This window comes from Arthrobacter sp. Soil_N43, assembly GCF_057655195.1.
On sequence record NZ_JBDGML010000114.1, the window covers coordinates 1 to 51,173 of the forward strand.

53 protein-coding genes and 1 pseudogene are annotated in these 51,173 nt (G+C 66.8%); 30 read left to right on the forward strand and 24 right to left on the reverse strand.

The window, feature by feature from the left end:
* The 3 genes and pseudogenes from aspA to AC3A3W_RS17240 form a co-directional block, all read right to left on the reverse strand.
* A pseudogene (aspA, locus tag AC3A3W_RS17230) lies at window positions 1–189 on the reverse strand (aspartate ammonia-lyase); the annotation flags it as partial.
* A 9-nt stretch (window positions 190–198) separates the two neighbouring features.
* Window positions 199–1,314 (reverse strand): asparaginase, encoded by a 1,116-nt coding sequence (locus AC3A3W_RS17235; protein ID WP_487444226.1) that lies wholly within the window; start codon window positions 1,312–1,314, stop codon window positions 199–201.
* Between the two features lie 47 nt (window positions 1,315–1,361).
* Window positions 1,362–2,081 carry a FadR/GntR family transcriptional regulator gene (locus AC3A3W_RS17240; RefSeq protein ID WP_487444227.1) on the reverse strand — a complete coding sequence of 240 codons (720 nt, stop codon included), beginning with the start codon at window positions 2,079–2,081 and terminating at the stop codon, window positions 1,362–1,364.
* 235 nt (window positions 2,082–2,316) lie between these two features.
* Between AC3A3W_RS17240 and AC3A3W_RS17245 the strand changes: the two genes are divergently transcribed.
* The gene (locus tag AC3A3W_RS17245) at window positions 2,317–2,646 is read left to right on the forward strand and encodes a helix-turn-helix transcriptional regulator (protein ID WP_487444228.1); all 330 of its coding nucleotides are present in this window, start codon (window positions 2,317–2,319) and stop codon (window positions 2,644–2,646) included.
* A complete protein-coding gene (locus AC3A3W_RS17250) occupies window positions 2,643–3,869 on the forward strand; it encodes a type II toxin-antitoxin system HipA family toxin (protein WP_487444229.1) in 1,227 nt (408 codons plus the stop codon). The genes AC3A3W_RS17245 and AC3A3W_RS17250 overlap by 4 nt, the downstream gene beginning before the upstream one ends.
* A gap of 43 nt (window positions 3,870–3,912) precedes the next feature.
* On the opposite strand, the gene AC3A3W_RS17255 is transcribed toward AC3A3W_RS17250, so the two are convergent.
* A complete protein-coding gene (locus AC3A3W_RS17255; protein WP_205651659.1) occupies window positions 3,913–4,530 on the reverse strand; it encodes a uracil-DNA glycosylase family protein in 618 nt (205 codons plus the stop codon).
* A 152-nt stretch (window positions 4,531–4,682) separates the two neighbouring features.
* On the opposite strand from AC3A3W_RS17255, the gene AC3A3W_RS17260 reads away from it, so the two are divergent.
* Window positions 4,683–5,045, forward strand: a complete 363-nt coding sequence (locus AC3A3W_RS17260; protein ID WP_487444230.1) for a VOC family protein — start codon at window positions 4,683–4,685, stop codon at window positions 5,043–5,045.
* 4 nt (window positions 5,046–5,049) lie between these two features.
* Here the strand turns inward: AC3A3W_RS17260 and AC3A3W_RS17265 are convergent, their stop codons facing one another.
* The 4 genes from AC3A3W_RS17265 to AC3A3W_RS17280 form a co-directional block, all read right to left on the reverse strand.
* The gene (locus AC3A3W_RS17265; protein ID WP_487444231.1) at window positions 5,050–5,733 is read right to left on the reverse strand and encodes a response regulator; all 684 of its coding nucleotides are present in this window, start codon (window positions 5,731–5,733) and stop codon (window positions 5,050–5,052) included.
* Complete coding sequence (locus AC3A3W_RS17270) at window positions 5,726–7,066, reverse strand: sensor histidine kinase (RefSeq protein ID WP_487444232.1); 1,341 nt, start codon at window positions 7,064–7,066, stop codon at window positions 5,726–5,728. The genes AC3A3W_RS17265 and AC3A3W_RS17270 overlap by 8 nt, the downstream gene beginning before the upstream one ends.
* A 128-nt stretch (window positions 7,067–7,194) precedes the next feature.
* The gene (locus tag AC3A3W_RS17275) at window positions 7,195–7,518 is read right to left on the reverse strand and encodes a hypothetical protein (protein ID WP_487444233.1); all 324 of its coding nucleotides are present in this window, start codon (window positions 7,516–7,518) and stop codon (window positions 7,195–7,197) included.
* A gap of 41 nt (window positions 7,519–7,559) precedes the next feature.
* Complete coding sequence (locus tag AC3A3W_RS17280) at window positions 7,560–8,768, reverse strand: FAD-dependent monooxygenase (RefSeq protein WP_487444234.1); 1,209 nt, start codon at window positions 8,766–8,768, stop codon at window positions 7,560–7,562.
* A gap of 179 nt (window positions 8,769–8,947) precedes the next feature.
* On the opposite strand from AC3A3W_RS17280, the gene AC3A3W_RS17285 reads away from it, so the two are divergent.
* Complete coding sequence (locus AC3A3W_RS17285; RefSeq protein WP_487444235.1) at window positions 8,948–9,247, forward strand: antibiotic biosynthesis monooxygenase family protein; 300 nt, start codon at window positions 8,948–8,950, stop codon at window positions 9,245–9,247.
* Between the two features lie 49 nt (window positions 9,248–9,296).
* On the opposite strand, the gene AC3A3W_RS17290 is transcribed toward AC3A3W_RS17285, so the two are convergent.
* The gene (locus tag AC3A3W_RS17290) at window positions 9,297–11,360 is read right to left on the reverse strand and encodes an AfsR/SARP family transcriptional regulator (protein WP_487444236.1); all 2,064 of its coding nucleotides are present in this window, start codon (window positions 11,358–11,360) and stop codon (window positions 9,297–9,299) included.
* A 135-nt stretch (window positions 11,361–11,495) separates the two neighbouring features.
* Here AC3A3W_RS17290 and AC3A3W_RS17295 point away from each other — a divergent pair, with 135 nt between their 5' ends.
* A complete protein-coding gene (locus AC3A3W_RS17295; protein WP_487444237.1) occupies window positions 11,496–11,705 on the forward strand; it encodes a hypothetical protein in 210 nt (69 codons plus the stop codon).
* A 56-nt stretch (window positions 11,706–11,761) separates the two neighbouring features.
* Here AC3A3W_RS17295 and AC3A3W_RS17300 read toward each other — a convergent pair whose 3' ends face one another.
* Entirely contained in the window at window positions 11,762–13,252 is a 1,491-nt protein-coding gene (locus tag AC3A3W_RS17300) for an amidohydrolase (protein WP_487444238.1), read from the reverse strand.
* Between the two features lie 312 nt (window positions 13,253–13,564).
* Here AC3A3W_RS17300 and AC3A3W_RS17305 point away from each other — a divergent pair, with 312 nt between their 5' ends.
* Genes AC3A3W_RS17305 through AC3A3W_RS17315 form a run of 3 tightly spaced genes read left to right on the forward strand, consistent with a single transcriptional unit; the run spans window position 13,565 to window position 16,136 of the window.
* On the forward strand, window positions 13,565–13,975 hold the full coding sequence (locus tag AC3A3W_RS17305) for a hypothetical protein (protein ID WP_487444239.1): 411 nt from the start codon (window positions 13,565–13,567) through the stop codon (window positions 13,973–13,975).
* Window positions 13,972–15,489 (forward strand): DUF4389 domain-containing protein, encoded by a 1,518-nt coding sequence (locus AC3A3W_RS17310; protein WP_487444240.1) that lies wholly within the window; start codon window positions 13,972–13,974, stop codon window positions 15,487–15,489. Before AC3A3W_RS17305 ends, AC3A3W_RS17310 begins: the two co-directional genes overlap by 4 nt.
* Window positions 15,486–16,136, forward strand: a complete 651-nt coding sequence (locus AC3A3W_RS17315) for a dihydrofolate reductase family protein (protein ID WP_487444241.1) — start codon at window positions 15,486–15,488, stop codon at window positions 16,134–16,136. Before AC3A3W_RS17310 ends, AC3A3W_RS17315 begins: the two co-directional genes overlap by 4 nt.
* 15 nt (window positions 16,137–16,151) lie before the next feature.
* On the opposite strand, the gene AC3A3W_RS17320 is transcribed toward AC3A3W_RS17315, so the two are convergent.
* The 7 genes from AC3A3W_RS17320 to AC3A3W_RS17350 all read right to left on the reverse strand — a co-directional run bounded on the left by AC3A3W_RS17320 (window position 16,152) and on the right by AC3A3W_RS17350 (window position 21,918).
* Window positions 16,152–16,535, reverse strand: a complete 384-nt coding sequence (locus tag AC3A3W_RS17320) for an RNA-binding S4 domain-containing protein (protein WP_487444242.1) — start codon at window positions 16,533–16,535, stop codon at window positions 16,152–16,154.
* A 98-nt stretch (window positions 16,536–16,633) separates the two neighbouring features.
* Window positions 16,634–16,822, reverse strand: a complete 189-nt coding sequence (locus AC3A3W_RS17325; protein WP_487444243.1) for a DUF2795 domain-containing protein — start codon at window positions 16,820–16,822, stop codon at window positions 16,634–16,636.
* Between the two features lies 1 nt (window position 16,823).
* Window positions 16,824–17,723, reverse strand: coding sequence for a glycosyltransferase family 2 protein (locus AC3A3W_RS17330; protein WP_487444244.1), 900 nt, complete (start codon window positions 17,721–17,723; stop codon window positions 16,824–16,826).
* A gap of 143 nt (window positions 17,724–17,866) precedes the next feature.
* On the reverse strand, window positions 17,867–18,526 hold the full coding sequence (locus AC3A3W_RS17335) for a GntR family transcriptional regulator (protein ID WP_487444245.1): 660 nt from the start codon (window positions 18,524–18,526) through the stop codon (window positions 17,867–17,869).
* A gap of 121 nt (window positions 18,527–18,647) precedes the next feature.
* Window positions 18,648–19,652, reverse strand: a complete 1,005-nt coding sequence (locus AC3A3W_RS17340; protein WP_487444246.1) for a transketolase family protein — start codon at window positions 19,650–19,652, stop codon at window positions 18,648–18,650.
* Window positions 19,649–20,515, reverse strand: coding sequence for a transketolase (locus AC3A3W_RS17345; protein ID WP_487444247.1), 867 nt, complete (start codon window positions 20,513–20,515; stop codon window positions 19,649–19,651). Before AC3A3W_RS17345 ends, AC3A3W_RS17340 begins: the two co-directional genes overlap by 4 nt.
* A 65-nt stretch (window positions 20,516–20,580) precedes the next feature.
* Window positions 20,581–21,918, reverse strand: a complete 1,338-nt coding sequence (locus AC3A3W_RS17350) for an MFS transporter (RefSeq protein ID WP_487444248.1) — start codon at window positions 21,916–21,918, stop codon at window positions 20,581–20,583.
* A 191-nt stretch (window positions 21,919–22,109) separates the two neighbouring features.
* Between AC3A3W_RS17350 and AC3A3W_RS17355 the strand changes: the two genes are divergently transcribed.
* Together AC3A3W_RS17355 and AC3A3W_RS17360 are read left to right on the forward strand one after the other, a co-directional pair.
* Entirely contained in the window at window positions 22,110–22,934 is an 825-nt protein-coding gene (locus tag AC3A3W_RS17355; RefSeq protein WP_487444249.1) for a sugar phosphate isomerase/epimerase family protein, read from the forward strand.
* Window positions 22,935–23,031: 97 nt separating this feature from the next.
* Complete coding sequence (locus AC3A3W_RS17360) at window positions 23,032–23,808, forward strand: SDR family NAD(P)-dependent oxidoreductase (RefSeq protein WP_487444250.1); 777 nt, start codon at window positions 23,032–23,034, stop codon at window positions 23,806–23,808.
* Window positions 23,809–23,823: 15 nt separating this feature from the next.
* Here the strand turns inward: AC3A3W_RS17360 and AC3A3W_RS17365 are convergent, their stop codons facing one another.
* The 3 genes from AC3A3W_RS17365 to AC3A3W_RS17375 form a co-directional block, all read right to left on the reverse strand.
* Entirely contained in the window at window positions 23,824–24,930 is a 1,107-nt protein-coding gene (locus AC3A3W_RS17365; protein WP_487444251.1) for a sulfite oxidase, read from the reverse strand.
* Between the two features lie 116 nt (window positions 24,931–25,046).
* Entirely contained in the window at window positions 25,047–26,051 is a 1,005-nt protein-coding gene (locus AC3A3W_RS17370; RefSeq protein ID WP_487444252.1) for an aldo/keto reductase family protein, read from the reverse strand.
* 70 nt (window positions 26,052–26,121) lie between these two features.
* Window positions 26,122–27,015, reverse strand: a complete 894-nt coding sequence (locus AC3A3W_RS17375; protein WP_487444253.1) for a hypothetical protein — start codon at window positions 27,013–27,015, stop codon at window positions 26,122–26,124.
* Between the two features lie 206 nt (window positions 27,016–27,221).
* Between AC3A3W_RS17375 and AC3A3W_RS17380 the strand changes: the two genes are divergently transcribed.
* Complete coding sequence (locus AC3A3W_RS17380; RefSeq protein ID WP_487444254.1) at window positions 27,222–27,629, forward strand: YchJ family protein; 408 nt, start codon at window positions 27,222–27,224, stop codon at window positions 27,627–27,629.
* A gap of 71 nt (window positions 27,630–27,700) precedes the next feature.
* Here the strand turns inward: AC3A3W_RS17380 and AC3A3W_RS17385 are convergent, their stop codons facing one another.
* The 3 genes from AC3A3W_RS17385 to AC3A3W_RS17395 form a co-directional block, all read right to left on the reverse strand.
* Window positions 27,701–28,531 carry a YrzE family protein gene (locus AC3A3W_RS17385; protein WP_487444255.1) on the reverse strand — a complete coding sequence of 277 codons (831 nt, stop codon included), beginning with the start codon at window positions 28,529–28,531 and terminating at the stop codon, window positions 27,701–27,703.
* Between the two features lie 177 nt (window positions 28,532–28,708).
* Entirely contained in the window at window positions 28,709–30,769 is a 2,061-nt protein-coding gene (locus tag AC3A3W_RS17390) for an acyl-CoA dehydrogenase family protein (RefSeq protein ID WP_487444256.1), read from the reverse strand.
* 62 nt (window positions 30,770–30,831) lie between these two features.
* Window positions 30,832–31,134, reverse strand: a complete 303-nt coding sequence (locus AC3A3W_RS17395; protein ID WP_487444257.1) for a hypothetical protein — start codon at window positions 31,132–31,134, stop codon at window positions 30,832–30,834.
* A 313-nt stretch (window positions 31,135–31,447) separates the two neighbouring features.
* On the opposite strand from AC3A3W_RS17395, the gene AC3A3W_RS17400 reads away from it, so the two are divergent.
* The 14 genes from AC3A3W_RS17400 to AC3A3W_RS17465 all read left to right on the forward strand — a co-directional run bounded on the left by AC3A3W_RS17400 (window position 31,448) and on the right by AC3A3W_RS17465 (window position 47,992).
* Entirely contained in the window at window positions 31,448–32,905 is a 1,458-nt protein-coding gene (locus AC3A3W_RS17400; RefSeq protein ID WP_487444258.1) for a DUF3375 family protein, read from the forward strand.
* Entirely contained in the window at window positions 32,898–33,725 is an 828-nt protein-coding gene (locus AC3A3W_RS17405) for a DUF4194 domain-containing protein (protein ID WP_487444259.1), read from the forward strand. Before AC3A3W_RS17400 ends, AC3A3W_RS17405 begins: the two co-directional genes overlap by 8 nt.
* Window positions 33,722–37,189 (forward strand): ATP-binding protein, encoded by a 3,468-nt coding sequence (locus tag AC3A3W_RS17410; RefSeq protein WP_487444260.1) that lies wholly within the window; start codon window positions 33,722–33,724, stop codon window positions 37,187–37,189. The genes AC3A3W_RS17405 and AC3A3W_RS17410 overlap by 4 nt, the downstream gene beginning before the upstream one ends.
* A gap of 221 nt (window positions 37,190–37,410) precedes the next feature.
* Complete coding sequence (locus tag AC3A3W_RS17415; protein WP_487444261.1) at window positions 37,411–38,175, forward strand: hypothetical protein; 765 nt, start codon at window positions 37,411–37,413, stop codon at window positions 38,173–38,175.
* A gap of 209 nt (window positions 38,176–38,384) precedes the next feature.
* Entirely contained in the window at window positions 38,385–39,209 is an 825-nt protein-coding gene (locus tag AC3A3W_RS17420) for a DUF4397 domain-containing protein (protein WP_487444262.1), read from the forward strand.
* A gap of 114 nt (window positions 39,210–39,323) precedes the next feature.
* A complete protein-coding gene (locus AC3A3W_RS17425; RefSeq protein WP_487444263.1) occupies window positions 39,324–40,097 on the forward strand; it encodes a class F sortase in 774 nt (257 codons plus the stop codon).
* Between the two features lie 128 nt (window positions 40,098–40,225).
* On the forward strand, window positions 40,226–40,795 hold the full coding sequence (locus AC3A3W_RS17430; protein WP_487444272.1) for an RNA polymerase sigma factor: 570 nt from the start codon (window positions 40,226–40,228) through the stop codon (window positions 40,793–40,795).
* Window positions 40,782–41,558 (forward strand): anti-sigma factor, encoded by a 777-nt coding sequence (locus tag AC3A3W_RS17435; RefSeq protein ID WP_487444264.1) that lies wholly within the window; start codon window positions 40,782–40,784, stop codon window positions 41,556–41,558. Before AC3A3W_RS17430 ends, AC3A3W_RS17435 begins: the two co-directional genes overlap by 14 nt.
* A 128-nt stretch (window positions 41,559–41,686) precedes the next feature.
* On the forward strand, window positions 41,687–42,796 hold the full coding sequence (locus AC3A3W_RS17440; RefSeq protein ID WP_487444265.1) for an iron-siderophore ABC transporter substrate-binding protein: 1,110 nt from the start codon (window positions 41,687–41,689) through the stop codon (window positions 42,794–42,796).
* Between the two features lie 6 nt (window positions 42,797–42,802).
* Complete coding sequence (locus tag AC3A3W_RS17445; protein WP_487444266.1) at window positions 42,803–43,912, forward strand: FecCD family ABC transporter permease; 1,110 nt, start codon at window positions 42,803–42,805, stop codon at window positions 43,910–43,912.
* Between the two features lie 107 nt (window positions 43,913–44,019).
* Window positions 44,020–45,081 (forward strand): FecCD family ABC transporter permease, encoded by a 1,062-nt coding sequence (locus AC3A3W_RS17450; RefSeq protein WP_487444273.1) that lies wholly within the window; start codon window positions 44,020–44,022, stop codon window positions 45,079–45,081.
* A gap of 1 nt (window position 45,082) precedes the next feature.
* Window positions 45,083–45,910 (forward strand): ABC transporter ATP-binding protein, encoded by an 828-nt coding sequence (locus AC3A3W_RS17455; protein WP_487444267.1) that lies wholly within the window; start codon window positions 45,083–45,085, stop codon window positions 45,908–45,910.
* A 62-nt stretch (window positions 45,911–45,972) separates the two neighbouring features.
* Window positions 45,973–47,004 carry a siderophore-interacting protein gene (locus AC3A3W_RS17460; protein WP_487444274.1) on the forward strand — a complete coding sequence of 344 codons (1,032 nt, stop codon included), beginning with the start codon at window positions 45,973–45,975 and terminating at the stop codon, window positions 47,002–47,004.
* Between the two features lie 154 nt (window positions 47,005–47,158).
* Complete coding sequence (locus AC3A3W_RS17465) at window positions 47,159–47,992, forward strand: SGNH/GDSL hydrolase family protein (protein ID WP_487444268.1); 834 nt, start codon at window positions 47,159–47,161, stop codon at window positions 47,990–47,992.
* A gap of 5 nt (window positions 47,993–47,997) precedes the next feature.
* Here AC3A3W_RS17465 and AC3A3W_RS17470 read toward each other — a convergent pair whose 3' ends face one another.
* Window positions 47,998–48,300: a YciI family protein gene (locus AC3A3W_RS17470; RefSeq protein WP_487444269.1), complete on the reverse strand. Its 303-nt coding sequence runs from the start codon at window positions 48,298–48,300 to the stop codon at window positions 47,998–48,000.
* Window positions 48,301–48,389: 89 nt separating this feature from the next.
* On the opposite strand from AC3A3W_RS17470, the gene AC3A3W_RS17475 reads away from it, so the two are divergent.
* The 5 genes from AC3A3W_RS17475 (at window position 48,390) to rpsN (ending at window position 50,819) form a co-directional block, all read left to right on the forward strand.
* Window positions 48,390–48,884, forward strand: a complete 495-nt coding sequence (locus tag AC3A3W_RS17475; RefSeq protein ID WP_487444270.1) for a MarR family winged helix-turn-helix transcriptional regulator — start codon at window positions 48,390–48,392, stop codon at window positions 48,882–48,884.
* 84 nt (window positions 48,885–48,968) lie between these two features.
* On the forward strand, window positions 48,969–49,730 hold the full coding sequence (locus AC3A3W_RS17480; protein WP_487444271.1) for an SGNH/GDSL hydrolase family protein: 762 nt from the start codon (window positions 48,969–48,971) through the stop codon (window positions 49,728–49,730).
* 377 nt (window positions 49,731–50,107) lie between these two features.
* Window positions 50,108–50,344, forward strand: a complete 237-nt coding sequence (rpmB, locus tag AC3A3W_RS17485) for a 50S ribosomal protein L28 (protein WP_124090838.1) — start codon at window positions 50,108–50,110, stop codon at window positions 50,342–50,344.
* A complete protein-coding gene (rpmG, locus tag AC3A3W_RS17490; protein WP_003798558.1) occupies window positions 50,344–50,511 on the forward strand; it encodes a 50S ribosomal protein L33 in 168 nt (55 codons plus the stop codon). The genes rpmB and rpmG overlap by 1 nt, the downstream gene beginning before the upstream one ends.
* Window positions 50,512–50,513: 2 nt before the next feature.
* A complete protein-coding gene (rpsN, locus tag AC3A3W_RS17495) occupies window positions 50,514–50,819 on the forward strand; it encodes a 30S ribosomal protein S14 (protein WP_003798555.1) in 306 nt (101 codons plus the stop codon).
* Window positions 50,820–51,173: the final 354 nt, after the last annotated feature.

Sequence of the window (51,173 nt, forward strand, 5' to 3'; positions counted from 1 at the left end):
GGCGGCGAGGCCGCGGACCAGGTGCATGTTGGTGGAGAGCGGCTGGCCGGTGATGGGGAAGTTCTCCACCGCGCGGAGCGTGTGGACGCCCCAGTAAGCGCCCGCGGGGACATCCCGGTCACCGAGCAGATCATGCTCGGACCGGACATGCAGGTCTTGCGCCTCCGGCAGGGGCAGGGTTTCGGTCATGTGCAGTCCTTAGTTGGCGTCGTTGGCAGGGACGGAGTCGTTGGCGGGGGCAGGCGAGAGGAAATCAACGGCCTGGAGCAGGCCCACGGGCCTGCCGCCGCCGAGGACAGTGCCGGCGGCGAGCCCGGCGAGCGGCGAGGTGTCGACGTCGAGCCCCTCCAGTGCCCGGACGGTGACCGGCAGACGGGCGCGGTCGCCGCCGTCGGAAATCTTGATGACGAATGCACTGCCGTCCGGCAGCCCCACGGCCTGGATCCCTTCAAAGCCGTCCTTCGCCAGCAGGCCGGGCATGAGGCGCATGAGCTCGGTGACGTCGCGGCCTTCGCCCGCCACCATCTCCGGATGGTTCCGCATGGCGTGCGCGACGGCGGCTTCCGGAGTTGCGGCGGGCGCACCGTCGTCGAAAGTGCCGTTCGGCAGTCCTGCGGACGCCAGCCGGCCGAAGGCGCGGGCCATCCCGGCGAGGGTCAGGGCGAAGAGCGGGGTGCCGCAGCCGTCGGTGCTGGGGCCGGACGGCTCCTCCCCGGTCAGCTCGGCCACGGTTTTGGCCACGAGCTGCTGCAGCGGGTGCCCGGGATCGAGGTAACCCTTGACCGGCCAGCCGTTGATGACGCAGGTGGCGGCCATGGCTGCGTGCTTTCCCGAGCAGTTCTGCGTGATCTGCGTGGCCCCGCCGCCGTCGCGCAGCCAGTCCTCCCGCTCACTGGTGCCGTAGGGGAGGTCGGTGGTGTTTTCGAGGGCAGCGGCGGTGAGTCCGTGCAGTTCGAGAATGCGGGCAGCGCCGTCGCGGTGCTCGGCCGCTCCGGAGTGGCTTGCGGCGGTGAGGGCCAGGAGGTCGGCCGGAAGGTCGAGTCCTGCACGGACCAGGGCCACGGCCTGCAGCGGCTTGAGCGAGGAGCGCGGATAGAACGAGGCCTGCGGCTCACCGGCGGAGAACAGGACGCGGCCGTCCGGCGCGGTGGCGATGAGGGAGCCGTAGTGGATGCTTTCCACGAGGCCGTCGCGGGTCTGGACGGCAAGCGGTTCGTGGCGGGGCAGCGCTGCTGCGGAGGCGCTGCTCTTGGCGGGCACGGCTGCGGCGGGCGCGGTGAAGGAGGGGCTTGCCGGCATGGCGGGGGAGGGCATGGAGTCCTTGGGTGGTGGATAGCTGGTGGAAAATTAGCTGCTGGAGGTTACTGCTTGAGGATGGAGTCGAGCGCTTCGCCGACGGCACGGAGGTGGGCGCTCATCGCGGCGCTGGCGTCTGCTGCCGAGCCTGCTTCGATGGCCTCGAGGATGGCCTGGTGTTCCACGTTTGAGGCGTGCTGACGGTCTTCCGTGACCAGGTTCAGGGTTTCGGACTGGTGCGTCAGGGCGTCCCGGATGTCGGCCACAACGCTTTCGAAGACCTTGTTGCCGCTGGCGCGCGCGATGGCGGCGTGGTAGCCGGAATCGAGCACCACCCAGGCTTCAGGGTCGGTTTCCACGGCCATCGAGGCCACCATGGCGCGAAGGATGTCCAGGTCCTCGGCGGTGCGGCGTTCGGCGGCGAGGCCGGCGGCGGGGACTTCGATGTGCGGCCGGGCCTCGGTGAGGTCGCGGGCGGAGAACTGGCCGAGGACCAGATCGTTCGCCACGTGGTCGGCGACGACGAAGGTGCCCCGGCCGGTGCGGGTCACTGTCAGGCCCAAGGCGGTGCAGGAGCGGAGGGCCTCGCGGATCACGGAGCGGCTGACGCCGTACTGCTGCGCGAGGGCAACCTCGGAGTTGAGCTTGGCGCCGATGGCCAGCCTGCCGCCTTCGATGTCCCCGCGGATGGCGTTGAAGACCGCCTCGGCGGCGCTGAGGCGGGCAAGGGGGGAGGCGATCCCTCCGCTTTGCTGTCCGGCTGTCCGGCTGTCTGACAGGTTCACGATTAAGAATATGGCACGGGTCACACGGGGGTGTCAACCCGCAGGCCCTGTGCGGCCCCTTCGGTCTCACGAAGGACCGGATTGAGTCGGCGGGCAGAAGGACGAGCGGAAGAAGAGCCACGGTCATATCGGCCCGGTACGTTCGTGCCGATTCGCCTCTACCCTTTCGCCAGTAACGGGTTTAAGCTGGGAAATATCCGCAATCGGTAGGAACGTGCCTATGAAGGAGCCCCAATTGGCTGAAAATTTTCCACGGATGCTGGCGGCGCAAGTCCGCACCCGCCGGGCTGCACTCCGTCTTAGCCAGCAGGACCTTGCCGACATGGCCGGAGTCTCCGAGCGCTTTGTCCGGTTCGTGGAGCAGGGCAAGCCGAGTGTGCAGCTGGATTCCCTCCTCGCGGTGCTGGAGACGCTGGGCCTGGAGCTGCGGCTCGCCACCCGGGCGAGGGAAGCGGCCCGCGCGCTGGTGAGCCAGCCGCCGTCGGCCGTTCCGCCGTCGGACGTTGCGTTGGAGGCGGCAGGCACGGCAGCCGCTGCTGACACCCGGGGGGAGAAGCGGCCATGAGGCACCGGGTCGCCGACATCTACAAGCGGGGCGTCCTGGCGGCGCGGCTGGAACGGCACGACGGCGGCACCAGGTTCAGCTATCTGCCCGCCTACCTGCATAACGGCGGTCCAGCCGTCGCCAGTTCGCTGCCTCTCACACCGGAACCGGTGCTGTCCGCCGCAGGGGCGGCCCCGCCCTACTTCACCGGTCTGCTGCCGGAGGGACGCCGGCTGAACGCCCTGCGCCGGTCCATCAAGACCAGCGCGGACGATGACCTCTCGCTGCTGATTGCCGCGGGCGGGAACCCGGTGGGCGACGTGCAGATCGTGGGGCACGGCGAGCCGCTGGATCCGGAGGAGCACGCCGTCGAGGTGGATCAGCGGAAGCCGGTGGACTTCGATGAGCTGCTGGGGGACTCGGGCCTGATCGATCCCGTGGCCCTCGCGGGTGTGCAGGACAAGCTGTCCGCCGGGATGATCTCCATGCCGGTGGCCAGCGCCGGACGGCGGTTCATCCTCAAGCTCAACGCGCCGGAATTCCCGCACGTGGTGGAAAACGAACTCATCATGTTCCGCTACGCGGCGAAGCTGCGGATTCCGCTGAGCCGGGTGCAGCTGATGCGGGACATCGCGGGCCGGCCGGGGCTGCTCGTGGAGCGGTTCGACCGGGTGCCCGTGGCGGGCGGCGGCGACCAGGTGGCCCGCCTCGCCGTCGAGGACGGGGCGCAGGTGCTGAAGCTGTATCCCGCGGACAAGTACAACGTGGGGTTCGGAACGGTGTGCCGTGCGCTCGCCGAATACTGCGCCGCGCCGCTGCCGGCCCTGCGGAACCTGGCCATCCAGGCCGCCTTCGCGTGGCTAAGCGGCAACGGGGACCTGCACGCCAAGAACGTGTCCATGGTGCAGCAGCCACACGGAGAGTGGTCCATCGCGCCCGTCTACGACATCCCCTCCACCGTCGTCTACGGCGACAAGACCCTCGCGCTGACGCTCGGCGGCAAGCGCAGCGGCATCTCGCGGAAGCACTTCCTGGGCTGGGCAACCGGCCTGGGCCTGACGGAACGCGCGGCGACGCAGGTGGTGGAGCTCGCGCTGAAGGCGGCGGGCCCGCTGCTCGCGGACCTGGACGCCGGCACGGCTTTTGCGTCAACGCACGACGGCGGGGGCTCGCCTTTTCCGGACATGGTCACCAGGGCGTGGGTGAAGGAGCTGAAGCACCGGCGGAGGCTGCTCGAGGGGTGAAGGCGCCCAGGCGTGATTCCGCCGTCGTGTTTGTGCTTTGGTGCTACAGGTGCTGGATGCCCGCCCGCTGCATGGCGTCCTTGTAGATGTCCACGCTCTTGGCGAGAAGCTCTTCCTGCTTGGCCTCGGAAACAGCAAAGGCCCGCCCGCCGAGCGCGCTGGCCTTGTAGATTTTAATGCCGTTGTTCTTCAGGGACGAGTGGTAGGTCTTCTCAAAGAGGGTCAGGAAAGTGGAGGCATCCGTGCCGTGGGCAATGATCGCCGAGACCCGTTTATTGATTTTCAGGAACTGGCGGAAGGGGCGCAGTCCGTCGGTTTTCTCCTGGACGTTGAGCGCCGACGGCATGTCCGCGTCGCGCACCCAGGGGTAGGCGTTCCACGGCATCACGTAGCGGGGTTCGAGTTCCGCGAGCTCGTAGATCTGGGTGGCCCGGCGGGCGGCTTCATCGTCGTTGAGGTGCGAAACAAACCCTGATTCGGTGCCCTTGCCCGGGCTGACGTGCAGGCTGACTATCCGGCACTCATCCTCGTCATGGATGGGGTCGATGTAGGGAACGATGGATCCCGGCTTCTTTTCCATGAGTTCGTCGCACAGCTGCGTTACCGCCGCGATGTTCGGTTCCTGTAGCAGGGCCTTTTTTTCGTCCCAGTCAATCGTCACGATCTCTCCCTCAGCAGCAAGGCGTCCAGAATCAGGCGTCTTGTTCCACTGTACGCTTTTGCCGGATTGGGTGCGCGGGGAGATTCTGTGGGCGGGACCACCGCGAGGGTGAACCCCTCGGAATATCTGACGCCCCGTGCAAGGATGACGGGATGAAGATCACCCGACAGATCGTCGTCTTCGACACAGCGGACCTGACCGCCGAGAGCACCTTCTGGGCCGGACTCCTGGGCGGCACGGTGGAGACCGACGACGACTGGCACACTGTGTACGTCGGTGAGGAGCCGCGGCTGGGCTTTCAGCTCGCGCCCAACCATGTTCAGCCTGACTGGCCCGACGGGACGCAACAGCAGATCCACCTCGACCTGTACGTCGATGACCTGGCAGCCGTCCATGACCATGCCATGTCACTGGGCGCCCGGCTGCTGAAGCCGGCAGATGACACCGAATCGGCTGAAGGCTTCCAGGTCTACGCGGATCCGGCAGGGCATCCGTTCTGCCTCTGCTGGGGCTGATTGTTCAATCCCCGAGAAGGCGGCGTTCGTGGGCATACGCCACCAGTTGGAGGCGGGTCCGGAGGCCCAGCTTGTCCAGCACGCTTCGTAGGTGGGTCTTAACCGTGGCTTCGGAGACGAACAGGCCCTCCGCCATTTCGCCATTGCTCAGGCCCTTGGCCGCGAGCAGGAAGACGTCCCGCTCACGCACGGAGAGGACGTCGAGGACGGAGAGGTCCGGGCCTGGAGCGGGAGCGTTGCGGGCGGCGTGCTCGAAGAGGGAATGGATAGATCCCGGCGCGATAACCGAGTAGCCGGAGTGAACGGTGCGGATGGCCGCCAGCAGAAACTCAGGCTCCGCGCTCTTGAGCAGATACCCGCTGGCCCCGGCCTGCACAGCCTGAACCACGGCCTGATCCCGGTTAAAGGTGGTCAACGCGATGATCCTGGGCTTGTCGATACCGGCTGCATCGGCGTCTTCAACTATCCTCCGCGTGGCCTCGACGCCATCCATCACAGGCATCCGCAAGTCCATCAGCATGACGTCCGGACGACGTTCCGTTGCCAGGGCCATCGCCTGTTTCCCGTCCCCCGCTTCGCCCGAGAGCTCCATGTCCTCCTGGCTCTCAATGAGCATCCGGATGCCGGCACGGAACAAGGCCTGGTCATCAACGAGCGCCACCGTGATGCGCAGCCCGGCATCACCCACGGCTGTCCGCTCCCTGTTCAGCCGCTTCCAGCCGCGGCAGCCCTGTTCCCGTCAGAAGCTGTTTCGCTGCCGAGGGAGCTGCATCGTCCTCCGGACTGGCCTCGCGGCTTCCGAAGGGAATGAAGACCGTTACCCGGAAGTGGTCGCCATCAGGTCCGGCTGTCAGCCAGCCTCCGGCCAGGTGGGCGCGTTCGCGCATGCCGGGAAGCCCCCGCCCGATCCGGGGCGCGGCCGTATTGCCAGGGCCCTCATGATCGCCGGGCCGGGTGGCCGACGCCGCATGCAGGGTCAGGCCGGGTCCGGTCCAGTCAAAGTGGATCCTCACATCCGTGCCGCGCCCGCCATGCTTGAGCGCATTCGTCAGGCATTCCTGAACGATTCGGAAAACAGCCACCTGCTGTCCGGTAGAAAGCTCCACAGGCGTCCCGGATTCACTAAAGCGGATCTTCAGGCTGCCCCGCTGCATGCTGTCAATCAACGCCTTGATGTCGCTCAATCGAGGCTGGGGCGTCACCATCCCGTCGTCGCGGACGCCCTCGATGACACGCTGGGCATCCACCAGTGCGCTGCGGGCTGACCGGGCGATGGTGTCCAGGGCGTTGAGGACAGCCGGGGGCTGGTCCTTGCTCAGGTACCGGGTCCCGTCGGCTTGCGCCGCTATGACCGCAAGCGAATGGGCGAGGACGTCGTGAAGATCCCGGGCAATGCGTGTCCGCTCCTGCTCCACGACCAAATCAATCTCGGTTTCCTTCAGGCTGCTCTGCGCCAACTCGCGGGCGCGGAACAGGTTGCCGCGTTCCTGATAAAGGGCAAGCAGAAGCCCGACGGCGGCGCAGGCTGCAGCGATCAGCAGGAGGAACGCGAACAACTGCCAGCCATAGGCCATGAGCGTCGGCCTGTCACCGTAATACACCGGCGCATACCAACCGACACCGCCGCCGTATCTCCACGAGAGTATGAGGAAGGTCATGATGGCCGCGAACACCAGATTGGCCCCCGCAGCGATGTAGCGCATCCGGTGCGGCGCGGTCCACAGGGTGAAGCCGAGCGCGATGAACGAGCCGATATAGATGGCCCAGTGTGTGGACGCCATCATGGGGATGGAATGGCTCAATTGCCCGGCGAGCAGTGCAGCCGTAAATCCCAGAGACACCGCCGGGTTCCATGCTGCCGAGGCAACAGCCAACGCCATCAGGATCAATGCCCAGTTCCCAGGCCACGCCAGGAAGGACCCTCCCATTCTGCCGGCCTCGGCCACAGCCCACAGGGAGAAGAAGATGACGGCCGCCACGGGGGCGCCCCAACGCCGTGCAAAATTCAGAACTGGTTCCATGCCTGCCACCATATCCACGGAAATCAGGCAGAACCCTGCTGATCACGGCAATCTCAACCTATAAGCCAGATGATTCATTCATCGGGCCAGTTCGGCTGCCGATCCCTACAAGCACACTGCCCGTAGCCTTAGAGGTCGAGGCTCCAGTGAACCTGGATGGCCTCTGCGACCGGGCCAGTGGTGACATCGACCCGGAATGCAACGGGCGCGGTGCCTGTCTCTTCGATGACCGTGTCACGGTACACGCGACCACAGGACGGGCAGAGGGTATAGAGGTCCTCATCGTCGGGCCAGGCGGCCAATCCGTCGGGGAGATTGGAGTTACGGCCGATGTAAACGGGGATGCCCTCCGAGTTGGCCTGAATCAATCCCTCGTTGCTGACGGTGTTGCCGCAGACGCAGGTGATGGTGGTGACGTCATGATCGATGACTTCGGCGAATTCACTGTCCATGACGAGCACTCCGGCGGTCGAGGGAACGTTCTGCTTGTAGCTTATGCCTGCGGGTCCGCCAGCGGGACTTTACTGGGGTGACGGATTTTCGGATGGAGAAAGTGCTGGCCGGATTTGCCGACCACTGCGGAACTGATGAGGCGCGTCAAGCCGGGGATCCGGGCGAGGCGGATCACCGCACGGCGCACCTGCACGGCGTGGCGGGTGGCGGGGACGAACCATTGCGCGGCGGAAACGCCCGCCTTCTGGTGCTCCAGGACCAAGGGCCGGATGCGCGTTTCGAAGGAGTCGAGCGCCCGTCCGAGGTCCGGTTGCTTCTTCAGTTCATCCGCCAACACATAGGCGGCGGCCATTCCGAGGGAGGCTCCATGGCCGGCGAGCAGTGACACCGCGGCTGCCGCATCACCGACCAGGACGGTGCGTCCCGTGTGCCAGCGGGGCATTCTGATCTGGGCGACCTGGTCGTAGTAGAAGTCCTTCGGGCAGTGGCGGAGGGCTGCCGGGCAGATCCACTCCAGCCTCCCGTACCTGGAGCGGAGCATGCCTTGGGGATCATCGGGACGGGCCGGGTCGTCCGTGCGGTGCACGGCCATCGCCGTGATCGTTCCGTCTCGCAGGCGGTAGAAAAACATGGCCTCGTTGCGGGTATCGGTGACGGCGAACCTGTCACCCACCAGCGAGGCGACCTCCGGGTCCCTGAAGGAATAGGCGCCCACGTGGAAGCCGAGATAGTGGAGGAACTCCGGCTCCGGCCCGAAAACCAGCTCCCTGATCACTGAGTGGATGCCATCCGCCCCGATGAGGAGATCCGCCTCAAGTGAGGCCCCGTCGTCAAGCATGGCGGTCACGGAAGCGCGGCTCTGCGTGACGGCCAACACCGTGCGGCCATAGCGCAGATCCACGCCTGGCGGCACGGCTTCGCGGATGGCCAGTTCCAAGTCAGGGCGCAGAATGCTGACGAGTTCACCCCTGACGACCTGAGCGAACCTGGCAAAGGGCAGGCTTGCCCGGGCCCTGCCGCGGCCGTCCACATAATCCAGCCGTTCCACCCTGTAGCCCAGCTCCCGAATCCGCGGGATGATGCCCAACGCCGTTGCAGCCTGCCACCCCGGACCAAAGAAATCGACCATGTAGCCTTGCGGCCGCGGTCCGGCTGCCTGCTCCACCACGACCACGTCCCAGCCGTCGCCCGCAAGGAAAGCCGCAGCAGCGAGCCCGCTGATGCCGGCCCCGCAAATGATCGCCTTCATGGGAATCCCTTCCCGGGTCATCCGGCCCCTTCCGCCGGGCCGGACTCTTCGCCCTGGGCAGTATCCACGCTACGCCCCGGCCTCCCTCGCCGCCCACTCGCTTCCTACTCCGCTGGGGAACGCGTGGGGAACGGTCGCGGCCTACGGTGAAAGCGAGATTCTGAAAGGAGGTGAGACCGATGGCAGACCACTATGCCTCAGGAACCTGGCAGGTGAAGCAGGGCTGCGACCAGGAGTTTATCGACCGGTGGACGGAATTCCTTCAGTGGTCCCGGGCGAACTACCCGTCGATCGTGGTGGCCAACCTCATTCGTGACCGACGCGTTCCCGGCCACTATGTTTCGTTCGCGGAGTGGACTGACGAGGCGTCCCGGAACGCATGGAAGCAGAATCCGGAGTTCACGGCCCATTTCGATGCCTGCGTTGCCTTGTGCGAGCACATGAACGGTGCCGATTTCGATCGCGTAGCGACCGTATGACGCGCCGGCTCTGACGCCGGCACCTGCGGCGGGCGGCTTGGGCCGGCGATCAGGCTGCGCCGCGTGCGGCATCGAGCGTCCGTACCGCGCCGAGTTGCTCGAACGCGCTGGCCGCTTCGTCCAGCAGGTGCCGGTCAGCCGGGCCGCCCGTGCCGACGAGTGCGGCCTGCAGCTTGGAGCGGGCGGACCAGAACGGTTGGTGGGCCCGTTCGTAGAGGCGCGCGGCCGAGAGGAACCGTTCGCGCGCCCCGCCCGTGTCCGCGTCGGTCAGCGCCAGCGAACCGCGGGCGGACTCGGCCATGGCAGTCCACGCCGAACTTTGGAAGGAATGCGCAACCTTCTCTGCCGCCTGGGTGAATACGCTTGCGCCCGCCCGGTCACCCAGTGCCGCGAATGCTTCGGCCGCCATCGGATACAGCAGGGCGGTGCAGGTCGGACATTCGCCGTAGCGCGCCGCCGCCGATGCCGCGGACCGGACAACGCGGACCGCCTCGGCAGGATTGCCGCGCTCCAGCGCGTCCAACGCCGCCGTCGCATACAGCCGGCCCCACGCGTGCTGGGCCAGGGGCGACACCACGGCGATCGCCATTCCGTGACGAAGGTACGCCGCGGCCGCGCTGCTGTCGCCACGCATGACCGCGAGCTCGCCAAGCCGCTGCCAGGGCAGCACGCCGGAGCGGGTATCGAGCTCGGCGTACAGTTCCGTGCTGCGCTCCAGGCATCCCGCCGCCTCATCCCAGCGCCCCTGCAACAGGAGCGATTCCCCGAGCAGGCACCAGGCGAACGCCTGGGCGTGCCGCGCGCCCCGGTCGATGGCCAGAGCCAGCGTGCCGCGGGCGTAGTCTTCGACCGTCTCGCACAGCCCGTCCCCGTAGAGATGGTACTCACCGATGCAGCAATGGAATTCGAATATCCTTCCCAGCCGCGGATCCTGCTCGCCCGCATCACCCAGCCGCTCGATCTCGGCCTGAAGACCGGGCCGCCACGCTCCGCGCATATGACAGATGATGGCGAGTGTTTCCTGCACCGCGGCGACGTCCTCGCCGGTTCCGTGGGCCCCGGCGGCTGCCAGGCTGGCCTCCGCTGCTGATTGCGCCTCGTCGTAGCGCCCCACTGCCCACAGCCAGTTCGCGTGCGCCTCCAGAACCCGCGCCTTCTCGGCCTCGTCCTTCGTGCCTGCCAGCAGGCCCTCGGCCGCCCGAACGTGCCTCTCAGCGGAGGCCGTGTCCTGCGTCATGAGGCAGGCCTGCGCGGCTTTGCGGTGCAGCCGGGCCGAGCGGGCATTGGCGCCGGAACCGCGCAGGCGCGCTATCGCCCCCGCGAACGCTGTGACCGCACCCTGAAAATCGCCCGACATCAACCGCAGGCCACCGACCTGCTCGAGCAACTCCCCGGCCAGCTCAGGCTCCGCTGACAGGCCTGAGCGGATCTGCTCGAACAGCCGTTCCGTAGCGGGGTCTGGCTCGACGCCCAGTTCCCGGTCCAGCGCTGCGCGGAGGCGCTCGTGTTCCTGCATGGCCTCGTGTCGCCGGCCAGTCAGCGCCAGCACCCGCATCAGCGCGGCGCCTGCCTCTTCGTGGATGGGATCGGCTGCGATGACCCGCCGGAGTGCCGACACGGCGCCGTCGAAGTTCGCGCGGGCCTCCAGCAATCTCGCCTGTTCGACCAGCAGCGCGAGGAAATCCGACCGGAGCGACCCTTCCTTGGTTGTTACCCAGTCCTCATACCGGTCCTCCGGCAGCAGATCCCCCTCGTACAGGCCAATCGCTGCCGCATACGCGGCCGGGTCGCCGGTCCGGCGTGCCCGCAAAGCGGCAGCCTCGAACGCATCCACATCCACCCACGTCGACTCGCGGCGCAGCCGGAGCTGCTCGCCCGAGATGAGGTACCGGTCCAATGCCGACGGGCTCGGATCCAGGATGCGGCGGGCCTCATGGACCACCTTGCGAAGCTGGCCGCCAGCCGCATCCGGGTCCAAGCCAGGCCACAGGGAATCCAGTACCTGCTCCCGCTGCAACCGGTGACCGGGCGCCAATGCCAGGAGCTTGACCACGGCCTTGGCCTTCCGCAGGCGCCACTCGCTGTCCGGGATGTCCCGCGCGTCTACCGACACGCGGAAGCCGCCCAGCAGCCGGATACGCACCTCGCCATCGACCGCCGCCGTCACTCCTCTAGAATCCCACTGCCGCGCCGCCAATGACAGAGACAACCGCTTCCTGATGGCCGTGTCCGGTGGGACGATTCCACTATGAGCGAGAAAGCAGACCCTCCGGATCACGGCCCCCACCAGCACGCCCACGCCGCGCCCACGACCCAGCAGATACGTACCGTGGGTCAGCGCCGCCGCGACGCTGAAGAGAAGCTGGAGCAACACCTTCAGGAAGCGCGCCACAAAGACCATCCGCACCACGGTGAGGCCGCCAAAGGGGACGGACCTGAAACAGGTGGCAAGCACTGAACTCCGGCATGGCCGGGTGTGCCATCGGTCGTTTGAGGACAGCGGGGCTATGAAACCTAAACCCCGGGGCCCCGGTGGGTAAACCGTCCCGCCACCAGCGTCGCGGCCACCGGCATTTCGGCGAAAACGGCATCAGGAACAGCCAGCGGGTCGCCGTCGAGCACCGCAAGGTCGGCAGGGTCGCCGACCTGGATGCGGCTGCGCCCCCGTGTCGAGGCGCGGAGCGCCTCTTCCCGCGTGAGGGCCTGCTCCGGATGCCACGGCCCCCGGCCGTCCGGCCGGGAGCGGGTGGTCGCCGCGGACATGGCCAGCCACGGATCCAGCGGGGCGACCGGCGCGTCGGAGCCGAGCGCCAGTGTTGCGCCGGCATCCAGCAGCGACCGCAGCGGGAATGCCCGGCCTGTCCGGCCGCTCCAGTTGGCCTCGGCGGCGTCGCGGTCGTCCAAAGCGTGGGCGGGCTGCACGCTGGCCGTCAGCCCCAGTCCGCCAAACCGGGCGAAGTCCTCCCGCCGCACAAACTGGGCGTGCTCGATCCGCCCCGAAATGCCGGCGGCGGTGAAGGCGTCCAGCGCCACCCGGTTGGCGCCGTCGCCGATAGCGTGGACGGCCGGGACAAAGCCTGTGTCCCGTGCACACACCAGCAGCTCGTACAGCTCGGCTTCGCTCACGGTGAGCATCCCGTGGCCGCCGTGCGGATAAGGGTCCTCGCAGTAGGCAGTGCGTGTGTTCAGGGAGCCGTCGATGAGCACCTTCAGAGGGCCCACCCGCACAAGCCCCGCCCCGCCGTCGAGCGCCTGGCCGGTACGCATCCCGGCGGCGGCCGCCCGCTCCAGGTCTTGCGCGTAGACGCCCGCGTCCACCCGCAAGGCGGCGAATCCGCCGGCCGCGCGGCGTAGCCAGGCGTCGCGGTTCCAGGCCATTTCGAAGTCGACGATGCCCACAATCCCTCGGGCGGCGGCGTCCCGGCCGGCATCCTGGACCCACGGATCAACCACGTCGGCCGGCAGCCTGCCCAGCTCCCGCGTCACCGCAAACGCCGCGTCCTCGCGCAGCAGGCCGCTGGCGTCCACCTCCACGCCGTACTTTGACGCTGCAGCTGAGTTCAGCCAAACGCAGTGAAGGTCGTGGCTGAGCAGGGCGGCGGGCACGTGGTGCGTGGCGGCGTCGAGCATTTCAAGGCTCGGCACGTCCGCCCACACCGCATCCCGGAAACCGACACCCACCAAAGTGCGGTCCGGGGATGCGCTGGAGAGGCGGGTCCGGACCGCCTCGACGGCGTCCCGCGCGGATTCCGCTTGGGAAAGATCGACGCGGTTGGCGGCCAGGGCCCACTGCGTCATGTGCACGTGCTCGTCCCACAGGCCCGGAATAGCGAACCGGCCATCAAGGTCCACCACCGGTGCGTCCCGGGGCACCTCTCCCGCCGGTCCGACGTGGGTGATGACCCCGTCGGCGACGCGGACATCCAGCAGCGCCGCCTCGCCGGGCTGCCTGACGGAGGCCAGCAGGAGGCCTGCCGGAGTGGGACACGTGGCATGAGGAAGCATACGAACAGGCTAGGGGCGGACCGGCCGGGCAGCAATTCCGGCGGGGCACCGAAGACCCGCAGGGGCCGCCTCTTCACAGCAACGGTTGGAGGGTGCATTCTGGAGCTGAACGCGCGGTTCCGACAAGGACGTCGGGGGAGGGGCCGCGGTCCGCTGACGTCAACGGTCTCGCCATATTTTGGGGAGTGGCATGGCTGCCCGGGCCGTTCCCGCAGAGCAGGAGATGGGGAGCCTCAGCCGCATGCACAGCACCGCCTACACCCAGCACAGTCTTCCACGCTTGCCGCAACCCGTCCGGAAGGTGTGATCGCCGTGGATCGCACCGTCACCCAGCACCGGCTCAAGGTCCACGTCCATATCGATGACCACCTGCAAACGGCCAGTATCGAGGTGCGCGGAACGGTTACCGTCGCCAACCTCCGCGCCCTGTACGTGATCGCCCGCAGGACCAGCGCGCTGCTGCCCGGCCGCGAAATCGTCATTGACCTCACGCACGCGCGGGCGGCCACGGACGCCGTCAGCGTCCTGCACGATCCCGCCCAGCTCAACAGCCTCGCCATCACGTCCGGCAACAAGGGTCTGCTCTGCCCGCTGCGGATCCTGGATCCGCCGCACATGCACGGCAGCCACCCGGCGGAGGCCGCCGCTGCCCACCCTCTCCATGGCGAACAGAAAAGAAGGCAGCCAAAGGGGCGGCCTTTTAAGAGGCAGGAGAAGGTATGAAACCCGGACGCATGGTGATGCTCGTCCTCGGCACACTCTCGGCTTTGCTGGGCCTGGGGCTGGTCGCCGCTGCGGCGGGAACCGGATGGCTCAACATCCAGCAGCGGGACGAGGGCTTCTTCACGTCCTCAACGGAGCGCTTCGAGGCCAGCTCGAACGCCATCACATCCGTGGGGGTGGACATCATGGTGGGCCAGCGCCTGCCGGACGTCATCCCGTCGGACACCGCGGGCAGCATCCTCATCCGCGGAGCGTCCGCCACCGCGGGCAAGGACATCTTCATCGGCGTGGCCGAGCAGCAGGATGTGGCGCGGTACCTCGACGGCGTGAGGCGGTCGGAAATCAGGGAACTCGAACTGCGGCCCTTCAGGGTGGAGTACCGGGACGTTCCCGGCACCAGAACTCCCGCCCGCCCCGGCGCGCAGACCTTCTGGGCAGCCTCCGCCACGGGCGCCGGCACCCAGGAACTCCGGTGGGACCTGCGGCCCGGCAGCTGGGCCATCGTGGTGATGAACGCTGACGCCACCGCCCCCATTGCGGCGGACCTTCAGGGCGGCATTCGCTCCGATCTGCTGTGGCCCCTTTTCGTGGGGCTGCTGATCGCCGGACTCGTGCTGCTCGCCATCGGCGTGCCGCTGATCGTCGCGGGTGCCATGGGTCTGGGCCGCCACGGTCCGCCGCCGCAACGTCCGACGGCGGGACCCCCCTCCGCCGTTCCCGCAGCCGGATCCCCGTACGCCACCAGCCCCGCCGGCAGCGGCGCGGCCCCGCCACCCCCGCCGCCCGCCGTCGGGCTCTTCTCCAACGTGCCGTACCCCGCCCGCCTTAATGGCCGCCTCGACCCTGCACTGTCCCGCTGGATGTGGCTGGTCAAGTGGTTCCTGGCGATCCCGCACCTCATCGTGCTGTTCTTCCTGTGGTTCGCCCTGATCGTCACCTCCATCGTGGCGTGGTTCGCGATCCTGTTCACGGCCCGGTATCCGCGCTCGCTGTTCAACTTCAATGTGGGCGTGCTGCGGTGGAGCTGGCGGGTGTCCTTCTATGCCTTCACGGCCATCGGCACGGACCGCTATCCGCCCTTCACCCTGGCCCGCACCGACTATCCGGCCGACTTCGACGTCGACTACCCGGAGCGCCTCTCGCGCGGCCTGGTGCTGGTCAAGTCCTGGCTGCTCGCCATCCCGCATCTGCTGATAGTGGGGGTGCTCGCCGGGACGTCCCGGACCTGGGTGGCGTCCGACGACGACTGGTCGGGGTACGGGGCGCGCTACGCGTCGGGCGGTGCGTTGTCGCTGATCGCACTGCTGACGTTCATCGCCGCCGTTATTTTGCTGTTCACCGGCCGGTATCTCCCGAGCCTTTTCGACCTGCTGCTCGGGCTGAACCGCTGGGTTTACCGCGTCACCGCATACGTGGCACTCATGCGGGACGAGTATCCGCCGTTCCGCCTCGACATGGGCCCGGCCGATCCGGGAGAAACGCTACCGACCAATCCTCCGAAAGGCGCACCATGAAACTCACGGTCCACACGTTCCTGACCCTCGACGGCGTGATGCAGGGTCCGGGCGGGAGGGACGAGGACACCAGCGGCGGCTTCGAATACGGGGGCTGGGTGGTGCCGCTCTTCGACGAGGACATGGGCAGGATCGTGAACGGGTGGTTCGCCGAAGCCGACGCCATCCTGCTGGGCCGCACCACCTACCAGATGTTCCAGCCCTACTGGGAACAGGTTACGGACCCGGACGACGCCGTAGCCAAGGCGCTCAACAGCCTGCCCAAGTACGTGGTGTCCTCGACGCTCACCGAGCCGACGTGGAACAACACCACCATCCTCCCCGCGAATTTCCTCGAGGCCGTTGACGACCTCAAGTCAGGCCCGGGCCGGGAGCTCCAGGTCCACGGCAGCTACCGGCTGGTCCGCGCCCTGCACGACGCCGGCCTCGTGGACGAGTACCGGCTGATCGTTTTCCCGGTGGTCCTGGGCCAGGGCAAGCGGCTCTTCGAACCCGGCGCCACGCCGTCGGCATTCACCCTGGCCGGGAGCAAGGCGACGTCGTCAGGTGCGGTCCATCTGACCCTGCTGCCCGCCGCCTTCGGTGCCGCTGACCTGGAGGTGGGGGAGTTCGAGGTCCGGGACGGCCGCGAGCAGGTCAAGGACTGAGGCGCCGCGTTGCATTCAGCCGAGGCCGCGCAGGCGCTCCATTTCGCGCCGGTCCTTCTTAGTGGGCCGCCCTGTTCCGCGGTCGCGCTGCGGCAGACCGAGCGCCGGGGCGATCGGGCGCGGAGGGGTGTGATCGGTAAAGCAGTGCGAGGCAGCCTCCGCACCGACGCGCTTGGCAATCAGGCGCCGCACCTCGAGGATGCGCTCGTATCCCTGCTGGCGAACCCGGACAGTGTCGCCGGGCACCACCGACTGCGACGCCTTCGCCGGGTTTCCGTTGAGCCGGACATGCCCGGCCCGGCATGCAGCAGTGGCGGCGGACCGGGTCTTGTAGGCACGGATGGCCCACAGCCACGCATCAATGCGGACGGTTGCGGGGGCTGACGGAAGGCTGCTCATGACTGCTGCCGAGTATATTCCCTGTCAGCCTCCCCGGGAGTCGGAGGCGTGCGGAAAGCCGGGGCCTGCCGGGAGCGGGAGCCTCGGGAGGGCAGGTCTTAGGAATCCGAGACGGCGGAGCTGACGGCTGTCGGGCTGTCGTATTCCTTGTCCGGAATGCTTTCCAGCGCAGTGAGGACATTCCCGTCCGCGCCTGATTCCTGGGCATGCGCGATGAGGGCGTCACGGCTGGCGGGATAACTGATACCGCCGAGAAATTTCTGAACCTCTATCGCGTTTTCGCTCATGTCAGTTCCTTTCCTTGATCAGGGGTAGGGCAGGTTCCTGCGGTGAGTCAGGGAGGATCAGGTCGAAGGCCTCCACGCTGCGGTCCGTAACCGTGGTGGGCGACTCGAGGTGAACGGCGCCTGTGGGCAGGATTCCTGCGCCCCCGAAGGATTCCATGACGCGCCACTGGGCCACCACGTCTTCGCCACAGTGTTCGGGCGGCAGCTGCTCCCAGAATCGGAAGCCGCCGGTTTCCTCCAGCGCCTGGCGCCGGAACATCGTGCAGCCGCCCAGCCAGGCCACCTTGTAGGGCAGCCATTGCCCGGGCTCAAGGCCCAGTTCGGCGCTGAGGTGGCTCAGGTTGGCGGCACTGTGCAGAGGCCACCGCTGGAAAGCAGGCTCTTCCGGCCGAATGCGTTCTGGCATGACCGGACCCTCCCACGCAGCAAAAGCCCCGGTCTGTTCCGGCCTGCGGTCGGCAAGATACGAGAGGCCCTGCGGTGCCATGCCCACAAAGCCGCAGCCGAGCTCGTCCAGTGCCTCGCTCATCCGTCCCAGCGCGCCGGGCTCCAGCCACACGTCGTCATCGAGGAAGAGCACCTTGTCTGTGCGCGCCTGTTCCAGGAGGAACTGGCGATGTTCGGCCAGGCCCCGGCGCGGCAGGTGGCGGAGCAGCCCGACTTCCGTCCCCTGCGCCCTGAGCACGCGCAGGATGGCAGAGACCGGCGCCTTGTCCCAGACGGGATATCCGTCTGACTGGTCGCTGACCACCAGGCGGAAAACGGGGCCTGCTTGAGCGGCCAGACCGGCGAGTGTGACGGCCAGTTCGGCAGGCCTGTTGCGCGTGGGGATGAGGATGTCCAGGGATGCGTCGTCGGGCGTCTGTCCTGTGGCCCAGCTGGCCGAAGTGTGGCGATTCATGACCACCGCCTTTCGAGGGCCGATTTGTCCGAACGGGTGCACTGTCCAGATACCCCGGCGGCGTGGTTCCTAAACGCGCCACGGGCGAGTCGGCGCGGCGTCCGGCTGGAGACTGCGTACGCTTGCTGCCCGGTCGGAATGCCTTACGCCACCAGCACGGCGGCGGCGGAGTCCATGTGTTCGCGGATTGTGTTGCGCGCCAGGGTGGCGTCGCCGGTCTCGATGGCGGCCACAATGTCGTGATGGCGGGCCACGCTCATGTTCTTGACGCCTTTTTCCAGCCCGGCGAACATGATGGACATCCGGATGGACCCCTCCAGCGATTCCCACGAGTGAAGCAGGGTTTCGTTGCCGGTGAGGCGGCACATGGTGCGGTGGAATTCGAGATCGGATTCGATCCGCTCCTCGAGCGTTCCCTTGGTGGCCTCCTCCATGGCCTGGATGGCGGCGCGGAGCGACTCGATGACGTGCTGGCGCTCCGGCAGCTCGCACAGGGTGCGGGCCGCCAGGGATTCAAGGGCGGCCCGGACGGAGTAGATATCGCGGATTTCCTTGGCATCGAGGTGGCGGACGGAGAGGCGGCCCCGGGGGCCTGCGGAGAGCAGGCCTTCCTGCTCCAGCTGGCGGAGGGCTTCGCGGAGGGTTCCGCGGCTGATCTGCAGCATGTCGGAGAGCTCGGTTTCCACCAGGTGGCGGCCGGGTTCCAGTGCGCCGCTGGTGATAGCGGTGCGCAACGCGGCCAGCGCCTGCTCGCGGAGGCTCTTCTTCTGCAGTCCCAGGAGGGACGCTGTTGGCGCGGCCATTGGTGGTTCTCCCCAAATGTTAGTGGTCGACTGTTTACAGTCGCTGTGTTAACAGTAGATGCTACGGCAGAAGCGCGGGTGACGGCAGGTGCCGCCCCCGCGCTTCTTTCAGCGGCGTGTGTCAGCCCAGTTCTGCAAGGACCTTGGCGACGATCCGCTGCACGGACAGGCCGTAGCGTTCGTGCAGGGTGGGCAGGGCTCCGGCGTCGAGGAATTTGTCCGGCAACGCGACAGGCACCACCCGCTTGCCGAGGCCGGCGGTGACGACGGCGGAGGCGACGGTTTCGAACAGGCCGCCGACCATGGAGTGGTTTTCCAGGGTAACGGCGAGGCGGTCGGTGTTGATTTCGGCCAGGACGGTGGCGGCGTCGAACGGCTTGATGGTCGGGGTGTGGACGACGGCGACGTCGACGTTGTGTGCCGCCAGCGCCTTGGCGGCCTGCAGGGCCCGCATGGTCATGAGCCCGCTGGAGACGAAGACCACGTCGTTGCCTCCGCGCAGCACTTTCGCCTTGCCGAGCTCGAACGTGTAGCCGTATTCGTCCAGCACGGTGGGCACGTTGCCGCGCAGCAGGCGCAGGTAGGTGGGTCCTTCGCTGGCGGCAAGCTGCGGTACGGCCTGTTCTATGTCCACCGAGTCGCAGGGGTCCACGATGGTTAGGTTGGGCATGCCGCGGAAGATCGCCATGTCCTCGGTGGCCTGGTGGCTGGGCCCGTACCCGGTGGTGAGCCCGGGCAGTCCGCCGACGATGTTGACGTTCAGGTTCGGTTCGGCGGCGTCCAGGCAGAGGAAGTCGTAGGCGCGGCGGGCGGCGAACACGGAGTAGGTGGAGGCGAAGGGCACCAGGCCGGTCTCGGCGAGGCCTGCTGCTGCGCCGAAGAGCAGCTGTTCGGCCATACCCATTTGGAAGAACCGTTCCGGGAAGGCCTGGGCGAAGATGTGCATGTCGGTGTATTTGCCCAGGTCGGCGGTGAGGCCCACGATTTTGTCGTTTTCCTGCGCGGCCTTGACCAGTGCGTGCCCGAACGGTGCCGGGGCCGTTTTCTGGCCGGGATCGGCGAAGGACGCAATCATGGCTGAGGTCTTGAGCTTGGGGGCGGTGCCCTTCACGGTGGCGGTGCTCATCGGGCTGCCTTTCCTTCGTATCCTGCGGTCAGCTGCTCGCGGCAGGTCTGCCATTCGTGTTCTTCGATGCGCATGAAGTGAGCTTTTTCCCGGTCTTCCAGCAGCGGGACTCCCCGGCCGACCTTGGTGTCGCAGAGGATCACGGAGGGGCGTCCGACGGCTGCGGCCTGGGCGGCGGCGTTGTCGAAGGCTGCCAGCAGTGCGCCGACGTCGTTGCCGTCCACCCGCTGGGTGTACCAGCCGAAGGCTTCCCACTTTTCGGTGACCGGTTCGGTGCGCAGCACGGTGTCGGTCTTGCCGTCGGCCTGCAGGGCGTTGATGTCCACCATCGCGGTGAGGTTGCCGAGCTGGTGGTGGTGGGCGCCCATGGCGGCCTCCCAGGTGGAGCCTTCGTCCAGTTCCCCGTCGGAGAGGAAGTTGTAGACCCTGGCGTCGGAGCCCTGGTGCCGCAGGCCCAGGGCCATGCCCACAGCGATGGTCAGGCCGTGGCCCAGGGAGCCGCCGCTAATTTCCATGCCGGGGGTGTAGGTGGACATGCCGGACATCGGGAGCCTGGAGTCATCCGAACCGTAGGTCTCGAGTTCCTCCACGGGGACGATGCCGGCCTCGGCCAGGGCCGCGTAGTGGCCGATGGCGTAGTGCCCGGTGGAGAGCAGGAACCTGTCCCGGGCTTCCCAGTGCGGGTCCTCGGCACGGAAGCGGAGTTGGTCGGAGTAAACGGCGGCGAGCATGTCCGCCGCGCCGAGTGCCTGTCCCACATAGCCCTGGCCCTGGACCTCGCCCATGGTGAGGGCGTGGTGGCGGATGCGGTAGGCGGCGGCCCCGACCTGTTCGAGGCGTTCTGCGGCAGTTTCCTGTGTCATTCGTTCCTTCTTGGGTAGTTCTCGGGTGTGCAGCGGCTGCGGGCCTGCTTCGTGGACGGCGGTCATCAGACACTCACCGACTGCGGTGTGCTTTTGGTGACTTCATCCGCAAGCTGGCGCTCGCGCTTGCCCCAGGTTTCCCGGGTGACGAGTGCGGCCCAAAGCCCGATGGCTGCATAGAAGCTAAAGAGGAGTGCGGGGCCCATCCAGCCCAGGGAAACGAACAGCAGGGTTGTGATGAAGGGGGTGAATCCGGAGACCATGGCGGAGATCTGGTAGGCCAGTGAGGCGCCGGATGAGCGGGTCTTGGCCTGGAACAGCTCGGGGAACCACGGGCCCTGGGCACCGGCCAGGGAGTTCTGGCAGACGGCGTAGGAAATCACGATGGTGGCGATGACGAAAATGAACATTCCGGTGTTCACGAGGAGGAACATGGGGATGCCGAACAACGCGGCGAAGGCGCAGGACCAGACGTACAGGGGCCGGCGGCCCACCCTGTCCGTCAGGCGTGCCCAGGCCATGGTGGCGAAGATGCCGATGGCCGAGGCGATGCATAGGGCTACGAGGGTCTGGGTCTTATCTGCCAGCTGCTGGGTGTGGAGGTAGGAAATCATGTACGTGATGGAGACGGCGTAACCGGCGGTCTCCGCGATGCGCAGGCCGATGCCCCGAACAATGCTGCGCCAGTCAGTCTTGATGACCTCGACGATCGGGGACTTGACGATCGAGCCGCTTTCCTTGACCTCGTCGAACACGGGGGACTCGGGGACCTTGGAGCGGATGATCAGGCCGACAACCACCAGCACGATGCTGGCGAGGAAGGGGACGCGCCAGGCGAGCTCGCCGCCCAGATTCACGCTGACGAGGAAGACCAGGTTTGCCAGGAGCAGGCCAACGGGGAAGCCGGCCTGCACGATGCCGGTGTATTTGCCCTTGGACTTCCAGGGTGCGTGCTCGTAGCTCATCAGGATGGCGCCGCCCCACTCAGCGCCGAAGGCCAGTCCCTGAACGATGCGGACGAAGACCAGCAGCGCCGGAGCCAGCAGCCCCACCTGCTCGTACGTGGGCAGGAGGCCGATGAAGAACGTGGCGATACCCATGAGGATGAGCGAGGCGACCAGCACGGGCTTTCGGCCCACTTTGTCGCCCAGGTGCCCGCCGATGATGCCGCCGATCGGACGGGCCGCGAAGCCGACGCCCAGCGTGGCGAAGGCGGCCAGCGTTCCGGTGACGGGGTCGCCGGTCGGGAAGAACGCTGTACCGAAGTACAGCGCGGCCGCGGTGCCGAAGCCTATGAAGTCGTAGGTCTCAATGACTGCGCCGACGCCAGACCCGATGGCTACGCGCTTTGCATCCTTGGTGCCATGGACGTGGCCCCGCATTTTCAGAGCTTCGTTGCTCATGGTGGTTCCCTTTCGAAGAGCGGCTGAAGAGGCATCAGTGCTGTCGACTGTTAACAAGATGCGTCCCAGTGTGACCCAGCTCATCTTCAATGTCAACAGTCAACTTAGGAGGTTGACTGTTAACAGTCGACCCCGCTACTGTGGTGTCCATCACTACCGCCCGGCGGGCACGAACCAGAGGATCAACGACGATGTTCCATTCCCGACTCGGGTGCTCATCCATCAGCTTTAGGCACCAGGAGCTGCCGACCGCCCTGCGGACCATCGGGAGCATGGGCTTCGAGGAGATCGACCTGGGTGCCCTTCCCGGCGTCTGCGACCACGTTCCCTATGAGCTGGATGAAGACGCGGTCACAGCAGTGGCCAAGGACGTGGCCGAATCCGGATTGCGGGTTCGCTCCGTCAACGGGGACATCGGGGATCTGAACGCAGTGCCCGACGGCGGCCGGCAGGCTGCGCGGGACCGTCACCTTGACGCCCTGCTCACCCTCACGGCCAAATCCGGAGCCAAGGCCCTGGTTCTTCCCTGCGGCCGGCTGAGCCATGAACCGGTCCGGAGCCTTCAGGAGGACCTGGACGAAATAGCAGTCCAGCTCGTCCGGGCCAGCCAGCGGGCGGCGGAGTTCGGCGTCGAGCTCTGGACTGAATCGCTGCACTTCCTGCGGTTCTGCTGGAACCTGGAGCGGGCAGAACTGCTGGCACAGCGGCTGGCCGGTTCCGGCGTCGGGATCGTCATGGACTTCAGCCACATCGTCGCCGCCGGCGAGGATCCCCTGGAATACCTCCGGCGCCACGAGGGCCGGATAGCCCACGTGCACCTGCGCGATGCCGTGCCGGGGAACATCAACCTCAGCATCGGCAATGGCCAGGCTGATTTTGCCGCCGGGCTGCGCTCGCTGGCCGAACAGGGGTACGCCGGCCACTTCAGCCTGGAACTCGAAACCCGCGACGTGACCCACGGGGAACGTCCGGCGGCCGCTGCCAAGGCAGCCAGCTTCATCACCGACCTCATCTAACCGTCGATTGCTCCGTTACCGCCGTTATGAGCCCTCAAAACGGCAGTTACTGAGCAATCGATCCACGACACGACACCAAAAAACCCAAGGAGCCATCATGACCACCACCATCCAGCGCACCGCCGTCCTCACCGGGGCCACCTCCGAGCGGGGCATCGGCATCACCACAGCCCGCCGCTACGCCAGCCAAGGCTGGGGAGTGGTGATTTTGGACCTCGACGGCGAAAAGTCCGCGAAGGTCGCCGCCGAAATCGGCAATGAATTCAACGTGCCGGCGTTCGGCTACGAGGTCGACGTCACCAGCGAAGACTCCGTCACCGCCGCGTACAAGGCGGTGGCGGCCGAAGTCGGCGCCGGCACGCTTCCCGCTGTGGGCGCCCTCGCCAACATCGCCGGAATCACCTCACCTGTTCCGTTCCTGGAAACCACGCTGGTCCTCTGGAACAAGGTCATGGCCGTGAACTCCACCGGCACCTACCTTGTCACCAAGGCCTTCCTGCCGGACATGATCGACAACGGCTGGGGCCGGATCGTGAACATGTCCTCCGTTTCCGCCCAGCGCGGCGGCGGCGTGTTTGGCAAAGTCCCCTACTCCGCAGCCAAGGCCGCCATCCTCGGCTTCACCAAGGCCCTCGCCCGCGAACTCGGCGATTCCGGCGTGACCGTGAACGCCATCACTCCGGGCGCCGTGGACACCAACATCCGCGTCGGCAGCACCGAGGAGCAGGAGGCCGCCATCAACGCCGGAATCCCCCTGGGCCGCAACGCCACCACAGAGGAAGTCGCAGCCGTCATCACCTTCCTGTCCTCCGAGGAATCCGCCTACCTGACCGGCACCACCATCGACATCAACGGCGGAAGCCACATGCACTAACGGGACACGCATCGCCTATTCGACGGTGACGCGGACGCACTGGGCCACGTTGTTGCCCATGCCCTGGTAGTTCCAGTGCTGTTCGAGCGGCTGGATGGCGCCCGTGGCATCCTTCGCACGGCATACCAGTTCGTGCTCGCCCGGATCTGCCACCCAGGGCAGGCTCCAGCCGCGCCACGCAAAGGGGCCGGCCGGTTTGTCCAGCTGCGCGGGCGCCCAGTGGCCGTCAATGCCGACCTCAACGCCCGTCACCGGGCCCTCGCCGGACCAGGCGCGGCCTCGCAGCAGCACCGGGCCCCGGGGCAGGTGCCGCCGGCGCGTGAAGAAGTCCGGGATGCCCGGCGGAACCATCAGCGAACGGACCCTGATCCGCGTCACCGGAGTGCCGGCGTCGTCCGCGGTGTGCTGGTAGCGGTACGCGACCGACTGCTGGAAGCCCTGGAACGGCGAGGCCACCACCTGGATGGACTGCAGCCACTTGACGCTGGCCATGCCGTACCAGCCGGGAACCACCAGACGCAGCGGGTAGCCGTGCTGCGGCGGCAGGTCCGCGCCGTTCATCTTGTAGGCCAGCACCACGTCTGCGCGCAGGGCCTCCGCGATGGGCAGGCTGCGTGCGTAGTGGTGGCGGACGCCGCCCTGGATTCCTTCATCCAGGCCGGTGAACACTACCTCGGTGGCCTCCGGATCAATCCCCGCTTGTCCCAGCAGGTAGGCCAGCGGAACACCCGTCCACACGGCCGTGCCCACCCCTTCGAGGGTCCAGGGCTGGCTGAGCGGCCTCGGCCTCAGGAGCGAACGGCCGTTGCCGGCACATTCGAGCGTGACCGGCATGCTGATCGCCGGATCCCTCTTCAGGGCGGCAAGCCCCAGTTCCATGGCCCGCTCCACCGCACCGCCGATCTGCAGGTGCCAGGCCGCCGCATCGACGTGGGGGATGTCGAAGTGCGTCAGGACATAGTGCAGTCCGGGCGGGGTGACATCCTCACGGAGCACCTCCAGCGGCATCGAGTGGTTCCGCGCAGCGAGTTGCAACTCCTGGCTGGTCAGCGGACCGTAGGTGGGTTCCTCCGGATGCGCGGGCCGGACGGACTTACGGCGCCTGTAGATCACCTTGGACATGGCATTCGCGATTCTGCTCGGTTCTGCGGGCGGGCGGATCCCCTTTTGACAGGTTTACGCCGCGCCCGCAAAGCCGTCAATGCATTTTCTGCCGGCCTGTTCTTCGCTTCCGCCTCTTACGCCTCGCGCGTTGCCGGGGACTTGGTCTGCGCAGGGTCCCGCTCGGCGAGGGAGCCCACCGCGTCATCGATCCTCTTCATGATCTCCGGCTCGAGCGTGACTCCGGACGCCGCAGCAGCGTCGCCGATCTGCTCCGGACGCGAGGCCCCGATAATGGCCGACGCCACGTTGGGGTTTTGCAGCACCCAGGCCACGGCGAGCTGCGGCATGGTCAGGCCGGCTTCCTCGGCAACCGGCCGCAGTTCCTGCACGGCGGCCAGCACGTCGTCGCGCATCCAGCGCTGGATCATCCTGGCGCCGCCCTTGTCATCGGTCGCACGGCTGCCTTCCGGCAGCGGTTGGCCCGGCAGGTACTTGCCGCTCAGCACCCCCTGCGCCATGGGGGACCACACGATCTGGGAGACACCCAGCTCCTCCGACGCCGGGACCACCTCTTCTTCGATAACGCGCCACAGCATCGAGTACTGGGGCTGGTTGGAGATCAGCTGGAATCCCAAGTCCTTCGCCAGCGCGTGCCCGTTCCGCAGCTGCTCTGCAGTCCACTCGCTGACACCGATGTACAGGGCCTTGCCCTGCCGCACGATATCCGCGAACGCCTGCATGGTCTCTTCCAGCGGCGTCTCAAAGTCGTAGCGGTGCGCTTGATACAGGTCCACATAGTCCGTCTGCAGCCTGCTGAGCGAGCCGTCGATGGATTCCAAGATGTGTTTGCGGGACAGTCCGACGTCGTTCTTGCCCTTGGGGCCCGTGGGGCCGAAGACCTTCGTGAAGATCTCGATGGACTGGCGCCGTTCGCCCTTCAGCGCCTCACCCAAGACCGTCTCGGCGGCCGTATTGGCGTACACATCGGCGGTGTCGAAGGTGCTGATGCCGGCATCAAGCGCTGCCCGCACGCACCGGGTGGCGACGTCGTTCTCCACTTGGGAGCCGTGCGTCAGCCAGTTGCCGAACGTGATTTCCGAGATTTTAAAGCCGCTGTTTCCGAGGTATCTGAAGTCCATGGGTTTCACGCTAGCGGAGATGGTTGCTCAGGGTAAGGGATGCCGGGGCAGTATCTGCAGTGTCTTCCGCTCAGGACCGGACGCGGTTTTCCGTATGCTGCGCGAGCGAGACCATGGACCCTGTGTCCAGAACGGCCATGTGGCCCGTGCTGCCCGGCTTCTTGGCCGGGCGCGGCGGCTGCGCAGACGTTGCCAACGATGACTGGACCGCTTGGACCGCTTGTGGACTCCCGGCTCCATTTGCCATGCCGGCTCCGGGGGCGCGCGACGGCCGGGGCGGAACCTTCGTGAGGGGGCCGCGTTGGCCGCCGTGCAGCGCCGATTCCACCAGCGGTGCCACCTTCACCACTTCTCCGACGTCCGTGATGGGGGAGTCCGGGACCGGGATTTCGAGCACCGGATGAGTCGCCCGTGCCCTGGCCACGGCCCGGGCGTCGGCAGCGGCAACCGCCTCCGCCCAGTCCTTTGCCAGCACAGGCGGCACCGGACGTGCCGCTGTCAGCAGCGGATGATGGTCGACGGCGGTGCGGAGCGCCTTTTGCAGGCCGGCGCGGGTCATCAATGTCTTCCAGTCCACAGGAGGACGCGGCGCCCGTACCGGGCGCGGTGCGCGGGGTTCCCTCGCTGGCCGTTCCTTCGCCGTCTTCCCGGGCAGCGGTTTCGCTGTTTTCGTGGGTCGCGGCTTGGCAGCGCGGTCCTGGCCGGAAAGTGCTGTGCCGGGACGTGATCCTGCTGACGGGGCGGCCTCCTGCTGGGGGCCGACCGACAGCCGCACAACTTCGACGGTGTCGTTCTTTGGGAACCAGCCGAACAGGGCCATCACGATCAGCACGAGCAGCCGGCCCACACCGGCGATGACCAGCATCGCGATGAAAGCAATGAACAGCCCCAGCGACATGAGAAAGGCCACAAACACCGTGCCGAAAAAGGTCAGGTTCAGCGCAACCGTTGTCGGATCTTCCACGTCACCCTCCTACCAACTCGCCGCTGCCGCATTCCGCGGTATTGCCTACGTGCAACAGCCCTTACCACCTTACGGACTATTTACTGCCGACGTGCCCGCATGGCAAGGCCGGGCGGGTGTCGTTTCGAAGCTGTTACCGGACGGGCCTGCCGACTGGGGCATATAGTCGGAAACAGCAATTTACGTCCACAATTTCAGGGAATTCCGTGAGCCAGTCCCAGACCTATACCGGCAACTGTCCGTGCCTCTCGGGCGAGCAGTACGCGGGCTGTTGCGGCCGCTTCCACAGCGGAGCCGCGGACGCCGCGACGGCTGAACAGCTCATGCGGTCCCGGTACAGCGCCTTCGTCCTCCTGGATGCCGGCTACCTGCTGAAAACGTGGCATCCGGACACCAGGCCCTCCGAGCTGGACCTTGACCCCGGGCTCGAGTGGCGGCGGCTGGACATCGTGTCCACGAGCCGCGGCGGCCCCCTGGACAACCAGGGAACCGTGGAGTTCAGGGCACACTTCAGGCAGGACGGCGAGCGGGGCGTCCATCACGAAACCAGCCGTTTCCTCAAGGTGGACCGCCGCTGGTACTACCTCGACGCCGTCGTCCTTCACCAGACGTAGCGGGACCAGACATAGCGGACCCCGCCGCTGCCCTGAAGGTGCGGCCCGCCGGACTCCACCCGCCGCGGCTCCTAGCGCTCCTCGTAGTCGGCCGTCGGCGTGAAGCCTGCCCGGTCCACCTTGCGGTGGAACCGCATGCCCGCCATGCCGCCAACGACGGCACCCACCAGGGCCACCGCCGCGACCACGACGGCGGCAATGATGCTGGTGGTGGTGAGCTGGCCTTCGTTCACGGGAATCCGGGGGAAACTGTTCAGCTGGGCTAGGATATTGAACCGTTCACCGGCGATCATCCCCAGGACAGCGACGATGATGGCGGCGATCAGCGCCCAGATCCACACCATCATGCCCTGCTTGGCGCCGTTGAACCGGGCCATCCGCCCGGCCACGTAGCCTCCGCTGTAATACGAAACGAAGAGGATCACGAGCAGCACGATCATGCCCACAAGGCCCACCGTCTGATTCGACGCCGCCTGGCCAATGGCCGCGTTGACGTCGGGATTGGTGGCGAGCCCCACGGCCGTTCCGGCCGCTGCCACGAGGGCCGTCAGCAGCACCGCCATGCCGGTGGCGGCCAGCCAGCCGAAGAACGCCGAGCCCACCTTGACCCCGCCGAAGGCCTCCTTTTCACGGGCGATAGCCGTCTCCCGCGAGGCGAGGTTGGGGTCGGAATGCTGCCGCGCGTCATCGTCCTCCGGGGCCGGAACATAGTCCCGCTCGGCGTACGGCGCCTGGGTGGTCATCGCCCTGGTGCTGGTGTCAGTGTCCCGTGCGCCGGTGTCGCCGGTTCGCGTATCCGCCTCGCGCGACTGGGTGGCGTCGTAGACCGGAGTGTCGTCGGGCCTGCGCCCGGACTGGGTATGCCGGGGGCGTCTGTCCTCGGAACCGATTGGGCTGCTCATCGAACGTCTCACTTTCATTGAACGGACCAGGCTCAAGGTCTAAGCCGGGCATCGCAATGCCGAGGCCAAGGCCTGGCCTCACTTCTAGCTAACTCCGTTCAATCCTTCGTAGCAAGAATGCTTACTATTTAGGTTTTCGTGCCGCCCTCCCCGCGGCCGGCCCTGCTCCTTCGCTGGTCAGCGGTATTTCCGGTGCAAGTCTTCCTTGACGGACGCTCGTGGCGAGGCGTCGGCAATCCAGGGCCCGGTGCCTTCGGACTGGTCCAGCACGCCAGCCTCAAGCCACACGTAATCCCCGGCGAGGACCTTGCGCGAAAGATCGCGGTCGCCGTCGTCTGTGTTCCGCCACAGCTGGTCAAAGTATTCGTCCACGCGGACACGGGCCTGCTCGCAGTAGGCTTCGGCGAGTTCGAACGCCGTGGCGCCCCGCTCGGGAGCCGTGCGAAGCAGCATCTCCGCCCGGGAGCAGCACGCGGCCATGGCAAAGAGCTCGGCGCCGATGTCCACGATCCGTCCGAGGAATGCCTGCTTGTGCTCCAGCCCTGCCTGCCAGCGACCCATGCCATAGAACGTCTGGCGGGCCAGCCGCCGTGAGGACCGTTCCACGAAGCGCAGCTGCTTGGCGAGCCGGCCGAACTCGCCGTAGGACCGGGGGTCCATGCCGGCGCCCGCCACCAGTTTGGGCAGCCACTTCGCATAGAAGCCGGAGGCCCCGACGGCGGCCCTCGCTTTGTCCGACAGGCTGGCGTCGGCGGACGCGAGGTCCCCGGCGGCGGCCAAGTGGGCGTCCACCGCCTCGCGGGCGATCAGCAGCTTCATGATCTCCGATGACCCCTCGAAGATCCTGTTGATGCGCAAGTCACGCAGTTGCTGCTCCGCGGCGACGGCCCGCTCGCCGCGGGCCTCCAGCGACTCGGCGGTTTCGAAACCCCGGCCGCCGCGGATCTGCACCAGCTCGTCGGCTATCCGGTAGCTGATTTCCGTGGACCACAGCTTGGCGAGGGCGGCCTCGATGCGGATGTCCTTCTGCCCGGCGTCGGCCATCTCGGCGGACAGTTCAAAGACGGCATCCAGGGCGAACGCCGTGGCGGCAATGAAGGCGATCTTCTTGCCCACGGCCTCGTGCTTGCCCACCGGCCGCCCCCACTGGGTGCGTGCATTGGACCATTCGCGGGCGATCTTCAAACTCCAGCGCCCCGTGGCAACGCACAGGGCCGGAAGGGACAGCCGTCCGGTATTGAGCGTGGTGAGGGCAATTTTCAGGCCCTGGCCCTCGCGCCCCAGCCGGTTGGCCGCAGGAACCCTGACCTGGTGGAAGCGGGTGACGCCGTTCTCGATGCCGCGCAGGCCCATGAAGGCGTTCCTGTTTTCCACCGTGATGCCCGGCGAGTCCATCTCGACCACAAAGGCGGTGATGCCGCCCTTGTGGACGGTGCCATCGGAACCGGTGTGCCGCGGCACCACGGCCATCACCACCACCAGTTCCGCGATCACGCCATTGGTGGTCCAGAGTTTCACGCCGTCCAGAATGTACGCCTCGCCGTCGTCGGAGGGGACAGCGGTGCTGCCCATCCGGGCGGGGTCACTGCCGACGTCGGGCTCTGTGAGGAGGAAAGCGGTAATGGCGCCGGCGGCACAGCGCGGCAGGTACTCCCGCTTCTGTTCGGCAGTGCCAAACACCTTCACCGGCTCAGGCACGCCGATGGACTGGTGGGCGGAGAGCAGCGCGCCCAGGCTGGGGTGCACCGAGCCCAGCAGCCCCAGCGCCCGGCCGTAGTACACCAGTGACAGCCCCAGCCCGCCGTACTCCCGCGGGATTTTCATGCCGAACACGCCAAGGTCAGCCAGCGCCTTGAGGTACTCGTCCGGAATTTTGGCGTCGCGCTCAATCGCCCGGCCGGACATGGTCCGGCACAGCGCCGTGAGCTGCTCCATGAAGGCCTCGCCGCGCTCCACGTCATCGGCTTTGGCTGCCGGCCACGGATGGATGAGGCTGAGATCGAAGCTGCCGAGGTACAGGCCTTTGGCGAAGCTCGGCTGCTCCCACTCGGTTTCGCGGGCCGCCTCGGCGACGGCCCTGGCATCCTCGGCGGATGCGCCGGCTCCGATCTTCTCGGCGGCTATGGGCGTTTCGGATTCCAGGCTGTCGCTGGGCGGGACCGCGCCGGCCTGTGGCCGGTTAACTGAACCGTCAGTGGCGGGACTCTCAGTGGCGGGACTGTCAGTGGCGGAGCTCACGGGGCATCTCCTCTAACCGGTGACCGGCTCAAGCCCTGGGTCCGCCGCGGGTGGAGGACCCTTCAGCTGTCCCTCAATGCTACCCGCGGGTAAGTACCCGTGCTAGGGGAGGGCTGTCCCGCAAAATCACCCGGGAGCTCGACCGTGGACGCGTGGTGGACCAGCCGGTCCCACAGGTGGTTGAGGCCGTGCACCATGCCCAGCAGCGTGCCCGCAACAACCAGCCAGGCCAGCCGTCCGACGCCCACCAGGACGAGCGCGGCCATCGCCGCCACCGCCACGAACAGAACCAGTGCCAAGGCAAAAACCAGCGTTCCGATGAACACCAGGGTGGCGTTCTCCACTGCACTTAGGTCAAACTGCATGCTTCCCCCTGCGCCGTTGCTGCGGTTGGATCAGTAGCACGAGCCTAGGGTGCGGAGCCGCGTCCATCCACAGCTTTTCAGGCGGGTCGGGCCTGTTGATACGGGATCGAAATCATACTGCTCCGTAGGTCACGGACTTGTCTCAATAACCACACCAGCCACAGAGGTTTCGTTGCCCGGCAGAAAACGCCGGGCCCCGTAGAGCCGGCGAAGGCGGAACGAGGGCACTGCGTTAACCTTGTACTTGGCAGTTTTCGGGTTTCCCGCTGCCCAACCATCCCCGTCGCAACCAAGTCGCAACCAAGGAGAGTGTGTGCCCCGGTCCGCCGCGTCCTCCGCTGACGCCATCAGCGCACGGCTCCGGGACCTTGAGCTCCTGACTAAGGGGCCCGCCTGGGCACTCACCCGCTCCGCCCCCTGGGTGATTGCGGTGCTGCAGGCGTCCTTCACCCGTACGCGCCCGCAGCTTCCGCTCGAAGAGTTCCATGCCGACGTCGACTCCTTCCTTGAGCAGCTCCGCCGCCAGGAGCCGGGGCTGGGTGGTGCGGCCAATGGAAAGTCCTTTGGCGATGAATGGACGCGCAAGCAGTTCCTGACGCGGCGGAACCAGTCCGGACAGATCGTTTACGAAGTCACGGAACCGGCCGCCCGCGTGCTGGCGTTCCTGGACAGTCTTTCCAGCGAACGCTCCACGCTGAACGGTTCCCGTCTGGGCACGCTGCTGGGCGACGTCGAGAAACTCGCCAACGAAACCAACCCGGACCAGAGCGCGCGCCTGGAGTCGCTGGAGGAGGAGATCGAGGAGCGCCAGCAGCTCATCCAGGACATCAGTTCCGGGGACTTTGACGGGCTGCTCGATGACGACGAAGCCGTGGAAGCCGCCGGGAACATCCTGGACCTCGCGGCCAGCCTGCCCGCCGACTACAAGAAGATGCGCGACCGCATTGAGGAGCTTGTGGGCGAGCTGCGCAACCAGATCATCGAGGAATCGCTGACCAAGGGCGCCACGATGGCCCAGGTGCTGGAGGCGGACAAGCGGCTGCGGCAAAGCCCGGAGGGGAGGACCTTCCGTTCCTTCACCGCCTTCCTCGAAGACCCGCAGCAGCAGCTGCGCTTCCGCTCTGCGATCGGCGAGGTGCTCAGCCGGCAGTTCGCGGACGAGCTTTCGGCGGAGGACCGCGAAACGCTGAAGAACCTCGTGGCCGAGCTCCGCCAGCAGCACAGCGAGATCCAGCGCATCTACGGCAAGCTCAGCGAGAGCCTGAACACCTACGTCCAGAGCGATGACTTCCGCCAGTCCGTCCGGCTCCGCAAGGTGCTGCGCGAGGCCGAACAGGCCATCCGGTCCCTTCCGTATGAGCGTGAGCGGCCAGGCCTAGTCCCCGGCCCGGAGCTCTTCAACGCAGGCTTCGAATCCCTGGCCATGGTGAAGCTGTTCGATCCCGACGAATTCGCGGCCCCGCCCAAACTTGCGGACCCGATCGCGTTCAGCGACTCCGACCGCGTGCGATCGCCGCGCACCGGCAAGGCACACCCGGAGGCCATCCGGGCAGCCATGGCGGGCGCCGCTTCCCTTACCGAAGCCTGGGAGCAGCTGCCTCCCGGGGAACGGCACATCAACTCCATCCGCGCACTGCTGTCCCATGCCCTCCACGACGGAGCCGGCTTCGACCGCGCAGCCTGGGACGCTGTCGAGTTTGAACAGATTGACGGCACCACGCGCAGGGCCTACCTGCCGGTGGTCACCCTCTCGAAGGATTCCCATGACTGAAAATACCCCGCTGGTCGAGCCTGTCCCGGTGGTCGAGCCTGTCGAAACCCGGACGGACCCCTTCTCAGTCCGCCCGCGGGACACCTTCGTCGACGGCGCGGCGCTGTTCCCCGGTGACACCGGCGTGCTCTCCATGAGGGTGCGTCAAGCGCTTGTGAAGCTGCTGAAAGGCCCGTACGTCGACGGCGGCCGCGACGAAAAGCTGTGGACCACACTGCTGGACAACCAGCTCATCCTCCGCAGCCGGCTCTCCGAGCTGTTCCTCACCCTGGAGCTCGACCACGAGCGCAAGATCGCCGTCCTGCGGCCCGTCGACCCCGAGGCCATCGGCGGCAGTACCCGCTCCAGCATCCTGCGCCAGCAGCGTGCCCTGAGCCGGGTGGAAACCATCGTGCTGCTCCGCCTTCGGCTGCTGCTTGACCGCCACGTCACAGCCCAGACCGACCCCACGATCACGCGTGAAGAAATCGCCGAACTCGTGGCGCACTACCAGCCGGCCGGGCAGCAGGACGCCCTCCGTGACTCGGACGTCGTTAACCGGGCGATCACGAAGCTCCTCGCGCGCCAGCTCCTGCTCACCACCGGCCTGGATGACGTCTACACAATCTCCAACGCCCTCCCGCTGGCCCTCCCGTTCGAAAACATTGGAGACATCCCGGCCCAGATTGAAGCCCTGATGGCAGCCACAGCAGACCCCACGGGCACCGAGGCGCTGCTAGAGCTGGACGACAACCCGCTGGTTGAGCCTGTCGAAACCGAGGAAGAGGACGACGCTGAAGGTGACACAACCTCGACCAGCGAGACGGAGGAGGCCAAGTGAGCATCGCAACCATGCTGCCGATGGGTGAACTCACCAACCCCGGCCAGATGCGTTTGGCCATGGTGCAGGTGGTCAACTGGGGCACGTTCCACGGCGCCCACACGATGCACGTGGACCGCAACGGCACGCTGCTGACGGGCAATTCGGGGGTCGGCAAGTCGACGCTGTTCGATGCCATGCTGCGCGTATTTGATGCCCGTCCGCGCTCCAACGAGGCCGCGGCGCAGCGCTCCGGCGGGTCGGTGGAGGACAAGAGGACCACATTCACGTACATGCGCGGCAAGGTGGGCGACAAGGCCGTGGGCGAGGGCTCTGCCAGTGCCTTCCAGCGCCCCGGTGCCACGTGGTCCGCCGTCGCCCTGACGTTCGACAACGCAGCGGGCACCAAAGTGACGGTATCCGCGCTGTTCGACCTGCCGAAGAACGGCACGGAGTCCAGCGTCGGTCGGTACTACCTGATCGACAACGAGCCCCTGGACCTTGCCGCGATTGAGGGGATTGCCGAGAAGCGTTTCACCAAGGCGGCGCTTGAAGGCATCTTCCCGGACGCGCAGGTCTTCGACGTGCACAAGGCCTTCGCCGAGCGGTTCCGCCGCCTGCTGGGCATCAACTCGGACCAGGCGTTGCCGCTGCTCCGCGTGATCCAGGCCGGCAAGGGCCTAGGTGGCAGCGTCAACACGTTCTTCCGGGACCAGGTGCTGGATGCGCCGGCGACGCTGGCCGCTGCGGACGGCGTTGTGGAGGAATTCAGCAATCTGATGTCCATCCGGCAGCGTCTTGAGGACGTGCGGCAGCAACGCGACCAGCTTGCCCCGGTGCCGGAGCTGAACCGGGAGTATGCCCAGTCCCTGCTGGACGCGAACCGGCTCCGGGAACTCGCCGGCGAGGAATTCGAGGCGTACCGGCAGCGGCTCGCCGTCACGATCCACGAGAAGACCCTCGCCCGCTTCAAGGCACTGGCGCAGGCCAAGGCCAAGGAACTCGGCGCCGAGCGGGCTGTCCGTGACGGCCTTGCCAAGGAACTGCGCCAGCTCGAGGCTGAATACAACAACCAGGGCGGCAACGCCATCTCCTCCATCGAGCAGTCGCTGGAGAACGCCCGGGTCGGCCTCAAACTCCGGCAGCAGGTGGAGGAAGCAGCCCGCCAGTCGCTCGCCGACGCCGGCCTCGAGCTGGACTGGACGGCCGGGGGATGGGAGCAGGCGCACGAACAGGCCGCCGCGCGCGCCGCCGAACTCAGGGACGACTCGGAGGCCCTGAAGGAACTCCGCTTCGAGGCCTTTGACGGGCACGCGACCAAGAAGCGTGAACTCGCCGCGGCCGAACAGGAGCTCGTCTCCCTGAAGACCCGCAAATCGCTGCTGCCGCCGTCGAGCATTGAGAACCGCGCTGCCATCGCCGCAGCCACAGGCATCCCCGAGGAACTCATGCCGTTCGGCGGCGAGCTGATTGACCTCGCCGAGGGCGAGGAACGGTGGCGGCCCGCCGCGGAGCGGGCGTTGCGCAACCTTGCCACCACGCTGCTGGTCCCGGGTGAGCACTTCGCCGCCGTCACGCGCTATTTGAACGACCACTCCGTCCGCGGTGCCCTCCGCGCCGTCGATGTCTCGAAGCCGCTCGCCGGCGGTGCGCTGGCTGTGGAGGACGTGTCCGACGGCGATCTGCTGACCAAGCTGGATATCCTCACCACCGGGAACAACGGCGGCTCCGCGCAGGCAGGCGAGTGGATCCGTGAACGCATCGCGCTGGACTTCGCCTACCCCTGTGTGGAAAACCCGGACGACCTTGCCGGGCTCGACAAGGGCCTGAGCCTGGGCGGCGTGGTCAAGCGCAACAGGCACACCGTGGAGAAGGACGACCGCTTCACCGGCCGCCAGGACTACGTCCTCGGCTTCGACAACGCCTCCAAGATGGAACTCGTCGCGGCGCAGGTGGCAGACCTGCAGCAGGAGCTGGCCACGGCGGCCGAGCTCGCCCAGAGCAGGGAGGAATCCCACCAGGGCATGTCCCGGCAGCTCGAGGCGCTGCGCCGGGTGGCCGAGGACCACCGTCCCTGGGAGCAGGTCTCCGCGGTGGTCGCCGCGGACGAACTTGCCCGGATTGAGCAGCGGCTCAAGGACGCTCTTGCGGCGCAGGCAGACCTCGAGCCCCTGCGTGCCAATGTCGAGGCGGCCCGCCAGAAGCACCAGTCGAGCACCGAAGCGGCCGCCGTGCTGCAGAGCGAGTACAAGGCGCTGGATCGCCAGCTCACGGCTGCCGATTCGCTGCTGGAAGCGGCGCGGACCCGCCTGAACCAGGCTCCGCCGTCGGACTCCGCAGCCGCCGCGCTGGAGCCGTACTTCGAGGGCTTCGGCGACGTGACGGAAATGCATGAGCTGGACAACCTGGCCGCCCGGGTCAAAACCCGGCTGCTGGGGGACCTGCACGCCGCGGAATCCCGCGGCCAGGCGACGGCCGAGCGGCTCACCCGGATCTTCGAGGGTTTCGTCCGCGAATGGGGCACGGCGATCTCGGCCGACCACGGCACGTCCATCGGCGCCGCGGGGGAGTTCGAGGCCCGCTACCACGCGATTGTCAGCGACGGCCTGCCCGCCCAGGAGGCCGAATTCCGGCAGTTCTTCAACCAGCGCACGCACGAATCGTTCAGCACGCTGCTGCACCTGCTGGACGAGGAACGCCGCTCCATCACGAGCCGGATCCTGCCGCTCAACGGCATTCTCTCCGAGGTCAATTTCCATGAAGGCAGCTTCCTGGAACTGGACATCAAGCAGACCCTCCCGGCCACCGCCAAGCAGTTCAAGGACGCCATCCAGAACGCGCTGAAAACCCGGCATTCGCGCCACGGCAGGTCTGCCGCCGGAGCGGACACCGACGACGACGCCGAGCTCACCAACCGCTACAAGTCCTTGGAAACGCTGGTCAAGCGGTTGGGTTCGCAGGCCCCGGAGGACCGGCGCTGGCGGGCGGAGGTGCTCGACGTGCGCGGCCACCTGTTCATCCAGTGCAAGGAGCACCGCGAAGTGGATGTGCCTGCCGGAAAGTCGGGCGGCGGCAAGCGGACCGACGTGTTCATGCACGCCGACACCGGCTCCATGTCCGGCGGTGAGCGGCAGCGTTTCACGGCGTTCATAATGGCGGCGGCGCTGAGCTACCAGCTGGGGATCGCGGAACAGGGTTTCACAACCTACGGCACCGTGATGATGGACGAAGCGTTCGTCCTGGCCTCCGAGGAATTCGCCGGCGCCGGCATCAAGGCACTGCACGAATTCGGCTTCCAGCTGCTCCTGGCCGCCCCGGAAAACGTGATCGACCTGTCCCGGCACCTGGGCTCCGTGACGGAGATCCTGCGGGACAAGCGCACCAACCGCTCGGGCGTACTGACCGCCCCCGTGATCGGAGCCAGGCCCGGATCCGGAGGCCAATGGCGGTCCGAGGCCAACCCCGTGGACATCGTGCTGCGCTGAGCCGGGGTTGGCCGCGGCTCCACATCCCCGTAACCTTGCCGGGATCTTTATAACAAATCGATGGACTTATTGACGGTTCCCTAGTGGGAGCGCACTTTGGCGTGCGAATCTGTGAGCACCAAACTTCGCCACAGCTCCTCCAGGGTCATCATACACTCCCACGCGGCGGGCCAGAGCCACCCTCTGCCGAGCTTGACGGCGTCCTCACGAAAGGCACCATCATGCGTTCTGCTCACCACGCCACCGTCGTTGCCGCCCTCGCTGCCGCCGCCCTCAGCCTGGCCGGCTGCGGGGCAGTCGCCCAGTCGGCGTCCAACAATGCGACACCGTCCGCTGCGGCCGCGGGTGCCACGGCGCCGGCAACGACAAAGCCTGCGGCGACGGCCGCGCCTGCACCCTCCAGCGCGAAGCCGTCAGGGGCTGCCGCGCCCAGTCCTGCAACGTCGGGTGCTGCCGGGGCCGGCACTGCCGAGCCGGGTTCTACCGACCTGGCCACCTTTACCTTCCCGGGAGACAAGGTGTCGTTCAAATACCCTTCCACCTGGAAGGTGGAACTGTTCACCGGGTCGAGCACGCCGCCGGTGTCGGGCACCGCGACCGTCTACGACGCCGACGGCAACAGGCAGGTAACGGTCTACTCGGGGCACATTGCCGACGGCGTGACCCACCCGGTCACCAGGGACGTCTTCGAAACCCAGCCGGTTCCCGGCCTGCAGCAGCAACCGGCTCCCGTAGCCCACTACTCCTTCTACGCGGACCGGATGGAAGACAACTCGGTCTACCGCATGCACCTGACTGCCGGGGCACCGCCGTCCGGCGCCGACTTGGCCCAGGACGGGATCATCCGCGTCGGAAAGGATGTGCTCGTGGCGGAGGTGCAGTTCATCGAGAAGCCGTTCGCCAGCGACGCCGCTGCCAAGGCCTGGCTGGCGGGCGCAGAGGGACAGGCGCTGAAGGCGTTGCTGCTGAGCATCTCCTACCGCTAGATTGTCGCGCGGCTTGCCGCCCGCTGAAGGCCCCCGTTCAGATGATTCTGAACGGGGGCCTTCGTTCGTTCCTGTGAGCAAAACGGCAGCGGCCTTCTCAAACTTCTTTCAAGAATTATTCATGCAAATGCATCCGGGCACGCCCCGTCGGCGGTAGTGGGGGTGTAAGCAAAAATCGCCCGCACCGCGGGCCGTTGAAGGAGAAAACCATGCACACCAGCATTTTCGCAACAGGCGCACTGGCAATGGCGGCAACACTCGCTTTCGCCGGCCCTGCCCACGCTGCTGAAGGGGACGCCCAGCTTTCCGTGCTGCACGGAGTGCCGGGCCTGACGGTTGACGTCTGGCTCAATGGCGAGCGCACCCTGGACGATTTCGCGCCCAGCACCCTGGCCGGGCCGCTGGCTCTTCCGGCTGGCAGCTATGACATCGCCATCACTGCAGCTGACGCCGCAGATGCCTCAGCCCCCGTGATCGGGCCGGTCACGGTGAAGCTGGCCGCTAAAGGAAACTACACCGCGGTGGCCAACCTTGGGGCGGACGGCAAACCTACTGCGAATCTCTTCACCAATGATGTCTCCCAGATAGCAGCAGGCAAGGGCAAGCTGACTGTCCGCCACACGGCTGCAGCGCCCGCCGTGGACGTCCTGGCCGGCGGCTCGGCCGTCATCTCCAGCCTCTCGAACCCGAAGGAGAAGACCCTCACCCTGGATCCCGGCACCGTCCCGGCCGCCGTGGCAGCAGCCGGTACAACCCAGCCGGTGATCGGCCCGGCCGATGTCACCGTCAAGGAAGGCACCCACACCATCGTCTACGCCTGGGGCAGCCTGGCGGACAAGAACCTGCAGCTCGCTGTGCAGACCATTGACGGCCTGCATTCAGTTCCCGGTTCTGTTCCGGGCGGACGCTCGGGCGCAGCTGACGACGGCACAGGCCAGGCCGCAGCCACCATCGGCTTCGGTGCCGCCGGCCTGGCACTCCTTTTGGGCGGCATTGCTGCCTCCCGCAGGGTGGCGATCCGCAGGGCCAAGTAACTCCCGCCCCAAATGGCAGGAAAACTCCGGGCACCCGGCCGTCCTCAAGCCGGGCGCCCGGCCTTCCTGTCCCCACCTCAATGAAGCCCGAAACCTGACCACGGACGGAGGGACATGAAAAGCACGACGACGGTGAACGGGCCGCGGGAGCCCCTGACGCTTCGGCCCCGTCCGGCAAGTGCGTGGCTGCGGGCGCTGACTGCCGCAGTCGTCCTCCTTATGGGAGCCGCTTTCCTGGCGGGCTGCGGGTCATCCTCTGCAGTGCCGGAAAGCCCAGCCGTGCCGGCATCGCCGCTTGCCACGGGAACCACGCAAGCCGCTGCGGCCGACGCAGCAGCACCCCGCCTGGCTTCACCTTCTCCTGCGCGGACGAGCGCCCCCGTTCCCACCCCCAGGGCAGAGATTCCGCTTCGGCAGTCGTCGCTGCCCAAAGCGGCCCCGCCGGACCCCGCCCCGCGCTTCCTGAGTGTCGCAGGCACAACCATCAACATGGACATCGTGGCAGTGAGCGTGACGCCGGACGGCGCCATGGAGATCCCGGAAGCCTTCGATGAGGCAGGCTGGTACCGCCACGGAGCGGCCCCCGGCGCCGCGGCAGGAACGGCGGTAGTGGCGGCACATGTGGACACAACATCCGATCGGGCCCCTTTTTCGCAGCTGAAGTCTCTTTCCGCGGGAACCCGGATCACTGTGGGGCGCGAGGGCGCCCCGCCCCTTCGCTTCCGGGTCGTCTCGGTGGACCTGATGGCCAAGGACAAATTCGATGGTGCGGCCCTGTTCCGGCGGGATGGCCCGCATGAGCTAAAGCTGGTCACCTGCGGCGGCCGATGGCTGGACGAGAAACTGGACTACAGCGACAATGTGATAGTCACAGCGGTACCTGCGTGAGCCGCATCGCAGCTTTCATCCGTGCCGAAGAGGGCGGGAAGGAGTCCTTTTTGGCACTTCCTGACCCGCCTTCCGCAGGAGCTGCGCAATCAGCTGAAGAGGGCCCCGGAGCCCCTTCTCCCCGCACCGTGGATGCCGCAGCGCCCGTCTGGGACGCGGCGCTCAATGAATCCTTCGCCGCCGGAAATGAGAAGGCCCTGGCTGAGGCCTACCGGCAGTTTTCGCCTCTGGTGCACACTCTGGCGCTTCGCTCCCTGCGGGATCGCGCAGCAGCCGACGACGTCACCCAGGAAGTGTTTATCCGTGTCTGGCGGTCACGGTCCACCTTCGATCCGCACAAGGCAAGGCTGCCGGCGTGGATTGTGGGAATAACCAGGAACGCCATCACCGACGCACTGGCCGCCTCCGCCCGAGAAACCCGCAAAGTCATGGCCGCCGCCGAGGTCCGGCCGGAGGGCCAGCAGGATGCGGGCGCGGGTCCGGCCGACGTCCTGGCGGACCGGCTGCTGCTCGACGGCGAGCTTGAGCGGCTGGGGGAGCCACAGGGGTCCATCATGAGGCTCGCCTTCTATGAGGACCTGACCCATCACCAGATTTCGCAAAAACTGAACCTGCCTCTTGGTACCGTCAAGAGCCACATTCGTCGAAGCCTGTCCCATTTGAGAAGCAGATTGGAGGTGGACCATGCAGCATCCTGACCCGGAAGTTCTGAGCCTGCTCGCCCTGAACGAGCCAGTGGACGATGGACAGATCATGGAACACCTCCGTTCCTGCCCTGAATGTGCAGCGGAATATGCGGCCCTTCGGCGGGCGGTCAGCGCCGTCAGGACTACGCCGGACACCAGCGTGCTGGAACCTCCGGGCGCGAACGTCTGGGCAGCCATCCACCGCGAACTGGGCCTTTCCGAGGCAGTAGCGCAGGATCCGTTGACGTCAGCTCCCGCTGAGCCCGCGACCGAGGCCGTCGAGCCTGCCGAGACCGCGCCTGCCGAGACCGCGCCGTCCGGCCCCGTCCCGGGCCGGACGCGTGCGAGCAACGTGACATGGCTCCGACGGCCCGGCGTCTGGCTTGCAGCGGCCGCCGCCCTCGTGGTCGCCGTCGGAATCGCCTTGTCCGTTGGCCTGCCAGCTCCTCCAGTGGCCGAGGCTGAACTTGCCCCGCTGGCTCAGTACTCGGCCACAGGATCCGCCAAGGTCACCGAATCCAGGGACGGCTCGCGCACCATCGAGGTGCAACTCAACAAGACCGAAGCCAAGGGCTACCAGGAAGTGTGGCTGATTGCCCCGGACCTCTCCCGGCTTGTCAGCCTGGGCATCATGAACTCATCCTCGGGACGTTTCGAGGTTCCGGCCGGATTGGATCTGTCCGCATATCCCATCGTGGACGTGTCCGACGAACCCCTCGACGGCAATCCGGCGCATTCGAGCGTGAGCATAGTCCGGGGCACGCTCAAACTGTGACGCGCTAACGCGCCACGGTGAACTGCCGGTTTACTTCACGCGGAGAATTACGTGACACGAAGCTTTCTTAATTGGAGCGAGGATAGGCTAGCCTTACTCACGTTCGCTTCATTGATCTAAGGAGTTCCGTGACTTCCCCCCTCTTCTCCGGCTCCGGCCGTGTGCCCGGCGCAGGAACCACCCGCCGCGCCCTGCTCAAGACCGCCGGCAAGGCCACCGCAGTGGCGGCTGCCGCAGCCCTTGCGCTGACCGGCTGCTCCACCGGCCCGGCCGCATCCACCTCGGGTGCCTCCACATCCGAGTCGTCCAGCACGCAGTTCCCGGTCACCATCAAGCACGCCTTCGGTGAAACCACCATCAAGGAGCAGCCCAAGCGCGTCGCCACCGTGTCCTGGGTCAATGACGATGTAGCCATTGCCCTGGACGTGGTCCCCGTCGGTATCCCGAAGAACGAGTGGGGCGGCAACGACAAGGGCTCCACCCCCTGGAAGGACGCCGCTCTCGAGAAGCTCGGCGCAGGCTTCGGCTCAGACAAGGCCCCCGCGCAGTACTCCGAGGCGGACGGCATCAACTTCACCGAGATCGCCAAGCTCAACCCCGATGTCATTCTCGGTGCTTACTCGGGCCTGACCGCAGAGGACTACAAGAAGCTCAGCGAGATTGCCCCCGTCGTGGCCCACCCCGATGTCGCCTATGGCACGTCATGGCAGGATTCCACCAGCAGCATCGGCAAGGCCCTCGGGAAGGAAGCCGAAGCGGCGAAGCTGATCTCCGACACCGAGGCCACCATCAAGGAGAAGGCTGCCAAGTACCCGCAGCTCGCGGGCAAGACGTTTATCTACGGCAACCTGGAGCCCGCCAAGGGCGACGGCGTCAACGTCTACACCGCCAACGACAACCGCCCGCGGTTCCTGTCCTCCATTGGCATGCAGCTGGCGCCGGTTGTGGAGGAGAAGTCAAAGGGTTCCAAGGACTTCTTCCTGGAGTGGTCCGCTGAGAAGGCCAACGAGCTGGATTCCGACATCTTCGTGACCTGGGTCCCGGATGCCAAGACCACCGACGCCATCAAGAAGGACCCGCTGCTCGGCCAGATCCCCGCCGTCAAGGACGGTGCCCTCGTGGCCGATTCGGACAACACGCTGACCCTCTCAATCTCGGCCGCCTCTCCTCTGAGCCTGCCGTGGTCGCTGGACACGTTCCTCCCACAGCTGGGCAAAGCTGCCGACGCGGTCCAGTAGCCAGCCATGACACCACGTACGACGACGGTGCCCCGCGCCCAGCGCGAACGGACACTTGGGGCCCCTGTGGCCGCGGCGGAAGGGCCACAAGTGCCCGTTCCCGCTCCGCGGCGGGGGAGCGCGCCGGCCGGGCGGGTCGCCTGGCTGGCCGCCGCCGTCGTCGTACTTGTCCTTGCCTGTGCAGTGTCGCTGGCCGTGGGGGCGCGCGGCCTTTCCCTGGCCACCGTCTGGCAGGCGCTCACGCAGTTCGATCCGGCCGACGGCAATCACGCCGTGATCCACGCCCGCATCCCGCGCACCGTCATGGGTCTGCTGGCCGGCGGGGCGCTGGGCATGGCGGGCGCGGCCATGCAGGGTGTGACCCGCAATCCGCTGGCTGATCCCGGCATCATCGGCGTGAACGCCGGTGCCGCCCTGGCCGTGGTCACGGGAATCTACCTCTTCGGCGTCTCCTCCCTGGGCGGGTACATCTGGTTCGCATTCGGCGGCGCCGCAGCCGCCGCCGTCGTGGTGTACCTGATTGCGTCCATGGGCAGGGACGGTGCGACGCCGGTCAAGCTCGCCCTGGCCGGTGCCGCCCTGAGCGCGGGCCTGTACTCGCTGATGAACGTCATCCTGGTGTCCAGCCAGGACACCCTGGACCGCTTCCGGTTCTGGCAGGTGGGCGGGATCGCCGGGCGCGACTGGTCCGTGGTCCTCCCCGGCCTGCCGTTCCTCGCCGTGGGGGCGCTGATCGTGCTCTCCACCGGGCGCATCCTGAACAGCCTGGCCCTCGGCGACGACCTTGCCCGGGGACTCGGCCAGCGGGTGGGCCTGTCACGTTCGGTGACGGCACTGGGCATCGTGCTGCTTTGCGGATCCGCCACGGCACTCGCCGGTCCGATCGCGTTCGTCGGGCTCGTGGTTCCGCACGCGGTCCGTTTCCTGACCGGTCCGGACTACCGCTGGATCCTTCCCTTTTCCCTCGTGCTCGCCCCGGCCCTGCTCCTGGTCTCCGATGTCATCGGGCGGGTGGTGCTGCTCCCGGGCGAGGTTCCCGCAGGCATTATGACGGCCCTCGTGGGCGCCCCGGTCTTCGTGTGGCTGGTCCGCCGCAGCAAAGGGGCCGGACTGTGAGCACCAACCCCGCACCAACAGACCAGCGCGAACGGACACTTGGGGCCCCTCACCCCCAGCGCGAACGGGCAGATAATGCCCTCAAAACCGCGAAAACAGGGCATTATCTGCCCGTTCGCGCTTCGTTCCTGCGCCGGACGCTGCTGAACCGGACGGCGATCCTGGGCGCCGCCGTCGTGATCCTCTTCGCCGCAGGCATCCTGCTCGGCAGCTACACCGTCACCATCCCGGACTTCTTCCGGATCCTCACGGCCCACTTCACCGGTGGCGAGAAGATTCCGGGCGCCAGCTTCATCGTGATGGAGAGCAAACTGCCGCGGGCGGTCATCGGCACCATGATCGGGCTCGCCTTTGGAGTGTCCGGCGGACTGTTCCAGACCATGCTCCGCAACCCGCTGGCCAGCCCCGACGTCATCGGCATCAGCTATGGTGCCAGCGCCGCCGCCGTCACGGCCATCGTCGTGTTCGGGGCCTCCGGTGCCGCCGTTTCTGGCGCGGCCCTGGGCGGTGCCCTGGGAGTGGCGGCAGTGATCTACGGCATCTCCCGCAGCGGCTCGCTGCGGGCCGGAGCCGGCGCCGGAAGCGGCAGCGCGGCCGGCAACCGGCTCATCCTCGCGGGCGTCGGCATTGCCTCGGCCCTCGGCGCTCTGGTGAACTTCCTGCTGACCCGCACGGACATCCGCACCGCGGCGGACGCCCTCGTCTGGCTCAACGGCTCACTCAACGCCGCGAGCTGGGACCGTGCCGGGGTGTTGGCGGCCGCCCTCCTGGTCCTCATGCCCGCGGTCGCGGTCCTGGCCGGACCGCTGCGCATCATCGAACTCGGCGATGACACCGCCGCCGGACTCGGCATTCGGGTGCACCGCACCCGGCTGGGCGTGGTGCTCACCGCAGTTGCCTTGGCAGCGGTGGCGACGGCGGCGGCCGGGCCGGTTGCCTTCGTCGCCTTCCTGGCCGGCCCCATCGCCCGCCGCTTCGCCGGCAAAGCCAGCCTCCCGGCGTCGGCCCTGGTGGGCGCCCTGATAGTCCTGGCCGCCGACTACTTCGCCGCCAACATCGCCCCGCTGCTGCTGGACGGCACAGCACTGCCAGTCGGCGTGGTCACCGGCGCCCTGGGCGCCCCCTTCTTGCTCTGGCTTCTCGTCACCGCCAACCGAAAGGATGCCTGACATGGCTGTTCTCAAAGCGAAGGACCTGACGCTGCAGTACGACCAGCGGCGCGTCGTGGAGGGGCTAACCGCGGAGATCCCGGAGGGCAGGGTGACCATGATCGTGGGCGCCAACGCCTGCGGCAAGTCCACGCTCCTTCGGGGGCTGTCCCGGCTGCTCAAACCCGCCGGCGGAACGGTCACGCTCGATGGCAAGGACATCCACTCCCTCCCCGCCCGCGAACTGGCCCGCGCCCTGGGCCTGCTGCCGCAGCACCCCACCGCCCCCGACGGCATCACCGTCCGGGACCTGGTGGGCCGCGGCCGGTACCCGCACCAGGGCTTCTTCCGCAGCTGGTCAGAAAAGGACGACGCCGCGGTCCAGCGCGCGCTGGAAACCACCGAGACGCTGGACCTTGCCGGGCGGAACGTCGACGAGCTGTCCGGCGGGCAGCGGCAGCGTGTGTGGATCGCCATGGCCCTGGCACAGGAAACGGACGTGCTTCTGCTCGATGAGCCCACCACGTACCTGGACCTCGCGCACCAGGTGGAGGTGCTGGACCTTGTGACCGACCTCAACCGGCAGCGCGGCACCACGGTGGCCATCGTGCTGCACGACCTCAACCTGGCTGCCCGGTACGCGGACCACGTCATCGCCCTCAAAGGCGGCCGGATCGTCGCCGAGGGAGGGGCTGCCGAAGTGATCACCGAGGAGCTCGTCCTGGAAGTTTTCGGCCTGGAATCCCGCGTTCTGCCGGACCCCGTGTCCGGTACCCCGCTGATCATCCCGATCGGCCGCCACCACGCCGCCCCAAAAGCCGCAACCACAACCCTGGAGTTGGTCTCATGAGCTCAGTCAACGGCCCCGCAGGAACAGCCACGAAGGCCATGCCGCGAGAAAGGTCCGGGGCGATGCCGCAGCTCGCCACCGAACCGATGACGCTCGCCTTCGACGTCACGGTCAGCGCCGTCCAGGAGCTCGGCGCCAACTTCCGCCGCATCACGTTGGGCGGCTACTCGCTGCGGGATTTTGGCGTGCACGGCAGGACTATGGACCTGCGCATCAAGCTCGTGATCCCTTCCCTTGCCGACGACGGCACCCCGCTTGAGCTGCCGCCATTCCACATGGAAAACACCGGCTGGTACAAGGAGTGGCTCGCCATGGACCCGGCGATCCGTGGCTCCATGCGCACCTACACCGTGCGGCAGGCCCGGCTGGACGCCGTGTACCCCGAGATCGACGTCGACTTCGTGATGCATTTTGATGCTGCCGGTCATGGCGGCCCCGCGGCCAACTGGGCTCTCAACGCCCGCCCGGGCGATGCCCTGACCATCATCGGGCCGAACAACCGGGCCGCGCACTGCGTGACGGCGGAGATCTACTCGGGCATTGAGTGGCGGCCGGGCCTGGCACAGCGCGTCCTCCTGGCGGGTGACGAGACAGCCGTTCCTGCCATCAGCGCCATCCTGGAAAGCCTTCCGGAGTACATGACCGGGCACGCGTTCCTGGAAGTCCCGGAGGCCGGCGACTTCCTCGATCTCCAGACAGCTGCCGACGTCGACATCACCTGGCTCGCCCGCGGTGCCGCGATCGGACGCTCGCGTCCGCACGGGGAACTGCTGCAGGAAGCTGTCCGCGCCGCCGTCCCGGTGCCCGGCTGGGTGGGCATCAAGTCCACCGGCGCGGCGGCAGGCCCGGAGCCGGAGGACGTCAACGTCGACCAGGACATCCTGTGGGAGACGCCGGCGCGCATGGATACCGCGGCCATCGGCGCCACCAAGAACCCGGCCGTGCCCGCTGGTGCCATGCCCTTCTATGCCTGGATGGCGGGCGAGGCCGGCGTCATCAAGGACCTGCGGCGCTACCTGGTCCGGGACGTCGGCATCGATCGGAAGCAGGTTGCCTTCATGGGGTACTGGCGGCAGGGGAAGGCCGAACTCTAACCCTGACGCTCCCTCACGTTTGGTCGGTGTGTTGCCGGACGCTCCCTCACGTTTGGGCCGTGTGTTGTCTGACGCTCCCTCACGTTTGGTCGGTGTGAGTTGGCGTTCACCTGCGGTTTCCCTCCGTGTTTCTCCGGGTGGATACCTTGTGCGGATGGGTTCTTATCCTTTGCTTCCGGATCGGGGTGGGCGACGCCGATATGTGGCCTTGGGTGATTCGTTCACCGAGGGGGTGGGGGACCGGAGCAAGCATCTGCCCAACGGTGTGCGAGGCTGGGCCGACCGCGTGGCGGAGCGGCTCGCCAAGGCGGAGCCGGGCTGGGAGTACGCCAACCTCGCCATCAGGAGCAAACGGCTGCGCCACGTCATCGCCGAACAGCTGGAACCGGCGCTGGCCATGGAACCGACCCTCATTACGCTGTACGCCGGCGGCAACGACATCCTGGACTTCGGCACGGACATGGATGTGCTCATGGTCCAGTACGAGGCGCTCGTGGCGGAGCTTGCCAGAACCGGTGCCACCCTGGTGCTGTTCACCGGATTCGACGTCAGGGTGTCCGCGCTGCTGGAACCGTTGAAAAAGAGAAACGCCGCCTATAACGAGCGGGTGCGGGAACTTGCTGCCAAATACGGGGCCGTGCTGGTGGACTATTGGTGCTTCGACGCCCTGCAGGACCGCCGGATGTGGGACGCGGACCGCCTGCACATGTCCAAGGCAGGCCACAAATACGTGGCCGCTCAGGTCTTGGACCACCTGGGCGTGCCGCACAAGATCAGCCTCAAGGAGTGGGAGCCCCCGTCGAGAATTACGCTCCGCGACTGGGAGAGACGTCAAAGACGCTGGGTGAACGACTGGGTGCTCCCGCTGTTCGGACGGAAACTCCGTGGTGTGACGCTGGGGGACAACCTCAGCCCGCGCTGGCCCGAGCCTGTGAAGGTGCCGCGCAAGGGCGGTCTGAAGAAGCTGACCGAACAGGCCGAGCGCTGAGCCGGCTAGTTCGGCGGCCCAGGCTGGTCCAGCAGGTTCTCAAACCCCGGAGCCACGCGGGTTGCAGCGAATTCCATGACTTCGAACTCAGCCACGCCGTTGACGTAGAACGGGTCCTGTGCGATGGAAGCGTCCAGCGTCTGCCGGTCGGCCTTCGACAGCAGCAGGCCGCCCGTGCGGGGGACCTTCCTGCCGGCGGCCATGAATACGCCCTCGTCGAAGGCGTCCTTAAGCCAGGCCACGTGGGCATCCAGGTGGTAGTCCACGATGTCTTGGGCAACCTTGTATGTCAGGGAAACTACGTACATGCCCGCCAGCCTACCGTTTCTGTCGGATTGCCTTCCCGTGAAGGTGCGCCGCTTGAACCGTCAATCTTCTTTTCTCCTAGGATGGAGCCATGACCGAACCGCGCTGGCTCAACGCCGATGAACGCCGGGCCTGGCTCGCCCAGCTGAGCATCAACACCATGCTGCCGGCGGCCCTGGATACCCAGCTGCACACGGCCGGCAAGTTGTCGCTGTTCGACTACAACGTTCTGGCGATGCTCTCCGAGGCCGAGGGGCGCTTTCTGCCCATGAGTGAATTGGCTGCCCGGACCAGCGCGTCACTCTCCAGGCTTTCCCACGTGGTCACCAAACTCCAAAGCCGTGGATGGGTGGAACGCCGGCCGCATCCAGGCGATGCACGTGTGACCACCGCGCACCTGACGGAGCAGGGCATGAAGACGATTGTGGGCCTGGCTCCGGGTCATGTGGAGTCCGTCCGCTCCCTGTTCCTTGACGCCCTGACGGAGCAAGACGTCACTGACCTTGCGCGCATCGGGGAAAAGATCGTTGCTCGCCTGGACAGTAACCACTGGATTCTCCGCGAACAGACACCACCCAGGAAGTAGCCGCCCGGAAGCGGCCACCACGAAGCGGCCACCGAGATCAGGCCCGCCTTGGTTGCTCGCGGCAACTGCTGGCAGACTGGACCCATGGATTTCATGTCCCGCTTCGTAGCCTTGGGAGACTCCTTCACGGAAGGCGTCGGTGACGACGACCCCGCCCGCCCCAATGGTGTCCGCGGGTGGGCAGACCGGGTTGCCGAGCAACTCGGTGCCGCCGATCCTGGATTTGGCTACGCGAACCTTGCCATCCGCGGCAAGAAGCTGCGCCAGATCATGACCGAGCAGGTGGACGCCGCCGTCGAACTGCAACCCACGTTGGTGAGCATCTACGCCGGCGCCAATGACATCCTCCGGCCCAAGGTCGACATCGACAACCTGCTCGAGGAGTACGACGCCGGGATCCGCAAACTCAGGGCGACCGGCGCCACGGTGGTGATGTTCACCGGTTTCGACGCCCGCGGCTCAAAGGTGTTCGGCACCATGCGCGGCCGCACTGCCATCTACAACGAACTCGTGCGCGGCATCGCCGGAGACCACGGAGCGCTGCTGGTGGACTGCTGGCGCTTCAACGAGTATTACGACTGGGGCATGTGGGCCAAGGACCGCATGCACATGTCTTCAGCCGGGCACGCCAACATGGCCAAGCGCGTCCTCACCGTGCTTGAGCATGACCACTCCATCGACGTTCCGCCCATGACTCCGGTGCCCGAGCTCAGAGGGGTCGAAGCCCTTCGCGCGAATGCGCAATGGTTCCGCGAGTTCGCTGCGCCCTGGGTTGTCCGGCGCGTCACCGGAAAATCCTCGGGCGACGGCCTCCGGCCGAAGTACGCGCAACTCACCCGCCTCTAAGCGTCTTGCGCCGCCGGATTAGCCTTTAATTCCCGCGTCTCGTAGACTTGGTAGGCGCTAGGTGGCGCGGAGCGTGTGCAATTGCTCCGGTTGGCAGTGGCTGTAAGCAGTAATAACAGTCCCGCAGGCCGGTAGTTAGGGGCTCAAGTTGCGTGCATTCCTGTATTCGCCCAGCATCCCGGCACTTCGCAGTGGTTTCCATTGCCCGGTGCCCGCGGCCCATCGTACTTCGCCGCAGCACGGATTCCCGGTCTTGCCGAAGAATTTATGCCTGCGGAATGATGAAAACGGATGGGGACTGGATGCGGACGCCGCCTGCCGCACGGTGACGCAGAACGCTGCCAGCCGTTTCAATCATTTTTCAGAGGAGAGTCGTCATGGCAGCACACTGCCAGGTGACCGGAGCCGAGCCGGGCTTTGGACACAGCATTTCGCACTCGCACCGCCGCAACAAGCGCCGGTTCGACCCGAACATTCAGAAGAAGCGCTACTGGGTTCCGTCCCTGCGCCGCAATGTCACCCTGCAGGTTTCTGCAAAGGGCATTAAGACCATCGACGTACGCGGCATCGACGCAGTCGTTGCCAGCATTCTTGCACGAGGGGTGAAGCTCTAGTGGCTAAGGACAAGGACGTACGTCCGATCATCAAGCTCAAGTCGACCGCGGGCACGGGTTACACCTACGTCACCCGTAAGAACCGTCGTAACGACCCGGACCGCCTGGTCCTGAAGAAGTACGACCCCAAGATCCGCCAGCACGTCGAATTTCGAGAGGAGCGCTAAACATGGCTAAGAAGTCCAAGATTGCTCGTAATGAGCAGCGCAAGGTCATCGTTGAGCGTTACGCCGCAAAGCGCCTCGAGCTGAAGAAGACCCTGGTTGACCCCAACGCGACTGATGAAGCACGCGAAGCTGCACGCCTCGGCCTGCAGAAGCTGCCCCGCAACGCCTCCCCGATCCGTCTGCGTAACCGCGACATCATCGACGGCCGTCCCCGCGGTACCTTCCAGAAGTTTGGCATCTCCCGTGTTCGTTTCCGCGACATGGCTCACCGCGGTGAGCTCCCGGGCATCACCAAGTCTTCCTGGTAATTCAGCACCGCTGATTCCAGCTGCTTGAAAAAGGGCCGGCAACCGTTTGGTTGCCGGCCCTTTTTTGCGTTTTCGCCCGGCGCATTCCGCGCTAGGTTGCGCGTGACGCACCACACAGAACGGAATTACGACGCCGACCCCCGGTTTTGTCGTCAGATTCCCCTGCGGTTCCGCGGAATCACGCGGTTTTTAGCCGCACCACAGGCCAGTTCGGGTGGGTTTGCGGTGGGGGTTGGGTGGGTGTATTGTTTTCTAAGTCGCCGAGAGGGGGCCGGCGGGAAGCTGGTTACCGGAGGCGGCCAAATCCCCTTCTGAACAGCCTGTGAATGGTTCGCTTGTTTGGCGTGCCGGTTG

Coding starts and splice junctions, on each gene's coding strand:
- AC3A3W_RS17455 (WP_487444267.1), top strand. CDS start 45,083: ATGGCTGTTCTCAAAGCGAAGGACCTGACGCTGCAGTACGACCAGCGG.
- AC3A3W_RS17460 (WP_487444274.1), top strand. CDS start 45,973: ATGCCGCAGCTCGCCACCGAACCGATGACGCTCGCCTTCGACGTCACG.
- AC3A3W_RS17325 (WP_487444243.1), bottom strand. CDS start 16,822: ATGAGCGAAAACGCGATAGAGGTTCAGAAATTTCTCGGCGGTATCAGT.
- AC3A3W_RS17280 (WP_487444234.1), bottom strand. CDS start 8,768: ATGAAGGCGATCATTTGCGGGGCCGGCATCAGCGGGCTCGCTGCTGCG.
- rpmB (WP_124090838.1), top strand. CDS start 50,108: ATGGCAGCACACTGCCAGGTGACCGGAGCCGAGCCGGGCTTTGGACAC.
- AC3A3W_RS17420 (WP_487444262.1), top strand. CDS start 38,385: ATGCACACCAGCATTTTCGCAACAGGCGCACTGGCAATGGCGGCAACA.
- AC3A3W_RS17395 (WP_487444257.1), bottom strand. CDS start 31,134: ATGCAGTTTGACCTAAGTGCAGTGGAGAACGCCACCCTGGTGTTCATC.
- AC3A3W_RS17275 (WP_487444233.1), bottom strand. CDS start 7,518: ATGGACAGTGAATTCGCCGAAGTCATCGATCATGACGTCACCACCATC.
- AC3A3W_RS17300 (WP_487444238.1), bottom strand. CDS start 13,252: ATGCTTCCTCATGCCACGTGTCCCACTCCGGCAGGCCTCCTGCTGGCC.
- AC3A3W_RS17315 (WP_487444241.1), top strand. CDS start 15,486: ATGAAACTCACGGTCCACACGTTCCTGACCCTCGACGGCGTGATGCAG.
- AC3A3W_RS17480 (WP_487444271.1), top strand. CDS start 48,969: ATGGATTTCATGTCCCGCTTCGTAGCCTTGGGAGACTCCTTCACGGAA.
- AC3A3W_RS17270 (WP_487444232.1), bottom strand. CDS start 7,066: ATGGAACCAGTTCTGAATTTTGCACGGCGTTGGGGCGCCCCCGTGGCG.
- AC3A3W_RS17475 (WP_487444270.1), top strand. CDS start 48,390: ATGACCGAACCGCGCTGGCTCAACGCCGATGAACGCCGGGCCTGGCTC.
- AC3A3W_RS17310 (WP_487444240.1), top strand. CDS start 13,972: ATGAAACCCGGACGCATGGTGATGCTCGTCCTCGGCACACTCTCGGCT.
- AC3A3W_RS17425 (WP_487444263.1), top strand. CDS start 39,324: ATGAAAAGCACGACGACGGTGAACGGGCCGCGGGAGCCCCTGACGCTT.
- AC3A3W_RS17365 (WP_487444251.1), bottom strand. CDS start 24,930: ATGTCCAAGGTGATCTACAGGCGCCGTAAGTCCGTCCGGCCCGCGCAT.
- AC3A3W_RS17370 (WP_487444252.1), bottom strand. CDS start 26,051: ATGGACTTCAGATACCTCGGAAACAGCGGCTTTAAAATCTCGGAAATC.
- AC3A3W_RS17415 (WP_487444261.1), top strand. CDS start 37,411: ATGCGTTCTGCTCACCACGCCACCGTCGTTGCCGCCCTCGCTGCCGCC.
- AC3A3W_RS17320 (WP_487444242.1), bottom strand. CDS start 16,535: ATGAGCAGCCTTCCGTCAGCCCCCGCAACCGTCCGCATTGATGCGTGG.
- AC3A3W_RS17385 (WP_487444255.1), bottom strand. CDS start 28,531: ATGAGCAGCCCAATCGGTTCCGAGGACAGACGCCCCCGGCATACCCAG.
- AC3A3W_RS17295 (WP_487444237.1), top strand. CDS start 11,496: ATGAGCGAGAAAGCAGACCCTCCGGATCACGGCCCCCACCAGCACGCC.
- AC3A3W_RS17345 (WP_487444247.1), bottom strand. CDS start 20,515: ATGACACAGGAAACTGCCGCAGAACGCCTCGAACAGGTCGGGGCCGCC.
- AC3A3W_RS17470 (WP_487444269.1), bottom strand. CDS start 48,300: ATGTACGTAGTTTCCCTGACATACAAGGTTGCCCAAGACATCGTGGAC.
- AC3A3W_RS17340 (WP_487444246.1), bottom strand. CDS start 19,652: ATGAGCACCGCCACCGTGAAGGGCACCGCCCCCAAGCTCAAGACCTCA.
- AC3A3W_RS17360 (WP_487444250.1), top strand. CDS start 23,032: ATGACCACCACCATCCAGCGCACCGCCGTCCTCACCGGGGCCACCTCC.
- AC3A3W_RS17350 (WP_487444248.1), bottom strand. CDS start 21,918: ATGAGCAACGAAGCTCTGAAAATGCGGGGCCACGTCCATGGCACCAAG.
- AC3A3W_RS17260 (WP_487444230.1), top strand. CDS start 4,683: ATGAAGATCACCCGACAGATCGTCGTCTTCGACACAGCGGACCTGACC.
- AC3A3W_RS17330 (WP_487444244.1), bottom strand. CDS start 17,723: ATGAATCGCCACACTTCGGCCAGCTGGGCCACAGGACAGACGCCCGAC.
- AC3A3W_RS17355 (WP_487444249.1), top strand. CDS start 22,110: ATGTTCCATTCCCGACTCGGGTGCTCATCCATCAGCTTTAGGCACCAG.
- AC3A3W_RS17250 (WP_487444229.1), top strand. CDS start 2,643: ATGAGGCACCGGGTCGCCGACATCTACAAGCGGGGCGTCCTGGCGGCG.
- AC3A3W_RS17445 (WP_487444266.1), top strand. CDS start 42,803: ATGACACCACGTACGACGACGGTGCCCCGCGCCCAGCGCGAACGGACA.
- rpsN (WP_003798555.1), top strand. CDS start 50,514: ATGGCTAAGAAGTCCAAGATTGCTCGTAATGAGCAGCGCAAGGTCATC.
- AC3A3W_RS17335 (WP_487444245.1), bottom strand. CDS start 18,526: ATGGCCGCGCCAACAGCGTCCCTCCTGGGACTGCAGAAGAAGAGCCTC.
- AC3A3W_RS17235 (WP_487444226.1), bottom strand. CDS start 1,314: ATGCCCTCCCCCGCCATGCCGGCAAGCCCCTCCTTCACCGCGCCCGCC.
- AC3A3W_RS17435 (WP_487444264.1), top strand. CDS start 40,782: ATGCAGCATCCTGACCCGGAAGTTCTGAGCCTGCTCGCCCTGAACGAG.
- AC3A3W_RS17285 (WP_487444235.1), top strand. CDS start 8,948: ATGGCAGACCACTATGCCTCAGGAACCTGGCAGGTGAAGCAGGGCTGC.
- AC3A3W_RS17465 (WP_487444268.1), top strand. CDS start 47,159: ATGGGTTCTTATCCTTTGCTTCCGGATCGGGGTGGGCGACGCCGATAT.
- AC3A3W_RS17405 (WP_487444259.1), top strand. CDS start 32,898: ATGACTGAAAATACCCCGCTGGTCGAGCCTGTCCCGGTGGTCGAGCCT.